Genomic DNA, 54,842 nt, shown 5'->3' on the forward strand with positions numbered 1-54,842 from the left:
AATAAATCTTTATCGTTCCATGGTAGCTCAATGGTGGAGCATCCGGCTGTTAACCGGAGGGTTGGAGGTTCGAGTCCTCTCCATGGAGCCATTTTTATTTTTTTGAATACAATGTTGTCGCAAACCGGCAGTTCAACGGTCGGATTGGATGTTAGGTCCTCTCCATGGAGCCATTTTATTTTTTGAATGCAATGTTGTCGCAAGCCGGCCGTTCAACGGTCGGGTTGGAGGCTTAGGTGCTCTCCATGGAGCCAATTTTATTTTTTGAAACAATAGTGTCGCAAGCCGGCCGTTCAACGGTCGGGTTGGAGGCTTAGGTCCTCTCCATGGAGCCATTTTATTTTTTGCATATAAATGTCGTAATTAGTTTGACAATATCCTGCTTTTTCTGCTAAGAAAGCGGAGATAAAAAATATATGAAATTCACATAAAGCGAGCATCTAGAAGTTCTAGGCGAAGGGATGCAGAGAAATCCTAGAACTTTCGTGACTTAAGCAAGGCGAGTTTAATGAAAGTTCTTGATTTTTCAAATACCGAGCCTTAGAACTTCTTTGCTAGGCGCACTGGTGAATGAAATATATTTTTTATCGCAGCGTTCTTTGAAAGCGAAAACCAGCATGACGAGTTGGCTTAGGAATGAAATTTTTACAAACTTTAGAAGCATAGATTAGATGCGATGTTGTTGCAAGCCAGCCGTTCAACAGTCGGTCTGGAGTTTAGGTCCTCTCTATGGGGCCTTTTTTATTTTTTGTACGTTTGTTTGTTTCCTTGAAACATATAGTATAATAAATATATGGAAAATAATATGAAGAGGTGGTCGCATGTTAACTCACGTTGTGCTCTTTAAACTGAAGGATAGAAGCCCCGAAACTTTAAACAAAGTTAAGGAGCTTTTAATGAACCTTGAGGGAAAAATACCACAGCTTAAGTACATAGAGGTAGGAATTGACATACTTCATTCTGAAAGATCCTATGATATTTCATTAATTACCAGATTTGATTCCCTTGAGGATATGCAGGCTTATCAGGTGCATCCTGCACATGTTGAGGTTTTGAACTTCCTGTCAACAGTTAGAGAATCTTCAGTGGCAGTTGATTATAATTCATAGAGTTAAATTTAACGCTATGGGTGCAATAGGCTTCAATGAAAAAGCCCCTGGATAGAAGGCCTTCCTTCTATTCATGGGGCTTTGACACATACATGTTTCCCTTTATATAAAACCTCCATAGATAGTCCCGGGCTTCCTCAGCATAGTCTATATTTATTCTTGGTGAACGGGCTATTGTAAAGTTCTCATTAAACTCGGGTTCCATTATATAGAGCCTATCTCCTAACAGGTCGTCGCCGTTGTTGTCCCTTGTGATTCCCATTGCACTGCACAGTTTCCCGGGGCCGTTTGTGAGATTTTTAATCTGGAATTTTGTAAGATCATTATAATCCTTTTTAAACCTGTTTCTAGCCATTTCTTCAATGCCCTTTACAGGTTCAACAGCCCTTATTAAAACCCCATGTGGAACATCCTTTTTAGCGGTTATTACATTCATGCAGTAGTACATTCCATAAATTATATACACATATGCGTATCCTCCAGGGCCATACATAACTTCATTTCTTTCTGTTCTCCTGTTGTTATATGAATGGGCTGCCTTATCATGGGGTCCCATATATGCTTCAACTTCAACGATTTTTCCTACAAGCTCCTTTCCATCAACGACGTGAATCAGATATTTGCCAAGAAGATCCGGTGCCACCTCGAGGCTGGCTCTCATATAAAATTCACGGGGAAGTTTATTCAATGTCATCACCTCGTATTGTTGTTTGATAAGTTCACCTGTTGGCTAGTTCATTATCTCTCCAAACATATTTTTAGCGCAGCATTTTCTAAAGCTAAAATCAGCACATTTAATTAAATTATACTATTATTATAATCGCTTCACATCATATATATAATCACTGACAAAGCCATAAAACAGGTATTAAGAATTGAAATAAGTAGAAAACTAACATATGAAAATTTGAAAAACTAAGGAAGGTGAAGGTATGAAGATAAAAAGATTTTTTTATACTTTCCTTTGTCTTGTAGTCTTAATATCGTTTTTCGACTTTTTGGGATATGAAGATCGTTTATCGGCCCATGCAGCCTCCGAGGATATGATAATTGTAAACGGTATAACATATGTAACAGGCGGAAATGACTGCAATCTTGAGGTTATAAAAGCAGGAAAGCTTATGGCTACATTAACGGGAGGCGTTAAAGTCTATGAAATAGTGGGCCAGGAGGATCACAAATGGGTTTTAGTTAAGGGGGGCAATTTTTTAAACAGGGTTTTCAGAAGGGAGGATATATCACCTGTTAACTTCAGGACTATGCCGATAGAGGAAATACAGACATTAAGGGCAAAATCATCAAATGGAATACTTGCATCCACCAGAGATAGGGGGATTATAGAAGAGCTTATGAACAGCAGTGGAAGGTCAATTCATATAACAACACCTTATCCTGACACTGCAAACTACAAAATAAGGCTAATATCCCCTCATCTTAAGGGCATTTCATGTTATGTAGAGGCTGAGATTAATCGGAACGGAGAAGTATATATCATATATAGAAGCTCGGGCATAAAAGGAGATGAATATGTTAAGGCCGGACCAAAGGTTACTGGTTGGATAAAGAGTATAAAAACGGTACGATAAAAAACGTTTCATTCATCAACGGGCCTGTAGAGGGGAGTTCTAGAGGCTGGCTGACAAGGCAAGTACCTTTGTGTAACTCCCTTCGTTAAAACACCACAAAGGTCACCTGGCCTTCCTAACTACTAACCTCTAAGAATTTTCCACTGCTTACTAAACGTGAATTTCATATATTTTTTATCTCCGCTTATTTATACATAAAAAACCAACACAACAAGTTATTTATATTTTGATAAAATATATGTTATAGTATGGTATGAAGTATTATCAAGTGGCTTTTTACAGAAATTTTTAGGACATGCCTTTAACCTAATTTTCATATTCAGGAGGATTTTGAATGAAGAAATATGTTTTAAAGCCTTTAAAGCTTCTGGCCTTTCTTACATTATTTACACTGGCTGAATTTTTAGCACAACCAATTGTTCAATTAAGTGCAGATATAATTAACAACGATTATTTGACGGATTTGATAAAAATAATCTTAGAAACCCTTGCAGCTGTGCTTATTGTAAAGGTTTTTTTATGGAAGAAGAGCTTCAGAGAAATAGGACTTTACTTGAAAGTCAATAAAAACATACTTTACATGGCTATTGGAGGGCTTATTTCAGGCTTGGCTGGTATCCTTATAATATTGGCCGCAGGAGGCTTTACCTTTGATAGATTCATATGGAATAAGCTCTTCCTGGAGGATATAATTCCTGCTCTCATAATGGGAATACTGCATTCAATGGGAATAGCAATAACTGAAGGAATAGTAATAAGAGGATATGTATATAAGCTGTTAGATCTTAAAAACATCTATCTGGGAGTTATACTGGCTTCTCTCGTTTATGTGCTTATAAATATATTGAATATATTAACACTGGGATTTAATATACTGCCTATTTTAGGATACTTCCTCTTTACAGTTCTTTTATCTCTGATTTTTATTTTAACAGGCAATCTAATGTACAGTATAGTTTTCCATGGAGCATGGTACTTTGCAAATATGTATATATTCTCCCCCCTATCTGCCCAGACCTATGGAGTTATAATGTTAAACCCTACGGATAAAATTCTATTAAACGGTGGAGAATTTGGCATTATGGGAAGTGCAGTCTTTATACTTATAATGTTCATAGCCGATATCTTGCTTTTTGTAAAAATAAAAGGCAAAAAGAATTGATTTTCTGCCTATATTTTATGAATATATGTTCAACAACTATTTTCGATTAAGCAAAAAAACTGTTATTATTGATAAGGCGGAGAAGGATGAAGAATTCTAAAATAAAATTTATCCTATATCCAATTTTGCTGTTATTTAGTTTTGCAGTATAATTTTAAAGATGATACAATATATTGTATTAGTAGATAAATTATAGCACTAAATATAGATAGGAGAGATAGATATGGAGTTTAGTCAAAATGCAATAAGGGTTCTTGAAAAGAGATATCTGGCGAAGGATGAGAAGGGCAAACTTATTGAAACTCCTGAAGATATGCTTAAAAGAGTTGCAAATACCATTGCTAAGGTAGATAGCATTTATGATAAAAATGCCGATGTGAAGGCAACCGAGAAGAAGTTTTACGATATGATGGCATCCCTGAGGTTTATACCAAACTCGCCTACACTTATGAACGCTGGAAGGCCCCTTGGACAGCTTTCGGCATGCTTCGTTCTGCCTGTTGAAGATTCGATGGAGGGGATTTTTGATTCCATTAAAAATGCTGCACTTATCCATAAATCAGGCGGAGGAACAGGTTTTAGCTTTTCAAGGCTGAGGCCAAAGGGTTCAACTGTAAGGACAACAGGTGGAGTTGCATCCGGTCCTGTTAGCTTTATGAAGGTTTTCAATGCTGCAACAGAGGCTGTAAAACAGGGTGGAACAAGACGCGGTGCCAATATGGCAATACTTAGGGTTGACCATCCGGATATACTTGAGTTTATAAAGTGCAAAGAAGATAACAGAGAAATAACTAACTTCAATATAAGCGTTGCAATAACTGAAAAGTTTATGGAGGCGGTACATAGGAATGAAAATTATGATTTAGTAGATCCACACACCAATGAAGTTAAAGGAAGCCTAAATGCCAGGGAAGTGTATAATCTTATAGTAAAGATGGCATGGACAAATGGGGAACCGGGAATAGTTTTTTTAGATAGAATAAACAGAGATAACCCAACCCCACACCTTGGTGAGATTGAAAGTACTAACCCGTGTGGTGAGCAGCCCCTTCTTCCATATGAAAGCTGCAATCTCGGGTCGATTAATCTTGTTAAAATGCTTAAGAAAAACGGAAGCAGATATGAGATAGATTTTGAGCTTCTTGAAAAAACCGTGTACGATGCAGTGCACTTCCTTGATAACGTTATAGACGCAAACCATTACCCCCTTCCCGAGATAGACAGGATGACAAAGGCTACAAGGAAGATAGGGCTTGGAATAATGGGCTTTGCTGATATGCTTATAATGCTTGGAATACCATACAACTCAGAAGAAGCCGTTGAGCTTGCGGATAAGATAATGGGCTTTATAAACAGAAAGTCAAAGGAGGCCTCAAGGAAACTTGCAAAGGTTAGAGGAGCCTTCCCCGAATTTGAAAGAAGCATATATGGTGGCGGTGAGCCAATTAGAAATTCTACAACCACAACCATAGCTCCAACAGGAACTATAAGTATAATCGCTGGCGTTTCTTCAGGAATAGAACCCTTGTTTGCAGTTGCCTTTGTTAGAAACGTAATGGATAACGATAGGCTCGTTGAAGTTCATCCATATTTTGAAAAGGTTTTGAAGGATAGAGGGCTTTACTCGGAGGAGCTTATGATGAAGGTTGCAAAGTATGGAACTCCTTCCTATATAAGCGAAATACCATCGGATATAAAGAGGATATTTGTAACTGCCCACGACGTCGATCCTATCTGGCACATAAAGATGCAGGCGGCCTTCCAAAAGCACGTTGATAATGCAGTATCAAAGACTGTAAACTTTAGAAACGAGGCCACCGTTGAAGAGGTTAAGGAAGTATATGACCTTGCCTACAGCCTTGGCTGCAAAGGAGTAACAATATACAGGGACGGAAGCAGGGATGGACAGGTATTAAGCGTTGGAACGGAGGTTAAGGAAGCTCCCCAAGAGGACAAAAAGGTTGAAGTCAGGAAGATTAGAAATGATGAAGAAACTGCTGTAGAAACTGTAGAGGACATAGAAGACCTTATCCCCGTTCCACAATCACAGAAGAAGCAGATTACATGTCCTGAGTGTGGAAACATAATAACCCATCAGGACGGTTGCGTAATCTGCCCCAACTGTGGATTCTCCAAGTGCGGCTAAAATACACATTTAAAAAGATAGTAACTCCTTTTGCAAGGGGTTACTATTATTTTTTAAGAATATATTAATTAACTCGATGTGCTAGATAAATTTACAGATCGACTCTTAGCCTCTGAACTAGCTATACATGAAACAAAATTCGCCACAATATTATGAAAACAGTTTCTAGATTAATCTGTTGTTTCAGTTCAAAAACTAAAGCGGAGATAAAAATATATGCAGGCCGCATTTTAGCAAGCAATTAGAAGTTCTTGGCACATAGGATGAAGCAGAGCCTTAGAAGGGTTCGTGGTGTTTGAGCGAGAGCAAGTTCATAAGCCTACTTAGGCTGTGCGAATCCGGTGCCATAGAACTTCTTTGCGAAGCGTAGCAGCGGCTGAAATATATTTTTTATCGCAGCGCCAGTCTGTAGATATTTTCTGCATTTTTTTCAACGGACTTTTCAGAGTAGTAGCACAACAAGTTAATTAGTGTGGATATATGGAAAGTAATAAATACTTAATATGTAATAATACGGTAGAAAAAGCACTGTAATAAACCTAATCTAAACCCACCTTAAGCCCTTTGGATAATGATTCTTCAAAGTTCCACTAACAGCCTTTCCCCATCCAAGGGAGTACCCATCGACGTTTACAAGGTTCCACCCATCGCTACACTGAAGCTTAATGGACTCACCCTTAAGGTATAAAAGGGTTTCTTTGGAGGAGGAATCAAGGAAAACATTGTTTTTTGCCTCTGAGGCTTTAAGGCTGAGTGCAAGGGCATGGGAAGGCTCAAATCTGTTTTTCTTTATTGTACCAAGATGCAGCCCGGGCCTTACAACCCTTAATCCATCAAGGGAAAGCATTTCCTCTGGAACTATGTAAAGGTTATCTCCAAATATAATAAACTCCCCTTCGGGAACAATATTTAGATATTTATTGGCAAAATCATAATAATCCTTTAAATATTGTTTATCCACTTGCTTTCTTTTTACCTTAGGCTTAGGACTATCTTCTCCATCGGTTTTTCTAAGGACTGCTATAAAATGGCCTTCTCCCCTTAATTTATGGGGCCAAAGTCTAATGCTTCTACGAAGTTTTGGATTCCTGCTATCACTCCACTCAGGCCTTCCGGATTCAAATCCTGTGTATGGGTGTACCTCTTGAATTGAAAATTCACTATGCTTTTTTAAAAACTTTTCTATGGTTTTCTCATTTTCCTCAGGTGAGAAGGTGCAGGTGGAATAAAGAAGGATACCTCCAGGCATTAGCATTTCAGCAGCACTATCTAAAATTTCATCCTGCCTTATGGCGCAGTGAAGTACGTTTTCAAGGCTCCATTCCTTAACAGCTGTTTCGTCCTTTCGGAACATACCTTCACCTGAACAGGGTGCATCCACTAAAATTCTGTGAAAATATCCCTTAAACCTTTGTGCAAGCCTTCCGGGGCTTTCATTGGTTACAACACAGTTTTTAATGCCCATTCTCTCGATATTCTGGGAAAGCACTCTGGCCCTTGATTGGTTTATTTCGTTTGAAAGAAGGAAGCCCTGGCCTTGAAGTTTAGAGGCTATGTGGGTTGATTTTCCTCCTGGGGCGGCGCACAGGTCAAGAACCCTCTCTCCCGGCTGAGGGGCAAGAAGAGTTCCTGCCGCCATAGCACTTGGCTCCTGTATGTAGTATAGGCCGCATTCATGATGGGGATGCTTCCCAGGCCTGTCATCTTCGGCGTAGTAAAAACCTTCCTCAGCCCATGGAATCCCTTCTAAATTAAATGGGGTTATTTTAAGGAAATCATCTATATTGATTTTTAAAGTGTTTATCCTTAATCCATAGCTTCTAGGAGAGTCGTAGCTTTTAATAAATTCGTCATATTCCTCACCGAGAAGTTCCTTCATTTTATTTGTAAAATCATGGGGAAGTTTGATCAATATATCACCTCACTAATTCTTCTATGATAAAGACACATAAGCACTATAAAGATTATAACACTTATATTATATTCTTCCAGCATTTCCAAAGCAGACATCATTATTTTTAGCATAGGAGAACTCTTTACTTTTCTATTCACCATTCCTGTAAAAATATTGTTCCTGTTAACTTTTGGTGCTTATCAAGAATCTTTTATATTTCCTTCGCCAGCATAAAAGATTCCAGGATTCACTCTATGTTTCCTGCAGCAATATCCTTTGTCTTCATTTTTTATGGCATATAATAGCAAATCCACTTCCATCCATGGAAGTAGAACTATATTATTACTTCGAAGAAGCAAGATAAAGTAATATATGAAATTCAAATTGAGGGAGCAAGTTGGAGTTTTTGGTGAGTGGATAGCTGAAAAGCCAAAACAGAGTCCGTAGTGTTTAAGCAAAGCGAGTTTTAAAAGTTCGCTTGGCTTGTCAGCTATCCCGGGCCTTAGAACTTCTTTGCAAAACGTACTGGTGAATGAAATGTATTTTTTATCGCAGCGCCGATCTATAAATTTATCTGGCACAACAAGTTAACCTAAGTGATTTTGTAGTTTCTTTTCAAAAGCCGTGAAGAAAAACTATAAAACTTATCAGCAAGATATTTAAAGTCCGGCCTGCCTGCTAAATCCATTAAATAGGCTGATATTTGTGCATCATTCTTTCTGAGCTTGTTTAGTATGTCTATTATTTTTTCAGCTGTTTTTATCCCTATTCCATGGCCGTAATAGGTTCCATCACCAAGATCAATTGCATTTTCTCCCTGCCATTCGGGATGAACTGGATCCACAGCCGGGTTTTTAAAATATCTTCTATCTCCTGGCAAATAGTCCTCTTCCTTTTCCATATAGCCTATATTGCCGAGATCCCTATCTATATGTTGCCAATCCATTAAATATATCTCAGAAAACAAGTCATTGAAAAGTTCCTCAGGGAATATATTAAGAAGTGCCTTATAATAAACGATAACCATAGCTGTGGCGCACTCGGTGGCGTATTTTGAAGCATTTATATAGATATCTTTAATGGCATGGGAGGGTTTTACGCCTTTCTTTAATAAAAAACCTCCTTCATCGGTTCGTTCCCAATAATCAGGGTTGCATCTGGATTTACGGAAAACCGCAAAGGCAAAATTCGTTCCATTAAGCTCCCTTGATGCATTGATAATATTTACCCGAAGGTTTAATTCAAATTTCAGCTCCTTAAGGGATTTATAGTTATATGTGCTGCTGCTCGACGATAATATCGATATAATTTTCCTCTCAATGCTGTTTTGGGGATATTGATTTAAAACGTCGTTGGAATTAATGGGGCTGCCTGAAATTTTAATCATTCTAATCCTCCAATTCTAGTTCTGGCAATTTTTATTTGTTCCGACAGGGGATAGTGAATCCACATGTTCCACCAGTATAAATTTTGATGATTTAACAGAACGGAGCAGTTTGCAAGGAGCATCCTGATGTCATCGTTCAGCTTGTTGAAGTTATCAAGAAGTCTTTGCTCTTCCTCCGTTACAGGTGCTATCGGCTTGCCATTATCCAGACATATGGATTTGCAGAGATATTTTGCTTCCAAGCTCAACTTATAGGGGGTTGGTCTGCTGGTTTGATGGAAATTTTCCCCCGTAAAATATAAAAAGGGGCCGTTTTCTCTAATCCATCTAATGCAGAAAGAGTACTGTTTCTCATTATCAGCTCTCATTTCATATGCCATATCTGGAATAAAGCTTAAAAGTCTATGGGACAGTTTAACATCCTTTATATCTCTTGAGTGCAGGTAATTTGCGATGAGGCTTAAGCTATATGGGTCACGGCATTGGAAAAAAGCCCATACAAGATCGTAAAAATAATGCCCTTTTCTGTTGCGCTTAAAGATCATATCTGAAATAATGGGTAAAGCTGATTTGTCCCTGTATTCAGTAGTTAAAATCGCTGAAACAATATCCAGGACTTCATCGTATTCGTCACCTATGTCAAAATCCATAAAACCTGTTTCGAGCATCCATTTAAGAACGGGATAATTTCTTTTCCTGTATTCTGATTTAAGAACTTTAGTATTGGAGTTTTCTTTAAGCAGTATTTCATTTGTAATCTGTAAAGCGATTTGATTTCGCAGGCTTAAATTATTGAAGAGATTTGACTTTTCAATTTCAGGTGAAAGCAAAAACAGGGAAGGGAAATGAAGGTTTTCGTGATTGATTAAACTTAGAGCATCATTTGCATTGTCCTTAATCAATCGGTTAAAAATGGACTTCAATTCTTCAGTTCCATCCATAATTCTTATTCTGTCTAAGAAGCTGAAGTTATTTGAGTTTAAATTACCGCTATTCACATACTATCTCCTTTCATGCTTGTTACTGAAGGAAACGGAGTCCTATCAGACTAATATATAATATTACTGTTTTGGTTTTGGTGTTAAAAATAATCATGTTATAAACTATCTACAGCATATTATATTAATAACATTACGAATGCTTTAAATCTATTCCTGCACGCAGGTTGGTTATCCAGGAAAATTATTTTAAATGGAGGTGCCTTATGGATTTTAGGGAAATAATTCAGAGGGACAGAGAAAGGCAGAACAAAGGTAAATTTGAAGGCACATTTTTAGAATATCTTGAGCTTGTGAAAAAGAATCCGGATATAGTAAAACTTGCTCATAAAAGGGTTCACGATATAATCCTTCAAAGGGGGGGTGAGGTTTTAAAGCCTGAGGAAAATCAGAGGGTTAGAAAGATATACGGAAACGAGGTCATAAAAAGGTATAACTTTTTTAAGGATGATTTCTTCGGCATAGATAAGGTGCTTATGAAAATCGTAAACTATTTCCATTCTGCATCTATGAAGGGGGAGGAATCAAGGCAGGTGCTTTATCTTGTTGGGCCTGTAGGTGCAGGTAAATCCTCCCTGGTAGAGGCACTTAAAAAAGCGCTGGAACAGTCTGAACCTATATATGCCATCAAGGGATGTCCCATGAGGGAAGAACCACTTCACTTGATTCCAAAGCATCTTAGGAAGGACTTTGAGAAAATGCTTGGAGTTGAAATTGAGGGGGATTTATGTCCCGTTTGCAGGTATAGGCTTTTAAATGATTATAATGGCCAGTATGAAAATTTCCCGGTTGTTACAACTGATTTTTCAATAAGGTCAAGAAAGGGAATAGGAGTTGTGCCTCCGGTTGATCCAAACAATCAGGATACCTCAATTCTTACAGGGTCTATAGACATATCTAAAATGGATATGTATCCGGAAGATGATCCTCGAATTTTTTCACTTAACGGAGCATTCAATGTAGGCAATAGAGGAATTGTTGAATTTATAGAGGTATTTAAAAACGATGTAGAGTATCTTCATACAATAATAACTGCAACCCAGGAAAAATCGATTCCATCTCCGGGAAAAGGTTCTATGATATATTTTGATGGAGTAATCATCGCACACTCCAATGAAGCTGAATGGAACAAGTTTAAGTCAGATCATACAAACGAAGCAATTCTTGATAGAATTGTAAAAATCGAGGTTCCCTACTGTCTTGAACTAAACGAAGAGATAAAGATATATGAAAAAATATTGAAGAAGAGCAATTTCAAAGCCCATATAGCTCCCCATACCATAGAGGTAGCATCTATGTTTGCAATCCTTACAAGGCTTGCGCCGTCAGGCAAGGCAGATCCAATGACCAAGTTAAAAATATATAACGGCGAAGAAATTGTAGAAAAGGGCAGCACCAGAAAGATAGATATTATGGAATTGAGGGAAGAAGCTGGTATAAGGGAGGGTATGACAGGAATTTCTACAAGGTTTATCATAAAGGCCATAGATAATGCCCTTTCAAATTCAGAGTTTGAATGCATAAATCCATTGAGCATTATGGAAAGCATTATAAAATCTGTTAAGGAGCTTGATATTGGAGAAGATGAGAGGAAGAGGTATCTTGGATTTGTGCAGGATACAATAAGAAAGGAATACAATAAAATTCTCGAAAAGGAAATTACGAAGGCCTTCATCTATGGCTATAGGGAACAGGCAGAGAGTTTGTTTAACAATTACCTTGATCATGCGGAGGCCTATGTGAATAAGACAAAGCTAAAGGACAAGTATACAGGGGAAGAGCTTCAACCCGACGAAAAGTTTATGCGTTCAATTGAGGAGCATATAGGAATATCTGAAGGCTCTGCAAAGGGATTTAGGACAGATGTTACCTCCTATATGTTCTATGTTATAAGAAATGGAGGAAAGATAGACTATACCTCCTATGAGCCCCTTAAGGAGGCTATAGAGAAAAAGCTCATAGCTTCGGTAAAGGATTTATCCAGGGTAGTTACAAAATCAAGGGTAAGGGATAAGGAACAGGAGGAGAAGTATAACGCCATGGTTGAACAGATGAAGAGCAACGGATACTGTGAACATTGCTGCGATGTTGTATTAAAGTATGCTGCCAACAACTTATGGAAGGATTGATATTATGGCGATATTTAAAGAGCATAATTCAAATCCTGTAGAGCATGATAGATCCATAGAGGATAGGAGAAGGCATCACAAGCTTGTAGAAAGGGCTATTAAGGAAAACCTCGGTGATATTTTATCTGAAGAAAGCATCATAGGGGAAGGAAATGATAAAAAGATAAAAATTCCTATAAGGGGTCTTAAGGAATATCAATTCATTTATGGGAAAAACTCGCCGGGTGTAGGAAGGGGGGATGGAACGGAAAGAAGAGGAGATATAGTTGGGGAGGATAAAAGCGGAAAGGGACAGGGCAGCCAGGGGGCAGGAAATGAAGAAGGGGAGGATATATATGAAACCGAGATAACGATAGAGGATGTGTTAAACTACCTTATGGAGGATCTTGCCCTTCCCTACATGAGTAAAAGCAGATTTTCTGAAATACTTACTGAAAACAGTAAAAAAAAGTCAGGGTATCAGAAACATGGTATAAACCCAAGGCTTGCAAAGAAGAGGACTGTTATTGAAAAGATAAAGAGGAAGCAGAGCATGAAAAGGACACTCAGGGAAATTAAAAAGCCCGATAAAATAGAAAGATTCCCATTTAAGGAGGATGATTTAAGATACTACAGGGCTAAAAAGACTTATAAAAGAGAATCCAATGCAGCAATAATATGTGTAATGGACGTATCAGGTTCCATGGATAATACGAAAAAATATTTAGCCCGCTCATTCTTCTTCGTTCTTTCAAGATTTATCAGAATGAAGTACAACAGCATCGAAGTGGCCTTTGTTTCCCATACTACCATCGGAAAGGAAGTAAATGAAAACGAATTTTTCCACAGGGGTGAATCCGGTGGTACATATATCTCAAGTGGATTAAATAAGGCACTGGAGATAATCGATAAAAGATATAATCCGGCACACTGGAACGTTTATACCTTCTATGTAAGCGACGGCGAAAATTGGGCCGAGGACAATGAAAAGGCAATACAGGCTTCAAAGAAGCTTTGTGAGATATGTAATATGTTTGGTTATGCAGAGATTTTGCCGGGAACGTATTCCATGATAAAGAACAGGATGGTTAGTGAAATTAATTACACCAATTTTATAGCTGTAACAATAAACGAGAAAAAGGAGCTCTGGACAGCCCTTAAAACCATGCTTAAAAAAGAACTGAGCGGGGAGTGATTGTGTGGATTATACTATAAGGGATCTTGAAAGATGGAGCGAGCGTATAGAAGATGTTGCAAGGGATGTGGGACTTGATTTCTACGATCAGGAGTTTGAAATAATAAACTACAGAGATATGATAGCCTATGAGGCATATGTAGGAATGCCCTCAAGGTACCCCCACTGGAGCTTTGGAAAGGCATATGAAAAAACCAGAACCCTTTATAAATTTAATCTTACGGGACTTCCTTATGAGATGGTAATAAATTCTAATCCCTGTCTGGCATACCTTATGAATGAGAATACTCTGCTTATTCAGATTTTAACCATTGCCCATGTTTATGGCCATAATGACTTTTTTAAGAATAACAGGCTGTTCAGGGAAGGTATCTGCGCAGATTATACCATAGGGATGTTTAAAACCCATGCAGATATAATAAGAAGCTATGCAAACGATCCAAGCATAGGTTATGAAAGCGTAGAGGGAGTAATAGATTCAGCACATGCCATAAAGATTCAAACTTCAAGGGTGGTTGGAGAAAAAAGGCTAAGTTATGAAACTATGAAACGAAATATTTTAGAAGATTATAAGAAAAAAAGTGAAAGGTATAACATCCTGGAACCCTATACAAAGCCTGAACCTCCGAAGATCGATAAAGTTCCCCTGGAGCCTGAAGAAGATCTTTTATACTTTATTATTGAGTATGGTGATCTGAAGGAATGGGAGAAAAATGTACTTGAAATAGTAAGGAAAGAGACCCAATATTTCATACCTCAAATAGAAACAAAGATAATGAACGAGGGATGGGCGAGCTACTGGCACTACAATATACTTAAAAAGCTCGAACTCCCGGAATATCTCAATATGGAGTTCATTAAACGCCATAACGATGTTATTGCTCAGTGGTCGGGAAGTTTAAACCCATATTTCCTGGGATTTAAAGTGTTTGAAGATATTCATAAAAGGTATGGAAAGGATAAGATATTTGAGGTTAGAAGCATTGAGAGGGATGAATCCTTTATAAGAAGGTATTTAACTGAGGAACTTTGTATGGAGCTTAACTTGTTTAGTTATGTTAAACAGGGAAAGAACTACGTTATTGAGGATATATCGGATGAAGCAGGATGGAAGAATATAAGAAATATTCTTGCCAGCTCCTGTGGCATGGGTATGGTGCCCTATATAAGGGTAATTGATATGTCAAGAAAGGATAAAACCCTCATACTTGAGCATGTTTATGATGGAAGAGAATTAAACATGGACTACGCAGAGTCCACTTTAAAACATATTGTCGATTTGTGGGGGCATACAGTAATACTTAAAACTAAACTTGGTGGAAGGGAGATTAAAATAGTGTGTGATGAATACAGGAAAATATCACATATTTAAGACGTTTATAGAGGAGCCGATGCTCCTTTTTTGTTTTTAGCTGATATAAAGGTTTAACTCCCATTTATATCCGCGATAAAAAAGTTAAGTAAAGCAGAACTTGTATTATGTAGGGCTGTCTGTTTAACAAATGAAGCTCAATTTCAGTAGAGGACTTTTTTCTATTGTTAAAATGAAGAAGTATAAGGATATGTAACACTACTTTTCGCTGCAAAAAATATTGAATACAGCCATGCACTTATTCTAAAGCATTGGATTGAAAAGAAATTAAATGAAATAGGTTAGCGAAAAGCTAACCTATTTTGTTTTATAAAATCTGTTTGTTATGTTTCCACAACTCATATAAAGAAGGCCTTAGCATTTTAACATGGCTTAAAAATATATCCTTGTAACCTAGCTTATCGAGTTCCTCCATCATAATCTTAGGATATACAACGGTCTTTTTCATCATCCTTGCAGTATCAATCATTCTGAGGCTTCCATCCTTGGTTAAAAAAATATGAAATAAAATCGCATCGCACCTTTTATAACCAACTTCAACCATCGCCTCATAAAGCCTTACCATTTTTTCCGAAAGGTCAAGGGTTAAAGGGTTTTCCTTAAGATATTTGTCAAGTTCTATACCGTCGACATATTCCCTTACTATAAAATTCTTGCCCCAGGAAAAAATTCTGGGAAAGTGGGGATTTCCCTGTGCCATATTAAGAGTATCAACTTCCTGCTTACAGATTTTTTCGCTTTCAAATATCTTTATGCATTTATTATCGTCTATTTTATATACGCTTCCCTGCATGCCCTTTCCAATGAATTTAAGTTTTGTTATGTCGTATTCTCCATATTTTTTTATAATCATCATCCCCTTTGAAACAACTATATTATAAAATATGTGACAAATGCTGATTTGGTAATTAACTTGTTGTGCCAGTTTCAATTTAAGCTTATAAGCCAAACAACCAAAAGTTTCAGGATTTTTCTGCATCCCTTCGCCTAGAACTTCTTTGTGAAGCGTACTGATGAATGAAATATATTTTTTATCTTAGCGCCGGTCTATAAATTTATCTAGCACAACAAGTTAATTCATTAAACACTTAAATTAAAGACTAGTTTAAATGTTTAACGCAAACTTAATAAAACATAATAATGTGTAAAATTGGTTTAACCTTCGGACAATACTGCCTTAATATTGGGGCTGTAATATATAGGTGTAGGGAAAATAAAATTAAAAAACGGAGGTTTTTTAAATGAAAAGAAAAAAGACAACCCTTATAGTTTTAGGTCTTATGCTATCCCTTATGTTAGGATTATTCGCTGGGTGTTCCAAGGGTGAAGCAACCTCGAAGCAATCAGAAAATAACAACTTATCAGGAACAATTACAGCAGCAGGTTCAACAGCCCTTCAACCACTTGTGGAGGCAGCAGCTGCGGAATTTAAAAAGAAAAATCCAGAGGCCACAGTCAACGTTCAGGGCGGTGGCTCAGGAACAGGTCTTACTCAGGTAGCTCAGGGTGCTGTAGAAATAGGTAATTCAGATATATATGCAAATGAAAAGTCAGGTATAGATGCAGCGGCGCTTGTTGACCATAAGGTTGCGGTTGTAGGATTTGCAGTGGTTGCAAATGAAAAGGTTAAAATTGACAATTTAACCAGGGATCAGCTTGTAAAGATATTTACTGGAGAAATAAAGAACTGGAAAGAAGTCGGTGGTGATGATAAGAATATAATTGTAATAAACAGACCAAAGTCATCGGGAACAAGGGCAACCTTCAAGAAATATGCCCTCGATAACAAGGAAGAAGTTGAAGGTGTGGCACTAACGCAGGATTCAAGCGGTGCAGTACACAAGACAATTGCAGAAACAGATGGATCAATAGGTTATTTAGCATTATCATATCTAACAAGTGATGATGCTAAGAAGGGACTTAAAATGCTTAAGCTTGATGGAGTAGAAGCAAATAAGGAGAACATAACATCTGGAAAATATCCAATCTGGTCCTATGAGCATATGTATACAAAGGGTGAGCCAACAGGACTTACAAAGGCATTCCTTGAATATATGACAAGTGATGAGGTTAAGCCAATAATTGAAAGACTTGGATATATTCCAACAGCAGATATGAAGGTATCAAGATAATAATATGGAAGGGCTGCTCTATGCGGCTCTATTTTAATTTGTTATGATAGTTTTTTATAAACAAGAGGAGATAAAAATATATAAAATTCATATTTAGCGAGCAATAGGAATTTTTCTGTAACTTCACTGCACAAACCTATTGGTGAATGAAATATATTTTTTATCGCAGCGTCGTTATATATATATTTTCTGCTTTTATTCCAATGGGCTTTTCAGAGTAGCGCAACGAATTAATTTATTTAGTAATTATATAAATATTAAGAACATGGAGAACATAATGTAAAATTTAACTTAACATAAGGATAATATTCTTTTAATATTGGCATTATAAAATTAAAAATGAATGACTGTATAAATCGAATGGAGGTCGATTTTTTTGAAAAGAAGCACAAGGCTTTTAATGTTTTTTTTGATAAGCACAATGATTTCAGGCTTTTTTATTGGATGTGCCAAGGAAGAGGCACCTCAGGGAGGAGCAACTTCAGGTACCATAACAGCAGCTGGTTCAACAGCCCTTCAGCCACTCGTAGAACAGGCGGCAGCAGAGTTTAAGAAGAAGTATCCAGACGCAACGGTAAACGTTCAGGGGGGAGGATCAGGAACAGGTCTTACACAGGTTGCGCAGGGAGCCGTTGAAATAGGCAACTCGGATATATATGCTAATGAAAAGTCGGGAATAGATGCGGCAGCCCTTGTAGACCACAAGGTAGCAGTAGTAGGATTTGCGGTGGTTACAAACCCAAATGTTAAGGTTGATAATTTAACAAAGGATCAGCTTATAAAGATATTTACAGGACAGATAACAAACTGGAAAGAAGTTGGAGGACAGGACTTGGCGATACAGGTAATAAACAGACCAAAATCATCAGGAACAAGGGCAACATTTAAGAAATATGCCCTTGATAATAAGGAAGAGATAGAGGGCAAGGCCTTAACACAGGATTCAAACGGAGCAGTAAAGCAGGCTATACAGCAAACAGAAGGTGCGGTAGGATACCTTGCGCTATCATACCTTTCAACAGAGGAAGGAAGAAAGGGGCTTAATATATTAAAGCTTGACGGAGTAGAAGCAAATAAGGAGAACATAACATCTGGAAAATATCCAATCTGGTCCTATGAGCATATGTATACAAAGGGTGAGCCATCAGGACTTACAAAGACATTCCTTGATTTTATGGCAAGCGATGAAGTTAAGCCAATAATTGAAAAGCTTGGATATATTCCAACAACAGATATGAAGGTCTCAAGATAATTTTAAATTTTGGACTGGTTGTTTATATTCAAACAACCAGTCTTGTGTTGCTTAAAAAAATAAAAATGAGGATGATGTTATGGAAAGAAAGCAAATTGCCAGGATAAAAAATGAATATCTAGGTAAAACCTATTCAATCATATGTGGCCTTTTAATAGTGATAATAACTTTATCCATAATATTTTTTATAGCTTCTCAGGGATTAAGCCTTTTCATTAAAAATCACTATCCAATTTCTAAATTCCTTTTTTCAACAATATGGAAGCCGGATGCAGGTCCTGAAGCGGGTGGACCTCAATATGGAGTGATGATATTTATTACAGGCTCAGTTCTGGTATCCCTTGGAGCAGTTTTGATAAGTACTCCTGTTGCAATAGCACTTGCAATATTTATGAATTTTATTTCTCCAAAACTTGGAACAAGGGTTTTACAACCTGCAATGGAATTGTTTGTTGGAATACCATCCGTTGTTTATGGATGGGTTGGCGTAACCCTTTTAATACCGCTGCTCAAATCCATGTTTGGAGGTATAGGATTTAGTCTTCTTGCGGGCATAATAGTTTTAAGCATTATGATACTCCCCACAATAACAAGCATTTCATCGGACGCAATAAGGGCCATACCTATAGAATATGTAGAAGCCTCCTATGGGTTAGGTGCCACAAGATGGCAGACCATAAGCAGGGTGGTTGTTCCGGCGGCAAAGAGCGGTATACTTACTGGAGTAGTACTAGGTCTTGCCAGGGCCTTTGGAGAAGCTTTAGCGGTTCAAATGGTCATTGGAAACTCTATTAATCTCCCTAAAAGCCTGCTTGGAACCACATCTACTTTAACAAGTATATTGACGATGGATATGGCAAATACTGTATTTAAGACTGAGTGGAATAACGCATTATGGTCAATGGCATTGCTTCTTCTTTTAATATCCTTTTTATTTATAGTCGTTATAAGGATAATTGGAAGGAGAGGTGAAGTTAAATGAATGTTAGAACAAAGGATAAAATTGCTACAGCAGTTTTGTATGTGATTTCCTCTGCCATAGTTTTGTTATTGGTTATGTTTATAGGATATATAATCATAAAGGGAAGCGAATCGCTGAACTTTAGGTTTTTATTTGGAAGTTCAGGAGTTGGCGGAGAAGGGGGAGGAATTGGCCCACAATTATTTAATTCCTTTTATCTTCTCATAATTTCTCTTCTTATAACTGTACCGCTGGGTGTTGGAGCGGGAATATATCTTTCCCAGTATGCAAAGGAAGGATGGTTCTTAAACCTTATAAGGCTCTCAATTGAAACAATGGCATCGCTGCCATCCATAGTGGTTGGATTGTTTGGACTTTTAGTTTTTGTAATAATGCTTAAAATGGGATATTCTATGCTTGCAGGAGCCCTTGCAATTACCGTACTTAATCTTCCTGCGATGACAAGGGTAAGTGAGACGGCAATAACAACTGCTGCCAAAGGCGTTAAGGAAGCAAGTTTAGCCCTCGGGGCAACGGAATGGCAGACTATTAAAAAGGTTATCCTTCCTTCAGCAATACCTCAGATATTAACAGGAATTATTCTTGCTGCAGGAAGAATATTTGGAGAAGCAGCAGCCCTTTTATATACAGCAGGAATGAGCACAACAAAGCTGAACTTTAAAAGTATTAACCTTCTTGGAAAAAGCTCTGCATTCGGACTCTTCAGGCCATCGGAAACGCTTGCAGTTCACATCTGGAAGCTTAATTCAGAAGGAATGGTTGCAGATGCTGTTAAAATAGCAAATGGTTCAGCAGCTGTTCTTGTAATAATGGTTCTGATTTTTAACTTACTTGCCAGATATTTAGGAAGAAAATTATATTATTCTTATACAGGTAAAAAGTAAAGGTGGGAGAATATGAGCATACTTAAAGCTGAAAATTTAAATCTATATTATGGTAATAACCATGCCCTTAAAAATATAAATCTGGACATACGAAAAAATGCGATAACTGCATTAATAGGACCTTCTGGTTGTGGAAAATCGACCTTCCTCAGAACTTTAAATAGAATGAACGACCTTATAGAAAACGTTAGGATTACAGGTAAAGTATTATACGAAGGAAAGGACATCTATGACAATTATGATGTGATAGAATTAAGGAAGAAAATAGGTATGGTATTTCAAAGGCCAAACCCCTTCCCAATGCCTATATACGATAATATAGCCTATGGCCCGAGGATACATGGAAATAACAATAAGGCAGAGCTTGATGAAATTGTTGAAAACAGTTTAAAAAGTGCTGCCCTCTGGGACGAAGTTAAAGACAGGTTAAAGAAAAGTGCTTTAGGCCTTTCTGGAGGCCAGCAGCAGAGGTTATGTATTGCAAGGGCACTTTCAGTAGAACCTGAGGTGCTTCTCATGGATGAACCAACCTCTGCACTTGACCCAATTTCAACGATGAAGATCGAGGAATTGCTGCTTGAACTTAAGAAAAAATATACTATAATTATAGTAACCCACTCTATGCAGCAGGCGGCGAGAATCTCTGACTATACAGCCTTCTTTTTGAGTGGAGAGGTTATAGAATACGATGAAACGAACAAAATATTCTCTAATCCACGTGATAGGAGGACAGAGGATTACATTACAGGTAGATTCGGTTAAAAGGAGAGGATTATATGGTAAGAGAGCATTTCACACATCAGATAGAGGAAATAAAACGCAAGGTTTTAAGAATGGGGTCCATGGTTGAAAACATTATCAATATTGCCGTTACAGCCCTTAAGGAACAAAATGCAGAAATGGCAAAAAAAGTATATATTGAGGATGATGAAATAGATGCCATGGAGCTTGAAATAGAAGAACAATGTATGAGACTTTTAGCCCTTCAGCAGCCAATTGCAAAGGATTTAAGGACTATTACAACTGCCCTTAAGATTATAACAGACCTTGAAAGAATGGGCGATCATGCAGTAAATATAGCTAAGATTGTAATTGAAATTGGCAAGGAACCTCTAATAAAGCCACTTGTTGACATACCAAAGATGGCAGATATGGCTCAGGAAATGGTGCGTTTAAGCCTTGATGCCTTTGTAAAGGAAGATAAGGCACTTGCAAGAAAGGTGGCTGAAATGGATGAAGAAGTCGATAAAATATATGAAGAAATTTTAAAAGACGTATTAGAGCTTATCACCGCTAAGAAGGATACTATAAGGCAGGGAACAAAACTTTTATTCATAGGAAGGTATCTTGAAAGAATTGCTGACCATACAACGAATGTATGTGAAAGGACTATATACATGATTACAGGAAAACTTGAGGAGATAAACTAAAATAATCCCGAAGCTTTAAGCTTCGGGATTAAATTTTGCCCATCTGGTTAAAGGGAAAGATTCTAAATAGGGCATGCCCTTTAAGATTTTTAATAGGTATGGGTCCTATAATTCTGCTGTCCTCGCTTACCTGTCTGTTATCACCCATTACAAATACTGAATCCTCCGGTATGGTAACCTTCATATCTATATCAGTATAGGTTCCGGATCTCAGGTAATTTTCATGAAGGATCTCTCCGTTAATGTAGACATTTCCATTTTTTATCTCAATTGTTTCTCCCGGAAGGCCAATTACCCTTTTAATGTAAATGCCCCTTCCTTTGGTACCGGGATCTAAAATTACTATTTCCCCTCTTTTAATATCCTTAGTATAAAGGGTTATCTTTTCAATAGCTACTCTATCCTTGTCATGGAGTGTAGGCAGCATAGACGTGCCTGAAACTTCTATAATGTCAAATAAAAAAGTCTTAATTGAAAAGGCAACTACAGCAGCAATAACAATGGAAACTGACCATTCCTTAAGCTCCTCTATAAAACTTTTTTGCATAATATCCCTCCTAAAGCCTACACAGTATATTATATACTCCGGAAAAGAAAAAATCATGATAAAAAAGCATTTAAAAAGTTTTTCTAAGGAGAAAAGGAGCCTTAAGAATACAAAACTAGCATAACAAGTTAATTCAAGAATAAAATTTACATAAACAGAAAGGTTGCTAGAAACAACTTTTCTATTGGCGAAATATAGTATACATGTATAAGATGGTAAAAAATAGAATATAATATAAACAAACGCTGTCAAAAAATTTTAAATATTGTAAAAAGGAAAAATGAGATTTTTATAGAATATCATAATTAGGATATGGTATTCAATTTATAAAGACCAAAGGGGGAATAAATATGAAGGAATATAAGGTTGAAAACGTCCGAACTATCGGGATTATAGGCCATGGTGGTACCGGAAAGACCAGCCTTACAGAGGCTATTCTGTTTGATACAAAGGAAACGGATAGAATAGGAAGAGTTGAGGATGGTACTACAATTTCTGACTATGACCCCGAGGAAAGGAAAAGGCAGATATCAATTTCTGCAGCTGTTGCCCCCTGTGAGTGGAACAATCACAGGATACATATAGTTGACATACCAGGGTATTTTGATTTTATGGGAGAGCTTATCCAGGGTATGAAGGCTGTTGATTCAGCAATTATAAATGTTTGTGGAGTATCTGGAGTTGAAGTTGGAACAGAAAAAGGGTGGGAATTTGTAAACAGGTATAAATTGCCGAGGGCATTCTTTGTTAATAAGCTTGATAGGGAAAATTCAAACTTTGAAAAGGTATATTCAAGCTTAAAGGATAAGTTTGGTTTATCGGTAGTTCCACTTCAGGTGCCAATAGGAAAGGAATCAGGATTTAAAGGCGTTGTTAACGTTGTAAATAAACAGGCCAAGGTATATGACCCTAAAACCAGGTCTATGATTGATACTGAGTTAGCGGCCGAGCTAATTCCAATTGTCGATGAATATAGAAATAACCTTATGGAAGCTGTAGCTGAAACGGACGAAGAACTCCTTGAAAAATACCTCGGTGAAGGGGATTTATCAGAGGAAGATATTATAGTGGGGCTTAGAAAAGGAATTGCATCCTGCGAGATATCTCCTGTTTTCTGCGGCTCAGCCCTTGGAAATATCGGTATTCATACCTTCCTTGACAGCGTAGTGAATTATCTACCTTCACCAGCCGATAGAGGATTCTATGAAGGCAAGAATCCAAAGACCGGAAATAACGAAAAGAGAAGTGTAAAGAGGGAAGAGCCTTTCTCAGCCTTTGTATTTAAGACTATTGCAGACCCCTTTGTTGGAAGACTTTCACTCTTTAGAGTTATATCGGGAACTATGACATCTGACACGTCTATATACAATGCAACTCAGGATAAAGTTGAAAAAGCAGGCACATTATATTTATTAAAGGGTAAATCACAGATTCCTGTAACGAAGCTTTATGCAGGAGATATCGGTGCTGTTGCAAAACTTCAATATACGATGACGGGCGATACCATATGCGATCTATCAAATCCCATAGTTTACGATAAATTTGAATTCCCGGAACCATGTATATCGATGTCAGTAAAACCAAAATCCAAGGGAGATGAAGATAAAATTTCAACCGGGCTCCACAGGCTGCTTGAAGAGGATCCAACCTTTAGAGTTTCAAGGGATGTGGAAAACGCTGAAATGATTATATCGGGCCTTGGAGAACTGCATCTTGAAATAATCGCAAGCAAGCTTAAAAGTAAATTTGGTGCAGATGTTGAACTCACCCTGCCAAAGGTTCCATACAGAGAAACTATAAAGAAGGTTTCTGACGTTCAGGGCAAATACAAAAAGCAGAGTGGTGGACATGGACAATATGGAGATGTATGGATTAAGTTTGAACCTCAAAGTGAGACTGAAGATTTAATCTTCGTTGATCAAATTGTTGGTGGAGTTGTACCGAGGCAGTATATTCCAGCAGTTGAAAAGGGATTAAAGGAAGCCTTAAAAAGAGGTGTCCTTGCAGGCTATCCTGTAATTGGCATTAAAGCAACCCTACATGATGGCTCTTACCATCCTGTTGACTCCTCTGAAATGGCCTTTAAAACAGCAGCATCCCTTGCCTTTAAGAAGGGTATGAAAGAAGCACAGCCTGTACTTCTTGAACCTATTATGCATGTTGAGATATCCATCCCTGATGAATATATGGGAGATGTAATGGGTGATATAAACAGAAGAAGAGGAAGAGTGCTTGGGATGGAGCCAGTCAACGGAAAGCAGGTAGTAACCGCAGAGATTCCAATGGCAGAGCTTTTTAAATATGCGACTGATTTAAGATCAATGACACAATCAAGGGGAAGCTTTACGATGAAGTTTGAAAGGTATGAGGAAGTACCTTCAGCAATTGCTCAGAAGATCATAGAAGCCTCAGAAAGGTTAAAGGACGAAGAAGAATAAATAAGAAAACCTCCCATTTTGTGGAGGTTTTCTTTATTTTTTACTTTCATATTTAATTTTATAACGTAAAAAATAAGACTACAGAGGCGTAAGGAGGTGTAACTATGTCTGACTATAGGATAAATTTTGGTAAAATAATTGGACCATCGGATTACAGTAAGCTTTATGATATGTTAGATATATTGGATAAGGACGATGAGCTTATAATAAGTATAGATGCAACGGATGCAACGCAGTCAGGAGGCGTTTTTAGAGTTCTTGAAGGTAATAACTTTGAAGTTAAAACAAAGGGAGGAAACGACGACGGAAAATATAACATCATAGCCAGAAGAAAAGGGTGATGCTATGAAGGTAATAAAACTTTTGAGAAATAAAGTAGGACTTGATAACGTTAGAAATAAGGAATACCATCAAAATCTTGAGGTTTATGGTGAGACGGCACCCTTAGTTTCGATATGGTCTCCATCGGAGGTTAAAAAGGAAGCTTGTTCGGTTAAAAGTTTGGGAGTTCAAGGAAATCTAAATGATGGGGAAGCAAAGGATATAGAATTTAAGAATAATGGGTTAAAATAGAATTGAGATGGAAAGCTATTGCTTTCCTTTTTTTATTGTAAATATTAACAAAATGTTAAATAGGTGAATAAGTTGATATGTAGTTTTAATATGTGGTATAATAGATTAAAATTATTACTAGGTTATAATATGTGGTATTATGGAGGGGTGAAAGTGAACTTAAAGGAAATTAAGGAACTTATAAAGCTCATAGATTCAAGCAGCCTGAGCGAGTTCCATCTGGAAAAGGATGATATTAAACTGCAGATAAAAAAAGAAAGTACTGTCAAGATTATAAAGGATGAAAAAGCTTTAACTTTAAATAAGGAAGAGCATATAAGTGAAATAGATGCATTGAAGGAAGAAAGGATTAAGGATAAGGAAGATGAAAATCTTCACTTAGTCAAATGTCCAATTGTAGGTGTATTTTATTCATCTCCAAAGCCGGATTCTCCCCCATTTGTTAAGGTAGGGGATAAAATTAAAAAGGGAGATGTGCTATGTATAGTTGAAGCTATGAAGCTTATGAACGAAATAACCTCCGATGTTGATGGTGAGGTGGTTGAAATACTGGTTGAAAATCAGAGTCCTGTGGAATATGGACAGCCACTTTTCAAAATTAGAAAGGTGTGATGGTATGTTTAAGAGGATTCTGATTGCAAATAGAGGGGAAATTGCAGTAAGGATAATCAGGGCATGTATGGAGATGGGGATTGAGACCGTTGCAGTTTATTCTGAAGCTGACAGGGAAAGCATGCATGTTTATATGGCGGATAAAGCTATATGTATAGGTCCTTATCAGTCAACGAAGAGCTATTTAAACATACCTTCGGTTATTACAGCAGCAAAAATAACAGAATGCGATGCAGTTCATCCAGGGTTTGGATTTCTTTCTGAAAATTCTAAGTTTGCAGCTTTATGTGAAATGGCTGGGCTTAACTTTATAGGGCCATCACCTGGTGCAATATCGCTGATGGGTGATAAGGCTGCAGCAAGGGAAACTATGAAAAAGGCAGGAGTACCTATTGTTCCAGGTTCAGAAGGTAAGATATATTCATCAGAGGAAGGTAAAAAAATAGCTTTACAAATCGGATATCCTGTTATGATAAAAGCCTCAAGCGGCGGCGGTGGAAGGGGCATGAGGATTGTAAAAAGTGAAGAAGAGTTTGAAGAGCTCTTTAACCTCTGCCAGAATGAAGCTAGATCAGCCTTTAACGATGAGGCTCTTTATGTTGAAAAATACATTGAAAATCCAAGGCATATTGAGTTTCAGATACTTGGGGATAAGTATGGAAACATAATACATCTTGGTGAAAGGGACTGTACACTTCAGAGAAGAAATCAGAAAGTTTTAGAGGAAGCACCATCCATAATACTTGATGATGAGCTTAGAAGGAGGATGGGTGAGGAAGCAGTAAAGGCTGCCAGAGCATGTAACTATTACAATGCAGGAACGGTTGAGTTTCTTCTTGATAAGAATAAAAACTTTTACTTTATGGAAATGAATACAAGGGTTCAGGTTGAGCATCCTGTAACTGAAATGGTTACCGGGATTGATATAATCAAAGAACAGATAAGGATTGCAGCAGGGGAAAAGCTTAATATAACTCAGGAGGAAGTTAAAATATCAGGACATGCAATTGAGTGCAGAATAAATGCTGAAAATCCATCCTGTAATTTCAGGCCAAGTCCTGGGAAGGTAACTACATTCCACACACCAGGAGGGTTTGGAGTTAGAGTTGACAGTTCCATTTATCAGGGCTATACAATTACCCCCTTTTATGATTCTATGATTGCGAAGTTAATCGTTCATGGTAAGGATAGAAAAGAGGCCTTGATGAAGATGAGAAGGGCCCTGTCTGAGTTTGCCGTTGAGGGAGTTGATGTAAATATAGACTTTTTAATTGGGCTTTTAAGAGAGAAGGATATAGAGGATAACAATTATGATACATCCTATATTGAAAGATGGCTCAGGAAGCAGGGTGAATAGATATGTGGAAGGATATATTTGTCAAAAGAAAGCAGTATGGTACTATAAGGGTTACCAGTCAGGATATTGGCAAAAGGCCTGAAGCAGCAGTTGAAGAGTTTGATAAGGATATCTTTACTAAATGTCCTTCCTGCGGTGAGGTTTTGATAAATATCGATGTTGAGGAAAATATGGATGTCTGTTATAAATGCGGGTATCATTTCAGAATTGACAGCTTAAAGAGAATAAGAATAACCTTTGACGAGGGTAGTATTGAATATTTTGATAATCATATGTCCAGCATAAATCCGTTAAATTACCCCGGATATGATGAAAAGCTAAACAAATTAAAAACATCCCTTGGAATTAATGAGGGTGTTTTAACGGGTAGAGGAAAAATTAATGGACAGGAAACCTGTTTTGGAGTGATGGATTGGAGATTTATGATGGGCTCTATGGGCAGCGTTGTTGGGGAAAAGCTTGCAAGGATGGTAGAGAGAGCTGCTGATTTAAAGCTGCCTGTTATAATATTCTCCGTATCAGGGGGCGCAAGAATGCAGGAGGGTATGTTTTCGTTATCCCAGATGTCCAAGGTTTCAGCTGCGCTTAAAAGGCATATGAGAAGGGGACTATTATATATAAGCGTTTTAACGGACCCTACAACCGGAGGGGTTACAGCAAGCTTTGCATCCCTTGGGGATATAATAATTGCAGAACCAGGCGCAACGATTGGTTTTGCAGGAAAAAGGGTAATCGAACAGACAATAAAGCAAAAGCTTCCTGATTCTTTCCAGAGTGCGGAATTTTTACTTGATCATGGTTTTGTTGATATGATAGTTAAGCGAAAAGACATGAAGGATGTACTGGAAAAGCTTCTGGCCATTCACGGGGAGGTGGTCTCTTTTGGAAGATCTTGAACTTCAGCTTAAGGATGTTGAAAAAAAACTTCAGGCTGTAAAGGAGTTTATTGAGGAAACGGGCATAGACCTCTCGGGTGAATACGAGGCACTTGAGGAAAAGAGGCAGGCTATTATGAAAAAGCTATATTCAGGGCTTACTCCATGGCAAAAGGTGCAAATAGCCAGAAACAAACAGAGGCCAAATTTTCAGGATTATATAGATGGAATGATAGAAGGATTTATGGAACTCCACGGAGACAGGCTCTATGGAGATGACAGAGCGGTAGTAGGGGGCATAGGCTATTTAAATTCTGTACCCGTCACTATTATATGTCATGCCAAGGGCAAGAATACGGAGGAAAACATCATAAGAAACTTTGGAATGCCCCATCCAGAAGGTTATAGAAAGGCTCTTAGGCTTATGAAGCAGGCCGAAAAGTTTAAAAGGCCTGTAATATGCCTTATAGATACTCCAGGTGCCTACTGCGGTGTAGGAGCAGAGGAGAGGGGACAGGGTGAAGCAATAGCACGTAATCTTCTTGAAATGTCAGATCTAAGGACGCCTATAGTTTCAGTTGTTATAGGGGAAGGAGGAAGCGGCGGCGCCCTGGCTCTGGGAGTTGGGGATAGGGTGCTTATGCTTGAAAACGCCATATATTCTGTTATATCACCGGAAGGGTGTGCTTCCATACTTTTAAAGGATTCATCAAGGGCACATGAAGCAGCAAAGTACCTGAAGCTAACGGCACAGGACTTATATGATTTTAAAATAATAGATGGAATTATTGAAGAGCCCGTTGGGGGAGCCCACAGCGATGTCGCTGGAACTGTCAGAAGGGTAAAGGATGAAGTTTTTAAAGTTTTGCAGGATTTAATGAAAAAAGATATAGATGTACTATTAGAGGAAAGATATAAAAAGATTAGAAGCATAGGTGCATATATTGAATGACAAAGGGAGCGTATTGCTCCCTTTGCATTTAAAAAGATGAAAATCTTTTAAACATAATTCTTCAAATTACATATAATGTAGTAGAAGGGCACAGCTACAAAAAATTCTTCACCATAGCTAAACTCCCAGCCTTAAATACCTTCTTTGTGAGACATAACTGTATTTTAACCGATATTTATTGAATAGACCATATTAAGTCAAAATTATTTTAATTCGGTTGATATACAGGAATGATTTACGATAATAAGGAGGTATTACAATGTACTGGTATCCTTACTACCCATATTACGGAGGTTACCCATACTACGGGGGTTACCCATATTGGGGCTGGGGCGCAAATTGGGGACTTCCATTCCTTGAAGGTTTTCTGCTAGGTGGGCTGCTGTTCTAATTATATAGTAAACTATTAAAAATGGATATGCTACATTGCGTATCCATTTTTAATTTTTCATTATGCTGCAAGCCATCCTGAGATCTAAAGCTTTTCTGCGGAGGCGAATCAGAGATATGAAAATAAAAGCATTCAACAGGATGTTTAAGGAAAAGATAGAAATATCGTTATATTCTACAATATAAACCATTTATTAGAAATAAACAAACTATTTTATTGAAAATCGTTGTTGCATCTCCATAATCTGGTATTATAATTAAATTGAAAGTCAAAGAAAGTCAAAGTCAAAAGAGGTGAGTAAATGGCTAGGCTATCTGATATAATTGAAAGCTTTATAAAGGAAATGCTTGAGGGGTCAAAGGAAAATGTACTTGAAATACAAAGAAATGAACTTGCTAATATATTCAACTGCGCCCCTTCACAGATAAACTATGTACTTACCACAAGATTTACCATAGATAAAGGATATTACATTGAAAGCAGGAGGGGTGGAGGAGGATTTATTAAGATTACCAGAATAGACATAGACAAAAATGATTATATTAAAGATGTAATTTGGAATAATATAGGTAACAGCATCACTCTCCAGGAGGGCGAAAGGTATATTGAGCTTTTCAAGGAGAGGGGATATATAAGCGACAGAGAGGCGAAAATTATGAAAGCAGCGATAAACGATAAAACATTAGTGCTTCCGGTAAATTTAAGGGATATAATAAGGGCCCAGATATTAAAAACCATGTTAATAACTGTTTTAGATTAAAGGGGGTGTAAATATGCTCTGTCAATCATGTAATCAGAAGGAGGCCAACGTTCATATTACAAAAATAATAAACGGCGTTAAAACCGAACTTCATCTCTGCGAAGATTGTGCAAAACAGAAAAATGAGTTTAACTTTAGCTCACCATTTAGTTTTGGATCGGATCTTTCCTTCCAGAATATACTGGATGGTTTTGTTGAGGTGATGGGAGGCAGCAAGCCTCAGTACTTTGAGGAAGAGAAATGTTCAGTGTGTGGAACAACCTTTGAGGATTTTAGAAGAACAGGCTTTGTGGGATGTGGAAATTGCTATAAGGAATTCAATAAAAATATAGTACCTCTTATAAGAAGAATTCATGGAAATATACATCATACGGGAAAGCTTCCAAGACGTGCAGCAGGGCTTTTAAAATTAAAAAGAAGGATTAATAATCTTAAAGAAGAGCTTAAAATGGCAGTAAATAATGAGGAATATGAAAAAGCTGCTAAAATAAGGGATGAAATTAAGGAGCTTGAAGCAAAGATAAAGGATCAGGAAACCAGGGGGTGAATTTATGGATAAGTCGGTTGAGAATATGTTTGGAACTGATATTGTATTAACCAGCAGAATAAGAATAGCCAGAAACCTTGAAAATATGCCATTTCCCCATAAAATGACGAATGAACAAACCCGTAAACTTATTAATGAAGTTGCATCTTCCATAATAGATAGCAATTCTGCCATAGCCCATACATTTGACCTTATAAAGCTTAAGGATATAAATCAACTTGAAAGGCTTTCGCTTGTTGAAAAGCATCTAATTAGTATGGATCTTTTTAAGAACTACGATAAAACTGCAGTGCTTTTAAATAGTGACAGAACCGTTTCAATAATGATAAACGAGGAGGATCATATAAGGCTTCAGGTAATATATCCCGGTCTGAAAATCAAGGAAGCATATGAGTATGCAAGCAGGCTTGATGACCTCATTGAGGAGAAAATAACCTATGCCTTTGATTCAAAGCTTGGTTACTTAACAAGCTGCCCAACAAACATTGGAACTGGCTTAAGGGCGTCTGTTATGCTTCATCTTCCAGCTCTTACGATAACCAAAAATATAAATAATATATTAAATACAGTAACTCAGGTTGGGATAACAATAAGAGGGATATATGGAGAAGGAAGTAATGCCATGGGCAATATATACCAGATATCCAATCAGGTCACTTTGGGGCTTTCAGAGGAGGATATTATAAACAACCTTCTTGCAGTTGTTAATAAAATCATACTTCAGGAAAAAAGAACAAGGGGAATTATGCTTGAGAAGCAGGGAATGGAGCTTGAAGATGATATATACAGATCCCTTGGTGTGCTGAAGTATGCAAGGGTACTTTCAGCATCCGAATGTTTAAATTTATTGTCCAAAGTAAGAATGGGAATTGAAATGGGAATAATTAAGGATATAGATATAAATAAAATAAATGAGCTTATAGTTAAAGTTCAGCCCGCAACCCTTCAGATAATAGAGGGAAGGGAGCTGGACAGCAGGACAAGGGATATTACCAGAGCAAAAATAGTAAGAAAATCCATTAGTTAGGAGGTAGGAAAATGTTTGGAGGATTTACTGAAAGAAGCCAGAGGGCATTCTATGCAGCGGCCGAAGAAGCAAGAAATTTAGGACATAACTATATTGGAACGGAACATGTGCTTTTAGGCATTGCTGTGGAAGGCGGTCAGGCTTCGAAGATATTAAATGATTTTGGAGTAACCGTAGATAAGATAAGAAACGCAATAATCGAAATAGAAGGAAAGGGAGAGCCGGATTTACTTCTTAAAGAAATTCCTCTAACTCCAAGGACTAAAAGGCTAATAGAGGTTGCAAGGGCAGAGGCGAGAAATTTAAACCATAATTTCCTGGCTCCTGAACATTTACTTCTTGCAATAATCAGAGAAGGTGAAGGGGTAGCAGTTGCAATTTTGCAGAGGATGGGCCTTGATCTTAATAATCTTAGAAATGCTATACTGGCCAATATAAATGCCGATGGTGCTGCTCCAAGGACATCGGGAGAAAAGGGAAGAAATACTTCAACCCCTACCCTTGATCAGTTTGGAAGGGATTTAACACAACTTGCCAGGGAAGGAAAGCTTGACCCTGTGATTGGAAGGGATAAGGAAACTGAAAGAGTTATTGAAATACTCAGCAGGAGAACCAAAAACAATCCATGCCTTATAGGAGAGCCTGGAGTAGGTAAAACAGCAATAGCCGAAGGCCTTGCACAGAAGATCGTAGAAGGAAACGTGCCTGAGGTTTTAAAGGATAAAAGGGTTGTAACGATGGATCTTTCAGGAATGGTTGCAGGTTCCAAATATAGAGGAGAGTTTGAGGAAAGGCTCAAAAAGGTTATGGACGATATAAAGAGGGCTGGCAATGTAATACTATTTGTCGATGAAGTCCATACAATTGTTGGTGCAGGAGGGGCAGAGGGAGCAATAGATGCTTCAAATATATTAAAACCTGCACTTGCAAGGGGAGAAATACAGATAATTGGCGCAACCACCATAGATGAATACAGAAAATACATCGAGAAGGATGCTGCACTAGAGAGAAGGTTTCAACCCGTTACTGTTGGAGAGCCCAGTAAGGAAGAGTCAATACTAATTCTTAAGGGACTCAGGGATAAATATGAAGCTCACCACAGGGTTAAGATCACCGATGAAGCCCTTGAAGCAGCTGTAAACCTATCCGACAGATACATTACAGACAGATTTCTGCCTGATAAGGCAATAGATCTCATGGATGAGGCAGCAGCAAGGGTAAGGCTTAAACATTTAACTCCACCACCGGATGTTAAGAGCCTTGAGGAGGAGCTTGAAAAGATTAAAAGTGAAAAGGAAGAAGCCGTTAAGATGCAGGAATTTGAAAAGGCAGCAAAGCTAAGGGATAAGGAGCAGGACCTCACAAACAGGCTCAATGAGATGAAAGCAAGCTGGCAAAACAAAAAACAGAGCGACCTTATGGTGGTTACACCGGAGGATATAGCAGGTATTGTATCAAGATGGACTAATATACCTGTAAATAAGCTCACTGAAACAGAATCCGAAAGGCTTTTGAAGCTTGAAGAAATACTTCACAAGAGAGTTATAGGGCAGGAGGAAGCTGTAAAATCCGTTGCCAGGGCAGTTAGAAGGGCAAGGGTAGGGCTTAAGGATCCGAAAAGGCCCATTGGTTCATTTATATTCCTGGGACCTACAGGGGTTGGTAAAACAGAGCTTACCAAGGCACTGGCCGAGGCAATGTTTGGCGATGAAAATGCTATGATAAGAATAGACATGTCTGAGTACATGGAAAAGCATACCGTTTCAAGGCTTATAGGCTCTCCTCCAGGATATGTTGGATATGATGAGGGGGGACAGCTGACAGAAAGGGTTAGAAGAAATCCATATTCGGTTGTTCTGTTTGACGAAATAGAAAAGGCCCACCCTGATGTATTCAACATTCTTCTTCAAATACTTGAGGATGGAAGGTTAACCGATGGAAAGGGTAAAACCGTTGACTTTAAAAATACAGTTATAATCATGACATCGAACGTAGGAGCCCACACAATTAAAAAGCAGCAGTCAATAGGCTTTACCCAAAGTGGCAGAGAAGCAGAGGATGCCTATGAGAGAATGAAGAATAACGTAATGGAAGAACTGAAAAGAACCTTCAGGCCGGAGTTTTTAAACAGAATTGATGATATAATAGTCTTCCATTCACTTGGTGAAGAGCATGTTCAAAGGATAGTAAAACTTATGCTTGATAGCGTAGTAAAAAGACTCAAGGATCTTGATGTTCATATCGAGTACACAGATGCTGTTGCAGCCCACCTTGCAAAGGAAGGCTTTGATCCTGCCTATGGCGCAAGGCCTCTTAGAAGAGCAATTACAAAGACCGTTGAAGATCGGCTTTCGGAGGAGATGCTTAAGGGTACAATTAAAAAGGGCGACGAAGTAGTTATGGATGTTGAGAATGGTGAAATAGTGTTTAGAAGGAAGTAGATTAAAATGCCTGCTATAACAGCAGGCATTTTAATATATATTCCAAATATTTTTAAATAGGTATAATTTAATTGATAATGTTTAAATAATAAAATATAATGGTTATGCTGAAAAATATTTCCCGGGAAGTGATATTATGGCTAAGATAAAAACGGTTTTTGTATGTCAGGAGTGCGGCTATGCATCACCTAAATGGATGGGTAAATGCCCTGGCTGTGGAAGCTGGAATAGTATGGTTGAAGAAATTGAAGATAGGGATAAGGATAGAAATCCTGTTTTAAATATAGAAACTACAAGGCCCCTTACAATAGATGAGATAGAGATTACCGATGAAGAAAGGTACACTACCTGTATGGAGGAGCTTGACAGAGTTCTGGGTGGAGGGATAGTTAGGGGCTCCCTTATACTGGTTGGAGGAGATCCGGGTATAGGTAAATCAACCCTTCTTCTGCAGGTATCTAAAAATATCTCATCAACCGGTAAAACTGTATTATATATATCGGGTGAAGAGTCTGCCAAGCAGATTAAGATAAGGGCGGAGAGGCTTAAAGTCGCTGCTCAAAAGCTTTTCATAGTTTCTGAAACAAACCTCTCTATAATTGAAAAGTATATATCTGATATAAGCCCCCATGTGGTGATAATAGACTCTGTTCAGACTGTGTATAGGCCAGAGCTGCAGTCAGCACCAGGGAGTGTAAGCCAGGTAAGGGAGGCAACGTCATCCATAATGCGTATAGCTAAAAATTTAAATACTTCTGTATTCATTGTAGGTCATGTTACCAAGGAAGGCTCCATAGCAGGGCCGAGGGTACTGGAGCATATGGTTGATACAGTTTTATACTTCGAAGGTGAAAGGCATCATGCATACAGGATAATAAGAGCAGTGAAAAACAGATTCGGTTCGACAAATGAAATAGGCATTTTTGAAATGAAGGGAACAGGACTTGAGGAAGTTAAAAACCCATCTGAGATGCTTCTTTCCGGAAGGCCTGAAGGTGTGCCGGGATCTGTTGTTGTGTCAAGCCTTGAAGGAACAAGGCCCATGCTGGTTGAAATTCAAGCACTTGTTTCTGCAACGAGCTTTGGAATGCCAAGGAGAATGGCAACTGGAATTGACTATAACAGAGTTGTGCTCCTTATGGCAGTTCTTGAGAAAAGGGTAGGGATGCAGCTTCAAACCTTTGATGCTTACGTTAACGTTGCAGGGGGACTGAAGCTTGATGAGCCTGCCTGTGACCTTGGCATTGCATGTTCAATAGCCTCAAGTTTTAGAAATATACCTATAGATCCTAAAACAGTTGTTATAGGCGAGGTTGGTTTAACGGGGGAAATAAGGGGCGTAAACTTCATAGAAAAGAGAATTTTGGAGGCCCAAAAACTTGGATTTTCAAAATGTGTTGTACCTAAGGAAAACCTGAAGGGTATAGAAATACCTGAAGGAATACAAATATCACCAGTGGAAAATATATACGAAGCATTAGATGAAGTGCTGGGGGGGTAAAATATGAGAGATGCAAAGGAAATTGAGCTTATTAACGTTTTAAAAATGATGGCACCGGGAACACCCCTTAGAGAAGGACTTGAGAACGTTTTAAGGGCAAAAACGGGAGGACTTATCGTAATCGGCGATGAAGAAGAGGTAATGAAGATAGTTGACGGTGGATTTTATATAAACAGCGAATATAATCCATCTTATATATACGAGCTTGCTAAAATGGACGGGGCCATAGTAGTGAGCAGCGACCTTAAAAGAATTCTATATGCCAATACACAGCTTGTGCCAGACCCGTCCATTCCAACAACTGAAACGGGAACGAGGCATAGAACCGCCGAGAGGGTTGCAAAGCAAACTGGTAATCTCGTCATATCAATTTCAGAAAGAAGGAACGTTATAACGGTTTATAAGGGAAATTTAAAATATGTATTAAGGGATACCAGTATAATACTTACAAAGGCAAACCAGGCAATTCAGACCCTTGAAAGATATAAATCTGTTCTCGATGAGGTTATGGCAAACCTTTCAGCCCTTGAGTTTGAAGATCTTGTAACAGTCTACGATGTTTCAACCGCTGTACAGAGAAACGAAATGGTTATGAGGATAGTTTATGAAATAGAAAGGCATATAGCTGAGCTTGGAAATGAGGGAAGGCTTGTTTCTATGCAGCTGGATGATCTTGTGGATAGAGTTGAAGAAGATGGAATAAGGCTTATAAGAGATTATGCAGATGAGCAGAAGGATGCTAATGATGTTATTAAGGCAATTAAAAGTATGTCTTCAGATGAGCTGTTGGATTTATCTGTTATTTGTAAAACCCTTGGGTATTCTCCAGACGCCATGCTTGATACAATGGTATCCTCACGAGGATACAGACTTTTAAGTAAAATATCAAGAGTACCTCAGGCGGTTATCGAAAACATAGTAAAAACCTTTGGACAGCTTAAAAACGTTATCAAAGCCTCCATTGAAGAACTTGATACAGTTGAAGGTATAGGTGAGGCAAGAGCCAGGGCGATAAAGGAAGGTTTAAGGAAGATGCAGGAACAGGTTATTTTAAACAGGCCTATATGACAAAAAAACTCCCGGCTGTGCCGGGAGTAAGTTTTACAGCATAGAAAATTTACCTAGGGTTTGAATTTTACCATACTGTTTTAAAATGATGTCAAAAAGGTTGATGTCAAGAGACTCAGATAAAGCTGCAATATAGTATAGAAGTGTACCTATTTCTTCTTCAAGTACTTCACGGCAGTTGCTGCACATCTTTCCGTCAACCTGGTAGCTTAAGATGTTTCCTATCTGGTCAAGGGAAGCATCCTCAGGGAGGGACTGCTTATGTGCATTTATTTCAATGCAGCCGCAGTTAGTAACGGATTTTGCCAGTGCCCTGTTTATCCTCGAACTGGATTCGCCTATTTTTGTCATTATATCTATTATACTTTTGTGCCTTATTAGAGATTGTGATACAGAATTTTGAAAATCATCAACTATAATATCCTTCATATGCTTCCACTCCTTGTAGTAATATTTTAGGAAACAGGAAGTGCTTAAGGTAAAACAAAACAGAAACAAAATCAACTTTAAAATATGTACTATATAGCAGCAAAATTTAAGGAACAACAACCTATATAAATATTATAAATATTCAAATAATGACATGTCAATTATATTGAAGGGTGAAATAAGTTTATGTAAACATATTTTCAACGAGGTTAATATAATAATACTAAAGAGGTCACTCATGCGCTGGTTATAACATATATCTTAAGGATATCGAATAAATTCTAAATTTCCAGTCAAGACATTTTATGTATAAGGGGTGACCTTAATGTTTTCAATAGGAGATATAATATTTTATCCTGTATTTGGAGCAGGGTATATTTTAAATATAGAAGAAAAGGAAATCTGCGGTGAAATAAAGAAATATTATATTATGAAATTTTTATTAAATGATATGAATATGATGATACCTATAGAATCGGTCGTGGGAAGAAGGATTAGAAGGGCAATATCTCCCGATGAATGTGAAAAGGTATTAAATATTATAAAAAGCAATCCTGTTAAACTTTCTTCAAAGTGGTCCAAAAGATGTAAACATTATACCCAGAGCATAAGAAGTGGAGATATTTTTTTGCTTGCATCTATTATTCGTGATATTGCCGGGCTATATAGAACAAGAAGTTTATCAAAAAGTGAGGCGAAAGTTTTCATGGATATTGTTGATATGGTAGCAGGAGAGATATCGCTTGTTACAAACAGAGATTTGAATTCGGTAAAAAAGGAAATATTAAATAAGGTCAATATGAATGAGTTCCTTTGTTAACAAAAATATAATAGTATGTTTCATATCCATACGTTGCATTTTTAAAATGATTACGGTATATTAATATTAATACCTTTTATCTGGAAATATTTGAAATATACTATGGTTTATCCATTTAAAATATGATAATAATATATTATAAGGAGGTGTATAAATGTTAAATAAATTATTCAGATGGCTTCTTACAGCTATAGGACTCTTATTAGGCTATGCAGTAAGCAGAGCTATTCTTAGACTTGAATTTGTGCAGGGCTTAATAAATGTTAAATCAGGTTCAGTATCCATGATAGCTGCAGTGGCTGTTGGAACTATTTTATTTGGAATTATACTTTATTTAGCAGCTCCATTAATTATCGATTCCTTCTGGAAGCTTACGGGACTTTTAGAAAGTGGGATTCAAAAACTGCCTACAAACGACATAATAATTGCAGTAAGTGGACTTATAATAGGTCTTTTAGTAGCTTTTCTTGTACGAAGCGCCTTTATTGACCTTCTTACCGGAAGTACAACTCTAAAAATTATGGGAAGTATCGTATCTATAGTTCTTTACATCGTATTCGGAACCCTTGGAGTTAACATTGCCATTAAAAAGAAAGAGGATCTGTACAGCTGGCTGGCTCTTCCCAAAAAATTTGGCAAGGATAAAAAGTCAAAGGGAGAACACAAGACGGGGATATCCCAGCCCAAGGTACTCGATACGAGTGTAATCATTGATGGCAGAATACTTGATATACTGAAAACCGGATTCATCGAAGGACCTATCGTAATTCCATCCTTTGTTCTTGAGGAGCTAAGGCACATTGCAGATTCTGCTGATTCCCTTAAGAGAACAAGGGGTAGAAGGGGACTTGATATTTTAAATCAGATTCAAAAGGAACTTTCTATAGCAGTTGAAATCAGTGAAAGGGACTTCCCGGACATACAGGAGGTTGACAGCAAACTTTTAAAGCTTGCCCAAGTTTTAGGTGGAAAGATAATAACCAACGATTTCAACCTGAATAAAGTTGCGGAATTTCATGGTGTTTCAGTTTTAAATATAAACGAGCTTGCAAACGCAATAAAGCCCGTTGTAATCCCAGGAGAGGAAATGAATCTCCAGATTATAAAGGATGGAAAGGAATCGGGGCAGGGAGTTGCATACCTTGATGACGGAACGATGATAGTTGTTGAGGGTGGTAAAAAATTCGTTGGGGAAATCGTTGATGTCACAGTAACCAGCGTGCTTCAGACTGCAGCAGGCAGAATGATATTTGCAAAGATAAAAAATGCACATGAAAAGGCAGTTTAAAATCTAAAAATCGAAGTGGCTGACAAGCCAAGTGAATTCGTTAATTTAACACATGCTAAAACACAACGAATTGCACTAAGGCTTCTCAGTCACTTTTTGTCTTGTGAACTCCTAATGATCGCTGAAATATCCATTTCATATATTTTCTTTGTCTCCTTACCATTTTATTCCCTGTAATATAGGATGAAAAATCCTATAAGCTCTTTGACTTTTTAGACAGCCCCCCTTTTTTATGATAATATATAAGGGTACTAAAGAATTAGGAGGAGTTTTATGATTTCTGCAGTGGTCGTAGCAGGGGGAAAAGGGAAAAGGATAGGCAGGGACATATCAAAGCAGTATATAAAAATAAATGAAAAGGAGATACTTGCCTGGACTTTAGAGGTTTTTGAAAAAAGCAGTGAAATCGATGAAATAGTGCTTGTTGTTCCTGGCGATGATATTGAATTTTGCAGGAAAGCTATAGTCGATAAATATAGGTTCGCAAAGGTTAGGAGCATTGTGGCAGGAGGAGAAGAAAGGCAGTATTCTGTTTTTAACGGGCTTCTCTCCTGCAGCGGTAAAACTGAAATAGTCGTTATACACGATGGTGTACGTCCATTTATAAATGAGGGATTAATAAAGCGCACAATAGAGGAAAGCAGAGAGTTTGGCGCCTGTGCTGCAGCTGTGCCCGTTAAGGATACAATAAAAGTTGTAGATGATAAGAAATTTATTATTTCGACTCCTGACAGGAAGATTTTATATGCCGTACAGACTCCCCAGACGTTTAGATATGATCTTATATTGAGGGCCCACAGGGAAGCAATGGAAAAAAATGTTTTGTCAACTGATGATACTGCTCTTGTTGAGAACATAGGATATAAAGTTAAGTTAACCCATGGTGATTATTTCAATATAAAGATAACCACTCCTGAGGATTTAATTTTTGCAGAAGCCATTTTGCGCAACGTTAAATAATTTGTATAAAAAAATTAACAAAGTCATTATTGCAAATCTCCTTGATTTGCAATAGAATAAACTATATGAATTATTGAGTTGAATATAATTTTGGAAGCAAAGGCGTTTCCACGGGCTTGTACTTAATTGTACAGGCACTTGGAAACGTCTCTTTTTTTATTTTAAGCTAAATATGTTAAGGAGGATGGAGAAATGAGGTCAGAAAATGAGGTGTGTAAAAATAGCTTGGTTGAATGCTTTGGAATCAATGTTTTTAGCGATGCAGTTATGAGGGAGAGGCTTCCAAAGAGCACATATAAGGCCCTTAAGAAAACAATTGATGAAGGTAAACCATTGAGCCTTGAAGTAGCTGAGGTTGTAGCCAATGCTATGAAGGATTGGGCTATAGAAAAGGGGGCAACACATTTTACTCACTGGTTCCAGCCCATGACTGGAGTAACCGCTGAAAAGCATGAATCCTTTATATCACCATCAGGAGATGGAAGAGCAATTACTGAATTTTCAGGCCTTGAACTTACCAAAGGGGAATCTGACGCATCATCCTTCCCATCGGGGGGATTAAGGGCGACCTTTGAAGCAAGGGGTTATACTGTATGGGATTGTACTTCCCCTGCCTTTCTAAAAGAAGACGAGGGTGGTATTACCCTTTATATACCAACGGCATTTTGTTCATATACGGGAGAGGCTCTTGATAAGAAGACACCACTGCTTAGATCCATCGAAGCAATATCAAAACAGGCAATAAGAGTCCTCAGGCTATTTGGAAATACTACAGCATCAAAGGTTATTCCAACTGTGGGACCAGAGCAGGAGTATTTTCTTGTTGACAGGGACCTGTATATGAAACGAAAGGATCTGGTGTTTACAGGAAGAACCCTGTTTGGTGCAAAACCTCCAAAGGGACAGGAGCTTGAAGACCATTACTATGGAAGTATAAAGGAAAGGGTTGCGGCCTTTATGAGTGAGATAGACACCGAGCTTTGGAAACTTGGAGTAGCTGCCAAAACAAAGCATAATGAAGTCGCTCCTGGGCAGTTTGAGATAGCAACAATATATAATGACTGCAACATTTCTACGGACCACAACCAGCTAGTTATGGATACACTTAAAAAGGTTGCAAACAGGCATGGGCTTGTGTGCCTCCTTCATGAAAAACCATTTGAAGGAATCAACGGCTCAGGAAAGCATGTTAACTGGTCGTTATCTACAAATGAGGGAGAAAATCTATTAAATCCGGGTAAAAAGCCCCATGAAAATAAGCAGTTTTTAATATTCCTGGCTGCTGTTATTAAAGCAATAGATGAGTATGCGGATATACTCAGGGTATCCACTGCAAGTCCTGGAAATGACCACAGGCTTGGAGCCAACGAGGCACCTCCGGCTATTATATCGATATTCCTGGGTGAGCAGCTCACGGACATTTTGGAACAAATTGAGAAGGGAGAAATTAGGGGAACAAAACAGAGTGAGGAACTGGCAATAGGTGTTACAACCATACCATCCCTCTATAAGGATGTAACTGATAGAAACAGGACATCACCCTTTGCCTTCACAGGCAATAAGTTTGAATTTAGAATGGTTCCATCATCGGTATCCATATCCGATGCCAATTTTATACTAAATACAGTTGTTGCTGAAACATTAAGCCAGATTGCAGACAGGCTTGAAGGTGCAGCTAATTTTGAAGAAGAAGTTGAAGAAATACTTAAAGATATAGTAAAAAATCATAGAAGAATAATATTCAACGGAGACGGATATTCAAAGGAATGGGTAGCGGAGGCTGAAAGAAGGGGGCTTCCAAATATTAAATCCACCGTTGATGCTATACCGGCATTAATTACTGAGAAGGCCATAAAACTATTTGAAAAGCATAACGTTTTAAGCTTTAGTGAACTTAATTCAAGGTATGAAATAATGCTTGAGACCTATATAAAGCAAATTAATATAGAGGCTAATACAATGCTTGACATGGGAAAGAGACAGATAATTCCTGCAGTTGTAAGGTATCTAAATGACATTGCACTATCAATTAATCAGATAAAAGCTTCAGGGACTGCAGTTGATACAGCCTTCCAGGAGGAGATTTTAGAGGAAGTGTCAGGGTACGCTGCTTCCTTCAAGAAGCATATAAAGGAGCTTGAGGAATTAGTTTCAGAGGGTGCTTCATTTGAAGGGAGCATGTTTGAAAAGGCGTGCTTCTACAGGGATCAAGTAGTTGAAGCTATGAAAAGGTTGAGAGCTGATGGAGACAAGCTTGAAACCGTTGTCGATGAAAAGTTGTGGCCTTTCCCAACCTATGGGGATCTGTTATTCAACATATAAATTAAAAGTGTGACTAAAAATCTACAGGGATTTTTAGTCACACTTTTTTGCTGTAGCATTTTCACTATTCCCTTTGATAATCTGTCTTTGTAACATTTTTTTATTTCAATCATAAATTATTATATGTAGCAATAAACATCAATATTAGGAGATGAAGATATGTGCGGAATAGCAGGATGGATAAACACTAAGAAAAATATAGGGGGGAATATGGAGATAATTGAGAATATGACCAATAGACTAGAAAAAAGAGGGCCTGATGATTTTGGTTTTTATGTTTCTCAACATGCACTGTTGGGTCATAGAAGGCTCGTTGTGGTTGATCCAAAAGGCGGGGCACAACCAATGACAAGAACATCTGGAAATAGGAAATACACGATAGTTTATAACGGGGAGCTTTATAATACGGATGAAATAAGAAACAGGTTGATTGAGGCAGGATATAAATTTAAGTCCTATTCCGATACGGAAGTTATTCTGATGTCTTATATTGAGTGGGAAGAGGAATGTGTAAAGTATTTTAATGGGATTTTTGCATTTGGAATATGGGATGAGAGTAAAAGGAAAATCTTTCTTGCAAGGGATCCATTGGGAGTGAAACCATTATTCTACACACGAAGGGACAATTCATTGCTCTTTGCATCAGAAATTAAAGCACTCCTTGCACATCCTGAGGTAGAGCCTGTAGTTGATCAGGAAGGGATTCTTGAGATTTTTGGACTGGGGCCTTCAAGATCACTGGGCTGCGGTGTTTTTAAGGATGTAAAAGAGGTTGAGCCGGGATTTTATTTGGTTTTTGATGGAGAAAGGATAACAAAAAGGCAGTACTGGAAGCTTGAAAGCAAGCCTCATAGGGAAAATTTAGATGAGACAGTTGAACACGTGAGAGGATTGCTGCTTGATGCAGTTAAAAGACAGCTTGTTGCAGATGTTCCCGTATGTACGTTTCTGTCAGGGGGGCTTGATTCCAGTGCAATATCAGCCATTGCAGCAGAAAACTTTAAAAAGGATAATAAAGGGCAGCTAAAAACATATTCAATAGATTATGTTGATAACGACATTTACTTTAAGCCAAACGAGTACCAGCCAAATTCAGATGGGGTATGGGCTAATAGAATGGCAGGTTATATACAAAGCAATCATCATAACATTTATATTGATAATGAAAAACTTGTATTAGCACTTAAGGATGCTGTTATGGCAAATGATCTGCCGGGAATGGCAGATGTTGATTCCTCCCTGTATCTTTTCAGCAAGGAGGTGCGAAGGGAAAACACCGTTGCCCTCTCAGGAGAATGTGCAGATGAAATATTTGGAGGATATCCATGGTATATAAGACAGGAGGATATTAATGCTACAACTTTTCCATGGTCAAAGGCATTAAAGGAGCGCAAGGAAGTTGTATCTAAAAATCTTGGAAATCTGCCCCTTGAAGAATACGTTGCATCTAAATATTTTGATACACTGAAGGAGGTTCCAAAACTTGAGGGGGAATCGAAGGAAGAACACAGGATGAGGGAGATGTTCTATCTAAATATCAAATGGTTTATGATTACTCTTTTGAACAGGAAGGATAGAATGTCCATGGCAAACAGCCTTGAAGTTAGAGTTCCCTTTGCAGATTATAGAATAGTTGAATATGCCTTTAACATACCATGGAAATTTAAATACTGCGATGAAAGGGAAAAGGGGCTTTTAAGGAGAGCCCTTAAGGGAATACTTCCCGATGAAATACTAGAAAGAAGAAAAAGCCCATATCCAAAAACCCATAACCCTAAATATCTTAAACTGGTAAAGAGATGGATGCAGCAGATATTAGATGATAAAACATCTCCTATACTTCAGATAATAGATGTGGGTAGGGTAAGGGAAATAGTTGAAACTGGAGGAGCTGCCTTCCAGAAACCCTGGTATGGACAGCTTATGACAGGTCCCCAGCTCATTGCCTATTTTATACAGATTAATGAGTGGATGAAGGAGTATAATATAAGGATCGTATAAGGAGGTTGTCTTTTTAGACAGCCCCCTAATTGTTATCGTTTAACAATTCTTAGATAGCTTTTACATCACTTTTCTTGATATTAATTTTAAAATAAGTTAGTATTAAATTGTTAATGTAAATATTAGGAATAATGGAGGTGCTTATGAGAATAGGTCATGGATATGACGTTCACAGGCTTGCATACGATAGAAAACTTATAATTGGAGGTGTTGAAATTCCCTATGAAAAGGGGCTTTTAGGACACTCTGATGCAGATGTACTTCTTCATGCTGTTATGGATGCGCTTTTAGGTGCGGCAGCACTTGGAGATATAGGGAGACACTTTCCTGATAACGATGAAAGGTTTAAGGGAGCAGATAGCCTGAAACTTTTAGAATACGTTGGAAGGCTTTTATCGGATAAAGGATATAAAATAAGCAACATCGATGCAACGATAATTGCCCAGAGGCCAAAGATGGCGCCATACATAAATACCATGAGGGAGAATATTTCAAGGACGCTTAACATAGATATTGACTGTGTCAACGTAAAGGCAACAACTGAAGAGGGCCTTGGATTTACGGGAAGTGGTGAAGGAATATCTTCGCATGCAGTTTGCCTTATATATAAATAAAGGAGTGAATTGGTTTGGTTGAAGTGAGAGGATTAAGCAAGCACTTTAAAGAGGTTAAGGCTGTAGATAATATTAGCTTTTATATAAGCCCAGGTGAAATTGTTGGCCTCCTTGGAGAAAATGGAGCTGGAAAGACAACAACATTAAGAATGATTGCAACTATGTTAAAGCCCACATCAGGTACTGCCCTGGTTAATGGATATGACCTAATAAAAGAACCACATAAAGTAAGGAGCCAGATAGGTATACTCTTTGGAGGAGAGGTTGGGCTTTATGACAGGCTTACAGCCAGGGAAAATATAAGATATTTTGCGGACTTAAATGAAATGGACTCAAAGGAAGCTGAAAAAAGCATTGAAAATTTAATTAAGCTTCTTGGCATGGAGGAGTTTATAGACAGGAGAGTTGGCAAGTTTTCAAGGGGTATGAAACAAAAGGTTGCAATAGCAAGATCCATAGTTCACAACCCCAGCGTTATGCTTTTTGACGAACCTACCATTGGCCTTGATGTTACATCTTCAAAAATAGTACAGGACTTTATACTCAGCTGCAAAGGTGAAAATAAATCCATAATTTTCTCAAGCCACAGTATGCAGGAAGTGGAAAAACTCTGTGACAGAATTATTATAATACATAAAGGAAAAATCGTTGAAGATGGAACCCTGGATGAGATGAAGACAAAATATGGACAGGACCTTGAGGAAGTATTCTTAAGATTGGTGGGTGAGTCTAGATGAATATAAAGGGAGTTTTAACAGTTTTTAATAAAGAAATTAAGGATCTTTTCAGGGATAGAAAAACATTAGTAGTTGGAATACTTATACCTTTTTTAATATTTCCACTTATATTTGGCCTTATGGGAAGGGGAATTGAGAGCAGTACAAAGAAGGTGGAAGAAAACCTTAAAATAGGTGTAGTTGATAAGGGAAACAGCTCCCTCAGCAAATTCTTAAAATCACAGCAAAAGGTTACGGTAATTGATTCTCAGGATATTCAAAAGGACGTTAAGGATGGGAAGGTATATGTTGGATTGATAATTCCCGAAAATTTTGATAATATGGTTAATGAAAATAAACAAGTTGATTTAAAGATGGTTATGGATGATTCAAGTCAGAGTTCAATGATGGCCCAGGGAAGCCTTGGGGCAATGATTGAAGCCTATTCCAAAGAAGTGGTAAAGTCAAGGTTAACGTCAAGGGGGATTGACCCTATAATACTTACTCCCTTTACTACAAGCATAGAAACCGTCTCAAAGGAGCAGGGAGGATTTACAAAGTTTATGATGTCCCTTATGCTTCCACTTATGCTGTTAATGTATGCCGTATCGGGGCCATTGGCTGCAGCCATTGACTTAGGTGCAGGTGAAAAGGAAAGAGGAACTTTAGAACCTCTTTTGACAACCCAAACAAGCAGAATGAACCTTCTCTTTGGAAAGTTCTTTGCAATTACTGTAATGGGAGTTATAGGTGTAATATCATCTATTGCAGGCCTGATGATATCTATGAAGATATCACCAGGAGTTTTCGGAGGGAAAGGCGGGCTGTCATTTCCAATACCGGCCTTAGTTATAATGGGTATTTTAACCATACTTTTAACAATGGTTTTTGGGGCCCTCGAGCTTTCAATAAGTATATATGCAAGGTCATTTAAAGAGGCACAGACATACCTTACTCCATTTACCTTCATAGGTATGGCTGCGGCATATGGAACATATGCTATGGAAATAAAAAATGTAAGCCTGTTCCTCTTTAACATTCCTCTAGTAAACGCATCCCTTGTAATGAAGGAGTTAATAAACGGCTTATTTAACCCTGTCCATATAGCAATAACATTTGTGTGGATCTTCGTATATGCAGCAGCGGCAATAGCCTTTGCAAGATACATGTTCTCAAGGGAAAGGGTAATATTTAGAACATAAAAGGCATGTCTGTGCATGCCTTTTATAATTGCTGTGTTTCAATAAATTCATTAAGAAGCGCTGACAGCGAAGCGTTTATATAGTCAACTTTATCCTTAAGCAATCTGAAGCTTTCAGCATAAATATCACTAACTTCAATTAAAGATAAATTATGCTTTAAAGAAAGGAATCTCTTATAGGCAGGTATATAAAGGTTGTTAATAAAAAAGTTCTTTCCTGATAAGGACGGGTTATTCTCAAAGTATCTTGATTTTAAGAATCCACAGCATTGATAAAAGTAAATGGAGCCTTCTTTATAAATGTTATGGCACCTGTTGTAGGATTCCATTGAGCTTTTAGGAACTTTAATTCCTCTAAGATGATTTGATGTGCTTGAGATCATTTTTTCAATATCCTTCATTTTGAAAAGCAACTTTACCGCATCAGCATTTCTTTTATACTCCAAAGGACCTCCACCCCACCCGAATATTTACTCTCTAATAAATATTATGTTCAAGCAGTATGTTTAATGAATGAATAAATGTATTGAAAACTACGCAGAAGGGTTCTGATATTGATGGAAGATTGGTGATAAGCATTTATAAAAGGGTATAGGTTAAAAAGATGTTTACCTTTGATATTTTTACTGAATTTTAAGTGAGAAAACTTTGACTTATTCAGTTTACAGTTGAAAAAAATGCCTGAAAAATATAAAATTTAAAGGATGGATATACTAGAAGCTAAGGAATTTTGGAGGTGTAGTTGATGGAAAGGGTAAGATTTGCCCCGAGTCCAACAGGGCATTTGCATATAGGCGGAGCAAGAACAGCACTTTTTAACTATCTTTATGCAAAGCATACAGGTGGAAAGTTTATAGTTAGAATTGAGGATACGGATTTGAACCGTTCAACGGAGGAGTCTGAAAAGGTAATAATAGAAGGGTTAAAGTGGCTAGGTATAATATGGGATGAAGGAATAGAAGTGGGAGGAGATTACGGCCCATATCGTTCAACCGAGAGGACATATATATACAATCCCTATGTTGAAAGGCTTCTAAAGGAAGGCAAGGCTTATCTTTGTTATTGCACTGAAGAGGAGCTGGAGGCTGAAAGACAGGCCTTCGCTGCAAGGGGAGAAATGCCAAGATATTCAGGAAAATGCAGACATTTAACTGAGGAGGACAGAAGGAGGCTTGAGTCAGAGGGAAGAAAGCCCGTTGTAAGGTTTAGGGTTCCCGATGATGAAGTTATTGTTGTTGATGATATTGTAAGGGGAAGGGTTGAATTCAACTCAAAGGATATAGGAGACTTTATAATTGTAAAGTCCGATGGAATACCTGTATATAACTTTGCTGTTACGATAGACGACCACCTTATGAAGATCACAACAGTTATAAGGGGTGAAGAGCATCTTTCAAACACTCCAAGGCAGATTTTAATATACAAAGCCCTTGATTTTGATGTTCCAAAGTTTGCCCATGTATCCCTGATACTTGGCAAGGACAGGTCCAAAATGAGCAAAAGGCATGGTTCAACCTGGGTTGAACAGTACAGAGATGCAGGATACCTGCCGGAGGCGATAGTAAACTTTTTAGCCCTGCTTGGATGGTCTCCCCAGGGGGAAGAGGAGATATTCTCCCTCGATGAACTTATTGACATGTTCACCCTCGATAGAGTGGTTAAAAATCCTGCGGTATTTGATATTGATAAATTAAATCATATAAATGGTATATATATTAGAAAGAGCCCCGTGGAAAGAATAGTTGACCTTGCCATTCCTCATCTTGTTTCTGTTGGATATGTTACGGAGGAATTTGCAAAGGAAAACAGGGAATGGATAACAAAGGTTGTTGAAGCAGTTAAGGATGGGCTTCCATACGTTGGAGATATTGTAAATCATGTTGGCATATTCTTTGGAGATGAAGTAAGACTTGAAAATGAAGAAGCTGCTGAGGTATTAAAACAGGAACATGTATCTGCACTCCTTGATGAGTTTTTGAATATGATAAAAGAGGCAGAAGAAGTTAATTTAGAGTTTGCACAGGGACTATTTAAGGAGCTTAGGAAGAAAACCGGTGTAAAGGGCAAGGCGCTTTTTATGCCTGTAAGAGTTGCAATAACGGGTCAGGTCCACGGGCCAGAGCTTGTGAATATAATCGATATAATGGGAAAAGATAAATTAATAAAAAGAATTGAATATACTAAAAACAATTTGATATAATATCAAAAAAAGCATTGAAGGGAAAGAGTAGGGGAGGAGTTCATTTAAGAGAGAAGCTGTCAATGGCTGAGAGCAGCTTTAATGAATATTTCCGAAGGTGCGTCCCGGAGCTTCTCTATTGAAACCATTAGATAGAGACGGATAAACCGTTATATTTTTGAGTGAGGCCTTTGCCTAATTAGAGTGGAACCACGGAGAGCCCTTCGTCTCTAAATCGAGATGAAGGGCTTTTTTACATAGGTGGAAAGGAGAATGGATATGGGTATTAAGATCTATAATACTATGACAAGAAAAAAAGAAGAATTTGTTCCTGTTACTTCAGGCGAGGTTAAGATGTATGTATGTGGCCCTACTGTGTACAACTTCTTTCATATAGGAAATGCAAGAACCTTTATCGTATTTGATACCGTAAGAAGGTATTTCGAGTACAGGGGGTACAGGGTGAAATTCATTCAGAATTTTACCGACATCGATGATAAGCTTATTAAAAAGGCCAATGAGAAAGGTACAACTGTTAAGGAAGTGGCAGAGAGATTTATTGAGGAATATTACAAGGATGCAGATGCATTAAAACTTAAGCGAGCAACTGTAAATCCAAAGGCAACTGAGCATATTAATGAAATAATAAAATTTATAAAGGATCTTGAGGATAAGGGATATGCCTATGCTGTAGATGGGGATGTATTCTTTAGAACTAAAAAGTTCAAAGAGTATGGAAAGCTTTCACATCAAAATATAGATGAACTTGAGTCAGGAAGCAGAATTGAGGTTGATGAAAGAAAGGAAGACCCACTGGATTTTGTACTGTGGAAGTCACAAAAGCCTGGAGAGCCTGGATGGGAGAGCCCATGGGGAGTTGGAAGACCGGGATGGCATATAGAGTGCTCCGCTATGGCAAGCAGCCTGCTTGGAGAAACGATAGATATTCATGGAGGTGGAGCTGACCTTGCCTTTCCACATCATGAAAATGAAATTGCCCAGAGTGAGGCAAGGAGCGGCAAACCCTTTGCAAACTACTGGATGCATGTAGCCTTTTTGAACGTAAACAATCAGAAAATGTCAAAATCCACAGGAAACTTTTTTACTGCAAGGGAAATACTTGAAAAGTATGATTCAGAGGTTGTAAGGCTTTTTATGATTTCAGGGCATTATAGAAATCCAATAAACTTCAGCATAGAACTTTTAGATCAGGCAAAGTCAGCCCTTGAAAGGCTCTATAACTCTGTAAATCATCTAGAGTACATTATAGAGGCTGCACAGGACAGAGAACTTACAGATGAGGAAAGGGATTTTGCAAATAAGCTTGACGGATACAGGGAAAGGTACATTGAGGTTATGGATGATGACTTTAACACAGCTGATGCTTCATCGGTTCTTTTTGATATAGTAAGGGATGTTAATATCTTTATAAAAGAATCCACGGCAAAATCCCTTGCTGAAAAGGCCCTTGGTCTTTTAAGGGAGCTTGGCCAGCCCCTTGGAATACTTCAAAGGAGCACAAAGGGGGAACTTGATGAGGAAATTCAAAGGTTGGTTGAAGAAAGGCAGAAGGCGAGAAAGGAAAAGAACTTTGCCCTTGCAGATAAAATAAGGGATGAGCTTAAGGCAAGGGGAATTATTCTTGAAGATACTCCACAGGGAGTTAGATGGAAGAGGGTATGATATATTAATGTTTAATGCTGAAAAGTATATAAATCTGGGAGAAATGGACGTTAGAATGCTAAATCCCCTTGTATGGGCATATATAGGGGATGCTGTATATGAGGTTTATGTAAGAAGCTTTATAATTTCAAACACAAAAAAAAACTCCCACGACCTCCATGTAGAGTCAATTAAGTTTGTCAAGGCAGGTGCCCAGTCTGAAATTCTCGAGGAGCTTATGCCTTATCTTACCGAAGAGGAGCAAAACGTTGTAAGAAGGGGAAGAAACACGAGGACAGGGCATGTTCCTAAAAATGCCGATGTAATAGACTATAGAAGAGCAACTGCATTGGAAGGGCTAATAGGTTACCTGTACCTTATGAAGCGCTTCGAAAGAATTGATGAAATAATGAATATTGTATTTGAAAGGACAACCTCATAAGGCGTCCTTTGAAAAACGGGAAGGGGGACAGTTCTTCCCTCTTTTTATTTTGGGTGTATCTCATAAAGCGGGGTTATAATTTTTGGTGAAAGTCCAGTAAGTGCAGTTTAAAAGAAGCACTATGGATAAACATAAGGCATAATGGAAATATTGGAGTAAAGGCTTGAGAGTAAAGCAGCCTGTAATCTTTGGTTTATTTTCAAAACAGATTTTAGAACAAAGTAGGGTGAACTGCTTACCAATTTGTTATATAATATGACATAAGATTGTCAGAGAGGTGGAGCATAAATGGAAGCAAAATTAAAAGTTAAGTTAATTGCATATACACCGGATCCTGAGAAGATAGTGGCATCTGCTGCAAAGCTTTGCTATAGCAAAGCAGGCGTTGATAATATCATGGAAAATCTGACGGATGAGAACACAAGTAAATTTTTGAATATGCTTATGAGCCTTGGACATGAAAGCCCTATTGAGCATGTGAGTTTCACATTTGCTGTTGAAGGAGTTTCCAGAACCCTTTCCCATCAGCTTGTAAGGCATAGAATTGCGTCCTATTCCCAGCAGAGCCAGAGGTATGTTAAGCTTGAACAGTTTGAATACATAATACCTCCTTCAATTGAAGTTATTCCTGAGGCAAAGAAGCTATTTATAAAGACAATGGAGCAGCAGCAGAAAGCCTATAATGAATTGTCCCTTATGCTCAAAGAGAAGCACTTAAGGAGGCTGGTGGAAGAGGGATATGACGAAGGAAAAGCGGAAAAAATGGCGGAGAAAATGGCTATAGAGGATGCAAGGTACGTTTTCCCAAATGCATGCGAAACCAAGATAGTATTTACAATGAACGCAAGGTCCCTTCTTAATTTCTTCAGCCATAGATGCTGCAACAGAGCACAATGGGAGATCAGAAGAATGGCAGATGAAATGCTAAAGGAAGTTAAAAAAGTTGCCCCGAATCTCTTTAAACATGCAGGGCCATCCTGTATTTCGGGTCCTTGTCCGGAAGGGTCAATGACATGTGGTAAAATAATCGAAGTAAGGGAAAAATATAATGGTATGAGGTAAATGAAAGGATGATTGTTTATGAAAAATCAAAAGGATGCAGGTAAGAAGCACGCAAGTAGAGTAAGAAGAGATAGGGAAACGGAAATAGATTTCGAAAAAGATGAAAATATAGTTGAGGGAAGAAACCCGGTTATAGAAGCAATAAAATCAGGAAGAACGATAGAAAAGCTTTATGTTGCAAAGGGAGATCTTGAAGGTTCAATAAAAATGATAATTTCCATGGCAAAGGATAGGGGGATAGTAATCAGCGAGGTTGACAGGAGAAAGCTTGATGAACTGTCCCGGGGTGGAATCCATCAGGGGGTTTTGGCAGTTGTATCTCCATATCAGTATTCATCGATGGATGATATATTAAGCTATGCAGAGGAGAAAGGAGAGGATCCATTTGTTATAATACTTGATGAAATAGAAGATCCGCACAACTTGGGCTCAATTGTAAGAACAGCCAATATATGTGGTGCCCATGGGGTAATTATACCTAAAAGGCGTTCTGCACTGGTAACTGCAGCGGTTGCAAAGGCATCAGCCGGAGCTGTTGAGTATACAAAAATAGCAAAGGTAACAAACATTACCCAAACTATTAAGAAGTTAAAGGATAGAGGAATATGGGTAATGGGTGCTGATATGGACGGAAGCATAGTATATGAGAGCAACATGAAGGGTCCAATAGCCCTTGTTATAGGCAGTGAAGGAAGAGGTATTTCAAGGCTTGTTAGAGAAAACTGTGATATGATTGTAAGCGTCCCTGTGAAAGGTCAGATAAACTCCCTTAATGCATCTGTTGCAGCTGGTATTATTATGTATGAAGTTGTAAGACAAAGGAGTAGCACAAGGTGAGTCAATTAAAGTTTATTATGGTGGATGGGTACAATGTGATAAATGCCTGGCAGCAGCTCAAGGCTCTTAGAGAGGAGAGCCTTGAGGATGCAAGGGACAAACTTGTAGATATGATGCAGGATTTTACTGCCTATAGAGGCATAAAGGTCATAGTGGTTTTTGATGCACACCTTGTCAGGGGAAGTATTGAGAAGCATGAAAAGTACGGCAATATTGAAGTAGTATACACAAAAGAGGGTGAAACGGCGGACTGTTATATTGAAAGAACAATTGTTGAACTTTCAAAAAAAGGTGAAGTTGGTGTAGTTACCTTCGACTATCTTGAACAGAGGATTGCAATGCAGATGGGGGCAATAAGGATTACTCCAAGGGAGTTTCTGGCTGAGATTCAAAATGCCAAAAAAAGGATACAAGAAAAATCAAAATTAACCTATGTTGAGAAAAGAAATGGCCTTGAGGATCGCATTGATAAAAGCATTTTGGAAAAACTTGAAAAAATGCGTCGAAACCTTTGAAAATACTTGACTTTTTAAAGTTTATGACTATATAATTTATTCTATACGGTGACCTTGCTTATCTCGGGGGGGAGGGAATGGTGAAGACGAATTTGGAAGTGAAGCATACTTTGCATGACTTTGATAACATGCTTGATGAAGAAATAGTTGTTTTAGCTAGAACTGGTGATAGTAGTGCAGAAGAATATCTTATAAACAAGTATAGAAACTATGTTAAAGCTAAAGCAAAGTCATATTTCCTGATTGGTGCCGATAAGGATGATATCTATCAGGAGGGGATGATTGGTTTATATAAGGCTATCAGGGATTTTAAACCAGATAAGCTATCATCGTTCAGAGCCTTTGCTGAGCTCTGTATTACAAGGCAAATCATAACAGCAATTAAGACGGCGACGCGTCAAAAGCATATACCTTTGAACAGCTACATATCCTTGAATAAGCCTATATATGATGAAGAATCGGACAGGACCCTTATAGATGTACTTTCAACAATTCATGTTTCAGACCCTGAGGAGCTTATAATAAGCAGGGAAGAAAGGATAAAAATTGAGAGGAAAATGTCTGAGATATTAAGCGATCTTGAAATGGAGGTTCTAAGATGCTATCTTGATGGTAAAAGCTATCAGGAGATTGCCTGTGATTTGGACAGACATGCGAAATCCATTGACAATGCCCTTCAAAGAGTAAAAAGGAAGCTGGAGAAATTTCTTAAAGAAGAGGAATAGATTACTAGTTAAAATCATATTGACATATGTTTTGCTTGAGTGTAAAATAATTAATCGAAAGCAAAATAATATTCCTTTTGCCCATGTAGCTCAGTCGGCAGAGCGTCACCTTGGTAAGGTGGAGGTCACCGGTTCAATCCCGGTCATGGGCTCCATTATTTTACATATTGGATACGCCGGGATAAGTTTATTAAACGGTTTAGGCCGTTGAAAAACTATAAACTATTGGTTTTAATATATGTCAGAAGAAGGAGGAAAAAATAATGGCAAAGGCACATTTTGAGAGAACCAAGCCACACGTAAACATTGGAACAATCGGTCACGTAGACCATGGAAAGACAAC

At 38.0% G+C, this 54,842-nt stretch carries 51 protein-coding genes, 2 tRNA genes and 1 other annotated feature; of the genes, 44 read left to right on the top strand and 9 right to left on the bottom strand.

Features of this window, described 5'->3' with window-relative positions:
* Positions 1-16 precede the first annotated feature (16 nt).
* Both EDD71_RS10820 and EDD71_RS10825 read left to right on the top strand, forming a co-directional pair.
* Positions 17-91 (top strand) — tRNA-Asn (locus EDD71_RS10820).
* A gap of 730 nt (positions 92-821) precedes the next feature.
* Positions 822-1,109 carry a Dabb family protein gene (locus tag EDD71_RS10825; protein WP_133628758.1) on the top strand — a complete coding sequence of 96 codons (288 nt, stop codon included), beginning with the start codon at positions 822-824 and terminating at the stop codon, positions 1,107-1,109.
* 67 nt (positions 1,110-1,176) lie between these two features.
* Here the strand turns inward: EDD71_RS10825 and EDD71_RS10830 are convergent, their stop codons facing one another.
* The gene (locus EDD71_RS10830) at positions 1,177-1,803 is read right to left on the bottom strand and encodes a DNA-3-methyladenine glycosylase (RefSeq protein ID WP_133628759.1); all 627 of its coding nucleotides are present in this window, start codon (positions 1,801-1,803) and stop codon (positions 1,177-1,179) included.
* A 238-nt stretch (positions 1,804-2,041) separates the two neighbouring features.
* Here EDD71_RS10830 and EDD71_RS10835 point away from each other — a divergent pair, with 238 nt between their 5' ends.
* The 3 genes from EDD71_RS10835 to EDD71_RS10845 all read left to right on the top strand — a co-directional run bounded on the left by EDD71_RS10835 (position 2,042) and on the right by EDD71_RS10845 (position 6,003).
* Positions 2,042-2,695: a hypothetical protein gene (locus EDD71_RS10835; protein ID WP_133628760.1), complete on the top strand. Its 654-nt coding sequence runs from the start codon at positions 2,042-2,044 to the stop codon at positions 2,693-2,695.
* 334 nt (positions 2,696-3,029) lie between these two features.
* On the top strand, positions 3,030-3,857 hold the full coding sequence (locus EDD71_RS10840) for a CPBP family intramembrane glutamic endopeptidase (protein WP_133628761.1): 828 nt from the start codon (positions 3,030-3,032) through the stop codon (positions 3,855-3,857).
* Positions 3,858-4,080: 223 nt separating this feature from the next.
* On the top strand, positions 4,081-6,003 hold the full coding sequence (locus EDD71_RS10845; protein WP_133628762.1) for a vitamin B12-dependent ribonucleotide reductase: 1,923 nt from the start codon (positions 4,081-4,083) through the stop codon (positions 6,001-6,003).
* Between the two features lie 544 nt (positions 6,004-6,547).
* Here the strand turns inward: EDD71_RS10845 and EDD71_RS10850 are convergent.
* The 4 genes from EDD71_RS10850 to EDD71_RS10865 form a co-directional block, all read right to left on the bottom strand.
* The gene (locus EDD71_RS10850; protein ID WP_341472339.1) at positions 6,548-7,915 is read right to left on the bottom strand and encodes an RsmF rRNA methyltransferase first C-terminal domain-containing protein; all 1,368 of its coding nucleotides are present in this window, start codon (positions 7,913-7,915) and stop codon (positions 6,548-6,550) included.
* A 182-nt stretch (positions 7,916-8,097) separates the two neighbouring features.
* Positions 8,098-8,478 carry a hypothetical protein gene (locus EDD71_RS10855; RefSeq protein WP_133628763.1) on the bottom strand — a complete coding sequence of 127 codons (381 nt, stop codon included), beginning with the start codon at positions 8,476-8,478 and terminating at the stop codon, positions 8,098-8,100.
* Positions 8,479-8,489: 11 nt separating this feature from the next.
* Positions 8,490-9,284 carry a protein-glutamine gamma-glutamyltransferase gene (locus tag EDD71_RS10860; RefSeq protein WP_133628764.1) on the bottom strand — a complete coding sequence of 265 codons (795 nt, stop codon included), beginning with the start codon at positions 9,282-9,284 and terminating at the stop codon, positions 8,490-8,492.
* The gene (locus EDD71_RS10865; protein ID WP_133628765.1) at positions 9,281-10,282 is read right to left on the bottom strand and encodes a hypothetical protein; all 1,002 of its coding nucleotides are present in this window, start codon (positions 10,280-10,282) and stop codon (positions 9,281-9,283) included. Before EDD71_RS10865 ends, EDD71_RS10860 begins: the two co-directional genes overlap by 4 nt.
* A 206-nt stretch (positions 10,283-10,488) precedes the next feature.
* On the opposite strand from EDD71_RS10865, the gene EDD71_RS10870 reads away from it, so the two are divergent.
* The 3 genes from EDD71_RS10870 to EDD71_RS10880 are packed head-to-tail and all read left to right on the top strand — an operon-like array spanning position 10,489 to position 14,957.
* The gene (locus EDD71_RS10870; RefSeq protein ID WP_133628766.1) at positions 10,489-12,411 is read left to right on the top strand and encodes a PrkA family serine protein kinase; all 1,923 of its coding nucleotides are present in this window, start codon (positions 10,489-10,491) and stop codon (positions 12,409-12,411) included.
* Positions 12,412-12,415: 4 nt separating this feature from the next.
* Positions 12,416-13,585: a sporulation protein YhbH gene (gene yhbH / locus EDD71_RS10875; RefSeq protein ID WP_133628802.1), complete on the top strand. Its 1,170-nt coding sequence runs from the start codon at positions 12,416-12,418 to the stop codon at positions 13,583-13,585.
* Between the two features lie 4 nt (positions 13,586-13,589).
* Positions 13,590-14,957, top strand: a complete 1,368-nt coding sequence (locus tag EDD71_RS10880) for a SpoVR family protein (protein ID WP_133628767.1) — start codon at positions 13,590-13,592, stop codon at positions 14,955-14,957.
* A 307-nt stretch (positions 14,958-15,264) separates the two neighbouring features.
* Here the strand turns inward: EDD71_RS10880 and EDD71_RS10885 are convergent, their stop codons facing one another.
* The gene (locus EDD71_RS10885) at positions 15,265-15,810 is read right to left on the bottom strand and encodes an RIO2 family protein (RefSeq protein WP_341472340.1); all 546 of its coding nucleotides are present in this window, start codon (positions 15,808-15,810) and stop codon (positions 15,265-15,267) included.
* Positions 15,811-16,198: 388 nt separating this feature from the next.
* Here EDD71_RS10885 and EDD71_RS10890 point away from each other — a divergent pair, with 388 nt between their 5' ends.
* The 6 genes from EDD71_RS10890 to phoU all read left to right on the top strand — a co-directional run bounded on the left by EDD71_RS10890 (position 16,199) and on the right by phoU (position 21,637).
* On the top strand, positions 16,199-17,089 hold the full coding sequence (locus EDD71_RS10890) for a phosphate ABC transporter substrate-binding protein (RefSeq protein WP_133628768.1): 891 nt from the start codon (positions 16,199-16,201) through the stop codon (positions 17,087-17,089).
* A 400-nt stretch (positions 17,090-17,489) separates the two neighbouring features.
* Complete coding sequence (locus tag EDD71_RS10895) at positions 17,490-18,341, top strand: phosphate ABC transporter substrate-binding protein (RefSeq protein ID WP_133628804.1); 852 nt, start codon at positions 17,490-17,492, stop codon at positions 18,339-18,341.
* A gap of 79 nt (positions 18,342-18,420) precedes the next feature.
* Complete coding sequence (pstC, locus tag EDD71_RS10900; RefSeq protein ID WP_133628769.1) at positions 18,421-19,323, top strand: phosphate ABC transporter permease subunit PstC; 903 nt, start codon at positions 18,421-18,423, stop codon at positions 19,321-19,323.
* Entirely contained in the window at positions 19,320-20,207 is an 888-nt protein-coding gene (gene pstA, locus EDD71_RS10905; protein ID WP_133628770.1) for a phosphate ABC transporter permease PstA, read from the top strand. Before pstC ends, pstA begins: the two co-directional genes overlap by 4 nt.
* A 12-nt stretch (positions 20,208-20,219) precedes the next feature.
* Entirely contained in the window at positions 20,220-20,969 is a 750-nt protein-coding gene (pstB, locus tag EDD71_RS10910) for a phosphate ABC transporter ATP-binding protein PstB (protein WP_133628771.1), read from the top strand.
* A gap of 14 nt (positions 20,970-20,983) precedes the next feature.
* Entirely contained in the window at positions 20,984-21,637 is a 654-nt protein-coding gene (gene phoU, locus EDD71_RS10915; RefSeq protein ID WP_133628772.1) for a phosphate signaling complex protein PhoU, read from the top strand.
* 28 nt (positions 21,638-21,665) lie between these two features.
* On the opposite strand, the gene lepB is transcribed toward phoU, so the two are convergent.
* A complete protein-coding gene (lepB, locus tag EDD71_RS10920; protein ID WP_166636454.1) occupies positions 21,666-22,184 on the bottom strand; it encodes a signal peptidase I in 519 nt (172 codons plus the stop codon).
* A 350-nt stretch (positions 22,185-22,534) separates the two neighbouring features.
* On the opposite strand from lepB, the gene fusA reads away from it, so the two are divergent.
* From fusA to disA, 14 genes are all read left to right on the top strand, one after another.
* Positions 22,535-24,622 carry an elongation factor G gene (gene fusA / locus EDD71_RS10925; protein ID WP_133628774.1) on the top strand — a complete coding sequence of 696 codons (2,088 nt, stop codon included), beginning with the start codon at positions 22,535-22,537 and terminating at the stop codon, positions 24,620-24,622.
* A 104-nt stretch (positions 24,623-24,726) separates the two neighbouring features.
* Entirely contained in the window at positions 24,727-24,963 is a 237-nt protein-coding gene (locus tag EDD71_RS10930; RefSeq protein ID WP_133628775.1) for a hypothetical protein, read from the top strand.
* 4 nt (positions 24,964-24,967) lie between these two features.
* Positions 24,968-25,195: a hypothetical protein gene (locus EDD71_RS10935; RefSeq protein WP_133628776.1), complete on the top strand. Its 228-nt coding sequence runs from the start codon at positions 24,968-24,970 to the stop codon at positions 25,193-25,195.
* Positions 25,196-25,348: 153 nt separating this feature from the next.
* Complete coding sequence (gene accB / locus EDD71_RS10940; protein WP_133628777.1) at positions 25,349-25,807, top strand: acetyl-CoA carboxylase biotin carboxyl carrier protein; 459 nt, start codon at positions 25,349-25,351, stop codon at positions 25,805-25,807.
* Between the two features lie 4 nt (positions 25,808-25,811).
* Positions 25,812-27,164, top strand: a complete 1,353-nt coding sequence (locus tag EDD71_RS10945; RefSeq protein WP_133628778.1) for an acetyl-CoA carboxylase biotin carboxylase subunit — start codon at positions 25,812-25,814, stop codon at positions 27,162-27,164.
* Between the two features lie 2 nt (positions 27,165-27,166).
* Entirely contained in the window at positions 27,167-28,060 is an 894-nt protein-coding gene (gene accD / locus EDD71_RS10950) for an acetyl-CoA carboxylase, carboxyltransferase subunit beta (protein WP_133628779.1), read from the top strand.
* On the top strand, positions 28,002-28,991 hold the full coding sequence (locus tag EDD71_RS10955) for an acetyl-CoA carboxylase carboxyltransferase subunit alpha (protein ID WP_133628780.1): 990 nt from the start codon (positions 28,002-28,004) through the stop codon (positions 28,989-28,991). Before accD ends, EDD71_RS10955 begins: the two co-directional genes overlap by 59 nt.
* A 259-nt stretch (positions 28,992-29,250) precedes the next feature.
* Positions 29,251-29,382, top strand: a complete 132-nt coding sequence (locus EDD71_RS15945; protein WP_279233024.1) for a hypothetical protein — start codon at positions 29,251-29,253, stop codon at positions 29,380-29,382.
* Positions 29,383-29,683: 301 nt separating this feature from the next.
* Entirely contained in the window at positions 29,684-30,142 is a 459-nt protein-coding gene (locus tag EDD71_RS10960) for a CtsR family transcriptional regulator (RefSeq protein ID WP_133628781.1), read from the top strand.
* Between the two features lie 13 nt (positions 30,143-30,155).
* Positions 30,156-30,689, top strand: a complete 534-nt coding sequence (locus EDD71_RS10965; RefSeq protein WP_133628782.1) for a UvrB/UvrC motif-containing protein — start codon at positions 30,156-30,158, stop codon at positions 30,687-30,689.
* 4 nt (positions 30,690-30,693) lie between these two features.
* The gene (locus tag EDD71_RS10970) at positions 30,694-31,716 is read left to right on the top strand and encodes a protein arginine kinase (RefSeq protein WP_133628783.1); all 1,023 of its coding nucleotides are present in this window, start codon (positions 30,694-30,696) and stop codon (positions 31,714-31,716) included.
* An 11-nt stretch (positions 31,717-31,727) separates the two neighbouring features.
* Positions 31,728-34,157 carry an ATP-dependent Clp protease ATP-binding subunit gene (locus tag EDD71_RS10975; protein ID WP_133628784.1) on the top strand — a complete coding sequence of 810 codons (2,430 nt, stop codon included), beginning with the start codon at positions 31,728-31,730 and terminating at the stop codon, positions 34,155-34,157.
* 136 nt (positions 34,158-34,293) lie between these two features.
* Positions 34,294-35,658: a DNA repair protein RadA gene (radA, locus tag EDD71_RS10980; RefSeq protein ID WP_133628785.1), complete on the top strand. Its 1,365-nt coding sequence runs from the start codon at positions 34,294-34,296 to the stop codon at positions 35,656-35,658.
* 3 nt (positions 35,659-35,661) lie between these two features.
* Positions 35,662-36,726 carry a DNA integrity scanning diadenylate cyclase DisA gene (gene disA / locus EDD71_RS10985; RefSeq protein ID WP_133628786.1) on the top strand — a complete coding sequence of 355 codons (1,065 nt, stop codon included), beginning with the start codon at positions 35,662-35,664 and terminating at the stop codon, positions 36,724-36,726.
* A gap of 33 nt (positions 36,727-36,759) precedes the next feature.
* Here the strand turns inward: disA and EDD71_RS10990 are convergent, their stop codons facing one another.
* Positions 36,760-37,155 carry a nucleoside triphosphate pyrophosphohydrolase family protein gene (locus tag EDD71_RS10990; RefSeq protein ID WP_133628787.1) on the bottom strand — a complete coding sequence of 132 codons (396 nt, stop codon included), beginning with the start codon at positions 37,153-37,155 and terminating at the stop codon, positions 36,760-36,762.
* Positions 37,156-37,480: 325 nt separating this feature from the next.
* Between EDD71_RS10990 and EDD71_RS10995 the strand changes: the two genes are divergently transcribed.
* From EDD71_RS10995 to EDD71_RS11030, 8 genes are all read left to right on the top strand, one after another.
* The gene (locus EDD71_RS10995; RefSeq protein ID WP_133628788.1) at positions 37,481-37,975 is read left to right on the top strand and encodes a CarD family transcriptional regulator; all 495 of its coding nucleotides are present in this window, start codon (positions 37,481-37,483) and stop codon (positions 37,973-37,975) included.
* Between the two features lie 154 nt (positions 37,976-38,129).
* Entirely contained in the window at positions 38,130-39,263 is a 1,134-nt protein-coding gene (locus EDD71_RS11000) for a PIN/TRAM domain-containing protein (protein WP_133628789.1), read from the top strand.
* Positions 39,264-39,536: 273 nt separating this feature from the next.
* Positions 39,537-40,223, top strand: coding sequence for a 2-C-methyl-D-erythritol 4-phosphate cytidylyltransferase (gene ispD / locus EDD71_RS11005; RefSeq protein WP_133628790.1), 687 nt, complete (start codon positions 39,537-39,539; stop codon positions 40,221-40,223).
* 192 nt (positions 40,224-40,415) lie between these two features.
* Positions 40,416-42,545: a glutamine synthetase III family protein gene (locus tag EDD71_RS11010; RefSeq protein ID WP_133628791.1), complete on the top strand. Its 2,130-nt coding sequence runs from the start codon at positions 40,416-40,418 to the stop codon at positions 42,543-42,545.
* A gap of 159 nt (positions 42,546-42,704) precedes the next feature.
* Positions 42,705-44,546, top strand: coding sequence for an asparagine synthase (glutamine-hydrolyzing) (gene asnB / locus EDD71_RS11015; protein WP_133628792.1), 1,842 nt, complete (start codon positions 42,705-42,707; stop codon positions 44,544-44,546).
* 143 nt (positions 44,547-44,689) lie between these two features.
* Positions 44,690-45,160 carry a 2-C-methyl-D-erythritol 2,4-cyclodiphosphate synthase gene (ispF, locus tag EDD71_RS11020; RefSeq protein WP_133628793.1) on the top strand — a complete coding sequence of 157 codons (471 nt, stop codon included), beginning with the start codon at positions 44,690-44,692 and terminating at the stop codon, positions 45,158-45,160.
* 14 nt (positions 45,161-45,174) lie between these two features.
* Positions 45,175-45,897, top strand: coding sequence for an ABC transporter ATP-binding protein (locus EDD71_RS11025; RefSeq protein WP_133628794.1), 723 nt, complete (start codon positions 45,175-45,177; stop codon positions 45,895-45,897).
* On the top strand, positions 45,894-47,078 hold the full coding sequence (locus tag EDD71_RS11030) for an ABC transporter permease (RefSeq protein WP_133628795.1): 1,185 nt from the start codon (positions 45,894-45,896) through the stop codon (positions 47,076-47,078). Before EDD71_RS11025 ends, EDD71_RS11030 begins: the two co-directional genes overlap by 4 nt.
* Positions 47,079-47,100: 22 nt before the next feature.
* On the opposite strand, the gene EDD71_RS11035 is transcribed toward EDD71_RS11030, so the two are convergent.
* The gene (locus tag EDD71_RS11035) at positions 47,101-47,523 is read right to left on the bottom strand and encodes a hypothetical protein (protein ID WP_133628796.1); all 423 of its coding nucleotides are present in this window, start codon (positions 47,521-47,523) and stop codon (positions 47,101-47,103) included.
* Between the two features lie 299 nt (positions 47,524-47,822).
* Between EDD71_RS11035 and gltX the strand changes: the two genes are divergently transcribed.
* From gltX to EDD71_RS11075, 8 genes are all read left to right on the top strand, one after another.
* Complete coding sequence (gltX, locus tag EDD71_RS11040) at positions 47,823-49,277, top strand: glutamate--tRNA ligase (protein ID WP_133628797.1); 1,455 nt, start codon at positions 47,823-47,825, stop codon at positions 49,275-49,277.
* A gap of 5 nt (positions 49,278-49,282) precedes the next feature.
* Positions 49,283-49,491 (top strand) — a binding site (T-box leader).
* 50 nt (positions 49,492-49,541) lie between these two features.
* Positions 49,542-50,939 carry a cysteine--tRNA ligase gene (gene cysS / locus EDD71_RS11045; protein ID WP_133628805.1) on the top strand — a complete coding sequence of 466 codons (1,398 nt, stop codon included), beginning with the start codon at positions 49,542-49,544 and terminating at the stop codon, positions 50,937-50,939.
* Complete coding sequence (locus tag EDD71_RS11050) at positions 50,899-51,360, top strand: Mini-ribonuclease 3 (RefSeq protein WP_479724201.1); 462 nt, start codon at positions 50,899-50,901, stop codon at positions 51,358-51,360. The genes cysS and EDD71_RS11050 overlap by 41 nt, the downstream gene beginning before the upstream one ends.
* Before the next feature lie 288 nt (positions 51,361-51,648).
* On the top strand, positions 51,649-52,422 hold the full coding sequence (thyX, locus tag EDD71_RS11055) for an FAD-dependent thymidylate synthase (RefSeq protein ID WP_133628798.1): 774 nt from the start codon (positions 51,649-51,651) through the stop codon (positions 52,420-52,422).
* 18 nt (positions 52,423-52,440) lie between these two features.
* A complete protein-coding gene (gene rlmB, locus EDD71_RS11060; protein WP_133628799.1) occupies positions 52,441-53,259 on the top strand; it encodes a 23S rRNA (guanosine(2251)-2'-O)-methyltransferase RlmB in 819 nt (272 codons plus the stop codon).
* On the top strand, positions 53,256-53,774 hold the full coding sequence (locus EDD71_RS11065; RefSeq protein ID WP_243116452.1) for an NYN domain-containing protein: 519 nt from the start codon (positions 53,256-53,258) through the stop codon (positions 53,772-53,774). Before rlmB ends, EDD71_RS11065 begins: the two co-directional genes overlap by 4 nt.
* Positions 53,775-53,851: 77 nt before the next feature.
* Positions 53,852-54,499 carry an RNA polymerase sporulation sigma factor SigH gene (sigH, locus tag EDD71_RS11070; RefSeq protein WP_133628800.1) on the top strand — a complete coding sequence of 216 codons (648 nt, stop codon included), beginning with the start codon at positions 53,852-53,854 and terminating at the stop codon, positions 54,497-54,499.
* Positions 54,500-54,578: 79 nt separating this feature from the next.
* A tRNA-Thr gene (locus tag EDD71_RS11075) sits at positions 54,579-54,654 on the top strand.
* The last annotated feature ends 188 nt before the right edge of the window (positions 54,655-54,842 follow it).

This window comes from Fonticella tunisiensis (genome assembly GCF_004364155.1).
In the GTDB taxonomy this organism is placed as follows: Bacteria; Bacillota; Clostridia; order Clostridiales; family Caloramatoraceae; genus Fonticella; species Fonticella tunisiensis.

Bases quoted from the DNA above. Each gene is read 5' to 3' on its own strand.
- EDD71_RS11010 (WP_133628791.1), top strand. From the start codon at position 40,416: ATGAGGTCAGAAAATGAGGTGTGTAAAAATAGCTTGGTTGAATGCTTT.
- ispF (WP_133628793.1), top strand. From the start codon at position 44,690: ATGAGAATAGGTCATGGATATGACGTTCACAGGCTTGCATACGATAGA.
- EDD71_RS10945 (WP_133628778.1), top strand. From the start codon at position 25,812: ATGTTTAAGAGGATTCTGATTGCAAATAGAGGGGAAATTGCAGTAAGG.
- pstA (WP_133628770.1), top strand. From the start codon at position 19,320: ATGAATGTTAGAACAAAGGATAAAATTGCTACAGCAGTTTTGTATGTG.
- EDD71_RS10955 (WP_133628780.1), top strand. From the start codon at position 28,002: ATGTACTGGAAAAGCTTCTGGCCATTCACGGGGAGGTGGTCTCTTTTG.
- accD (WP_133628779.1), top strand. From the start codon at position 27,167: ATGTGGAAGGATATATTTGTCAAAAGAAAGCAGTATGGTACTATAAGG.
- yhbH (WP_133628802.1), top strand. From the start codon at position 12,416: ATGGCGATATTTAAAGAGCATAATTCAAATCCTGTAGAGCATGATAGA.
- thyX (WP_133628798.1), top strand. From the start codon at position 51,649: ATGGAAGCAAAATTAAAAGTTAAGTTAATTGCATATACACCGGATCCT.
- phoU (WP_133628772.1), top strand. From the start codon at position 20,984: ATGGTAAGAGAGCATTTCACACATCAGATAGAGGAAATAAAACGCAAG.
- EDD71_RS10845 (WP_133628762.1), top strand. From the start codon at position 4,081: ATGGAGTTTAGTCAAAATGCAATAAGGGTTCTTGAAAAGAGATATCTG.
- EDD71_RS10870 (WP_133628766.1), top strand. From the start codon at position 10,489: ATGGATTTTAGGGAAATAATTCAGAGGGACAGAGAAAGGCAGAACAAA.
- radA (WP_133628785.1), top strand. From the start codon at position 34,294: ATGGCTAAGATAAAAACGGTTTTTGTATGTCAGGAGTGCGGCTATGCA.
- EDD71_RS10895 (WP_133628804.1), top strand. From the start codon at position 17,490: ATGTTTTTTTTGATAAGCACAATGATTTCAGGCTTTTTTATTGGATGT.
- EDD71_RS10965 (WP_133628782.1), top strand. From the start codon at position 30,156: ATGCTCTGTCAATCATGTAATCAGAAGGAGGCCAACGTTCATATTACA.
- EDD71_RS11030 (WP_133628795.1), top strand. From the start codon at position 45,894: ATGAATATAAAGGGAGTTTTAACAGTTTTTAATAAAGAAATTAAGGAT.
- EDD71_RS10960 (WP_133628781.1), top strand. From the start codon at position 29,684: ATGGCTAGGCTATCTGATATAATTGAAAGCTTTATAAAGGAAATGCTT.
- fusA (WP_133628774.1), top strand. From the start codon at position 22,535: ATGAAGGAATATAAGGTTGAAAACGTCCGAACTATCGGGATTATAGGC.
- EDD71_RS11000 (WP_133628789.1), top strand. From the start codon at position 38,130: ATGTTAAATAAATTATTCAGATGGCTTCTTACAGCTATAGGACTCTTA.
- EDD71_RS10935 (WP_133628776.1), top strand. From the start codon at position 24,968: ATGAAGGTAATAAAACTTTTGAGAAATAAAGTAGGACTTGATAACGTT.
- EDD71_RS10975 (WP_133628784.1), top strand. From the start codon at position 31,728: ATGTTTGGAGGATTTACTGAAAGAAGCCAGAGGGCATTCTATGCAGCG.
- ispD (WP_133628790.1), top strand. From the start codon at position 39,537: ATGATTTCTGCAGTGGTCGTAGCAGGGGGAAAAGGGAAAAGGATAGGC.
- gltX (WP_133628797.1), top strand. From the start codon at position 47,823: ATGGAAAGGGTAAGATTTGCCCCGAGTCCAACAGGGCATTTGCATATA.
- EDD71_RS10835 (WP_133628760.1), top strand. From the start codon at position 2,042: ATGAAGATAAAAAGATTTTTTTATACTTTCCTTTGTCTTGTAGTCTTA.
- EDD71_RS10995 (WP_133628788.1), top strand. From the start codon at position 37,481: ATGTTTTCAATAGGAGATATAATATTTTATCCTGTATTTGGAGCAGGG.
- pstC (WP_133628769.1), top strand. From the start codon at position 18,421: ATGGAAAGAAAGCAAATTGCCAGGATAAAAAATGAATATCTAGGTAAA.
- asnB (WP_133628792.1), top strand. From the start codon at position 42,705: ATGTGCGGAATAGCAGGATGGATAAACACTAAGAAAAATATAGGGGGG.
- EDD71_RS10990 (WP_133628787.1), bottom strand. From the start codon at position 37,155: ATGAAGGATATTATAGTTGATGATTTTCAAAATTCTGTATCACAATCT.
- EDD71_RS15945 (WP_279233024.1), top strand. From the start codon at position 29,251: ATGTACTGGTATCCTTACTACCCATATTACGGAGGTTACCCATACTAC.
- EDD71_RS10860 (WP_133628764.1), bottom strand. From the start codon at position 9,284: ATGATTAAAATTTCAGGCAGCCCCATTAATTCCAACGACGTTTTAAAT.
- pstB (WP_133628771.1), top strand. From the start codon at position 20,220: ATGAGCATACTTAAAGCTGAAAATTTAAATCTATATTATGGTAATAAC.
- lepB (WP_166636454.1), bottom strand. From the start codon at position 22,184: ATGCAAAAAAGTTTTATAGAGGAGCTTAAGGAATGGTCAGTTTCCATT.
- EDD71_RS10930 (WP_133628775.1), top strand. From the start codon at position 24,727: ATGTCTGACTATAGGATAAATTTTGGTAAAATAATTGGACCATCGGAT.
- EDD71_RS10970 (WP_133628783.1), top strand. From the start codon at position 30,694: ATGGATAAGTCGGTTGAGAATATGTTTGGAACTGATATTGTATTAACC.
- EDD71_RS10825 (WP_133628758.1), top strand. From the start codon at position 822: ATGTTAACTCACGTTGTGCTCTTTAAACTGAAGGATAGAAGCCCCGAA.
- EDD71_RS10830 (WP_133628759.1), bottom strand. From the start codon at position 1,803: ATGACATTGAATAAACTTCCCCGTGAATTTTATATGAGAGCCAGCCTC.
- sigH (WP_133628800.1), top strand. From the start codon at position 53,852: ATGGTGAAGACGAATTTGGAAGTGAAGCATACTTTGCATGACTTTGAT.
- EDD71_RS10885 (WP_341472340.1), bottom strand. From the start codon at position 15,810: ATGATTATAAAAAAATATGGAGAATACGACATAACAAAACTTAAATTC.
- EDD71_RS10840 (WP_133628761.1), top strand. From the start codon at position 3,030: ATGAAGAAATATGTTTTAAAGCCTTTAAAGCTTCTGGCCTTTCTTACA.
- rlmB (WP_133628799.1), top strand. From the start codon at position 52,441: ATGAAAAATCAAAAGGATGCAGGTAAGAAGCACGCAAGTAGAGTAAGA.
- EDD71_RS10890 (WP_133628768.1), top strand. From the start codon at position 16,199: ATGAAAAGAAAAAAGACAACCCTTATAGTTTTAGGTCTTATGCTATCC.
- disA (WP_133628786.1), top strand. From the start codon at position 35,662: ATGAGAGATGCAAAGGAAATTGAGCTTATTAACGTTTTAAAAATGATG.